This is a genomic window from Actinomadura sp. RB99 (genome assembly GCF_014706005.1).
Lineage (GTDB): Bacteria > Actinomycetota > Actinomycetes > Streptosporangiales > Streptosporangiaceae > Spirillospora.
Window position 1 is genome coordinate 1 of sequence record NZ_JABMCA010000068.1, and the last position, 50498, is coordinate 50498.

Consider the following 50498-nt stretch of genomic DNA (forward strand, 5'->3'; position numbering starts at 1 on the left):
TGCGCGCCGACTCCAGCCGACGCAGCTCGGCCACATCTCCATCACGTAATGCCAGAGGGGCAGCGGTTCGCATACTCCAGTCTCTCAAACAGAAAGAAACTTTTCGAGCGAAACACTAGCCGGAGTGTCACCCACCTCCCCAGCGGATCTGTCGCACGGGCCATGAGACTCGACATTGGTGGGCTGCCTGTGCCAAGGCCTACGACGTTGATGCGGGTCCTGGTCCTGAGCCGGGCGAATTGCACTTGTCGATGAAGCAGCCATCCGGGCTTGTACCGTTGCAGGCGCGCTGGGCCGTCGGCCAGCGTGCGTCGATCGTGATCGCCATGGTTCAGCAGGCGGCGCAGCCGCTCTCGTGCCTTGGCAACCAGCCGTTATCGCTGAGGACGAGCCTGTCCGTCGAGAGCTCTGCCAGAGCCCCGGGCGTGCCGGAGATGCGTGTCCGGGCTGTAGGCAGCTTCCCACCTCATGTCGGGCGGGTGATAGACCAACCTCTCGGCAAGAGGCTGGTCCGCTGAGGAGTAGGGCGGCCTGTCGTGGTACACGACCACGCGGGACAGGCACCAGACGCACCAGTGGTCCGTGATCCGGGATCCGGCGAATTCCGTGTAGGTCTCGCCTTCTCGCATGTTGTGGCCACATATCGCGCACGTGTTGAGATCCAGCCGGCAACCTGTCGTCGGCCGTATGAAACTTGCGCCTTGAGGAGTAGGGCAAGCCTAACGGCGGTCATGGGATGAGCTTGGTGAGGGTTTGGCGGGTTTGGTCGGCGAGGCTGACGGCCGAGTCAAACAGGACGCTGAACGGGACCGATGCTTGGCCGCGCTGGCAGGATCACGGGCTCGTCTTCCCGTCCTCCCTCGGCACGCCCATGGAGCCGGACAACCTCCGTCGTAGCTGGGGCCGCATCCGTGCTGCTGCGGGTCTTGGCTCGATGCGGCTGCACGACATGGGGCACACCTGCGTCTCGCTGCTCCTGGACCTCGGCGTTCCGCCGCACATCGTGCGAGAGATCGTCGGACACAGCGACATCGAGGTGACGATGACGATCTACGCACACGCGGCCCTCGACGAGAAGCGCGCGGCGCTCCGAAAGTTGGGGGATGCTCTCGGCTGACTCCTCGGTCCACGACGGCCCCGGACCTGAGTCCGGGGCCGTTTATGCGTTTGAGGGAGTCTGGGAGCCGCTCTAAGGTCGGCGGATGCGGTACCTGCCGATGTCCCTTGCGGTGGGGGCTCTGCGTCGTGGGCGGGGGATAGAGCAACTCCTCGGCGGCTTTGAGGAAGGCGGACGTCGGGGAGTGCGGTACGCCCTGATCACCCCAACCAGCAGCGGTGTCTTCTACGTAAGCTGCACCGCCGTTGAGGACACGGTGGAGTTGGATCGGCACGGCGGCCTTCTCTATCCGAACGATGACGCCTTCTACCCGGAGGACGCCGACAGAGAGGGCGCCCGGACGATAGGTACCGCCCCGACCCCTGAAGAGGCGCTGGGGCTGGCCGAGCGGGAGTTGGGCGCCGATCCGCGCTGGTGGGTCAACCTTGGGATGCTCGGTTACGAGTACAGGGACTACGTCGCGAGAGGCCGGCCGCTCGGCCCGTGGCAGCCGTCATGAGGGGCGGTTGTCGTCAAAAACGCCCCGGGCCGTGTGGCTCCGGGGCGTTTTCGCTGGTCACGAGGTGTGGGCAGGGGCGGGGTCGAACCGCCGACCTTCCGCTTTTCAGGTCACAGCGTCTGAGCGCTGTACTGACCTGCGAAAACCCAGGTCGCTCACGAGCGAGAAGCCGATAAGCGGATTGCGTTCGCCAGCAAGCTATCACGCCGTGCCACGGGTGGACCACGCAGAGCTTGCAGCGTACGAGCCTGCTGGCTGGGCCCCCTGTTGCAGAGACTCCCAGCAGCTACCACCCGACTTCTACTCCGCTGAGTTCGGACGGTGCCCGAGACGCGCCCGTGGTGGCACTGTACGAGCTGATTTCTTCGCAGCCGTCCTGCAAGGTGAGTCGTCGAGAACAAGCGGTCGGGCGCGTGTTCCTCTTCAGCGCGCAGGAGCCGGCCCGTGCGCCCACCGGCCCGATACACCTCGACCTGCTCGGTGACCGTCCGTCTTTCAGCTATAGCAATACCCCTGCCGCGTGGACGTCGGCCGAGGCTGAGCGGCTGGCAGTGTGCGCCCGTGGCTGCCGCTGGTGCCTGCTGTTGCTGTCAGCGTTGCTGTCACTCGCAGGCCGCCTGGGCTCGGCGCTTCAAACGTCGGACGTGTCGCTCATGCTGCCCCGCGCGGCTTCGCTGGGCGCGGTCGATGAGCAAGATTCGTGGGTCGGCTGCTCGCTCGTACAACTCGACTTCGAACGGGTCGGCGTCGTACTCGATGAGACGAGCCAGGGCCGCCCGATCCTGCTTGACAACGCTCATCACTCCATCAGAGTCCAATGTGGGCGAGCAGTGTGAACGACATGATGGGAGAGGCCCGTGCTCCAATCCCTTGCACTGACAGGGCTCGGCGGGCTGCTCGCAATCGTCGGAACCCTGTTGGGGCATCGCTGGCAGGCCGCTGAGGCTCGACGTAGCCGACTGGAAGGCTACCAACGCGAAGACCGGTACCGGCTGCACCAAGAGCGTCGCACGGCATATGCCGACTTCCATCTAGCCATAGGTCGCGCCCGCTCCACGATCAGAGGCATTGAGGTGGCTCAAGGGGATGACGACGGGTTTGACAAGATCAAAGGGGTGAGGAGCGATGTTTGTGCTGCCCTCGTCCCTTTATGGCATGTGGGCTCGGACGGTTCCCGCTCGTTCCGCAAGTGACCGTGACTGCCTCCTGATCACCGTGGCTAGTTGGACGCTAATTGCACGCCACCGCAGCCGCTGAGCTGCGCGTCCTCGGCCCGTTCGGAACGGCGACAGCACTCCGATCACCCGAGGGCAAGGCGGACCCGGAGCGCAGGGCCCGGCCACGGCCCGAGCACCGGAAGCCGTGCGGAAGCATCCTGAAGCCAGTGGAGCCACAGATGTGCGTCGGGCGTCCAAGCATCGCCCCTTGGAGTTGGGAGATCGCTCGTGGCCGGTGAATGGGTCGGTTTGATCGGTACCGCGATTGGTACAGGAATCGGAGCGACCACGGCCGTCGGGTCGCTGGTCATCCGAGCGCGGCAGGAAGCCTCGGCTGAGGGACGCCGGCACCTGCGCGACCAGAGAGTCAGGGGCAGGGAACGAGCCTGGGAGATCACACTCGCGGGCCTCGAAGCCCGTCGCGCTGCATACATCTCCCTCATCGAGGCCGTCACTACCTACGAACAACGCATCATGCACTTCGCCGAAGCCCCTGACAAGGTCCAGCATCCGGGATCAGAGGAGCTAATGACACGCTGCTCCGAAGACCTGAACCGGCTCTCCGCCATGGTGCCATCGATCGAGATGCATGCCCAAACCGAGGCAGTCGGTGTCCTCCTGCGCACGCTCGTCAACAACGGCCAGGCTCTACTTGCGGCGCTCGAGGATGACTACTTGGTCGAGCATGTCGATCGAATTAGCCTGTCTAGAGACGACGCAGAACGCTTGCGGAACGCTTGCCGCTGGGACCTCGGCCTGAACGGCGCGGAACCCAAACTGCCTGGTCCGGAACCAACCACTGGGTAAGCACGGGATAGGCGCCTTCTGATCCGTAGCAAGATCAGAACCGCCCAGGCATGTCCCCAGGTGCCTCCCGACCAGCGCGGCAACCTCCCACCCGTCCGCACCCGTCCACGGTCATCCGACCCCGTTGTTAGCGCCGCCGTTAGCATGCACGCCCATCCCGGAGGGTGCGCCAGCGCGAACGGCGAGCGGTGTGACAGAGGGATTCGCGCGGGCGTGCCCTCCGGCCCGCGGGGCTGGGGGCCGCGAGGCCCCCGCTTCACGCTCGCGATACCCGGCTTCCTATCGTGCGTCGGGATGCTTGTCAGCGCGGGCCGAGCCGCACGTAGTGCAGACTTTTATGTCGCAGCAGCAGTGTTCCTTCTATCTGACAGGTTGTACTCCTGTGAACCCATCCCCCAAAAATCCCGTTTGAGGTAGAACATCCGTTTTGTCTACCTCGACAAGGATGCACTGGCGCCCCAATCTGAGATAACATGTCACATTCTGTCACCAGAACTCATACACGTAACGAATGCGGGGCGTGCGACATGGTGATCAGTGAATGAGCGTCGGAGATATTCTCAGTGTTGCCGGTTTGGCCATAGCCATATGGCAGATTTGGCGAATGGGACGTATTGTAAGTGCGACCAAAAAAGCAGTTGACGACGCCACGCAACGACTTGGGGTCTATAACCTGCTATTGATAGTGCCGAAGCTGTCACGTCTTGAGCACGACATCGAGAATGCCGCAATACGGAAGAACGTCGAAGAGATGCGACGGCTCTTGCGAGAGTGGCGCGAAGCCGCTTCTTCCTTGCGGGGTATCCTGGCAAGCGATCATGCCCATAGCTCTGATCTGGATACGCTCGCTCAGGAATCAATTAATCTCGCCGCTTTAGCTAAAACGAACCTCGTTGGCAAGGAGAACGTAGACCTGCCAAACGCTACCAAGCGGGTCCGCAATTCGATTGAGAAGGTCTGTCTTGAGACTTCGATGCTGGCGTCTCGAATAACATCCACGGCCACCCCCTTCGGAGCCAGGCAGATTGGCTCCGATAGTCAGGGCTCAAATTAGGAGGACCCCAACTTGGAAAGGCGCTGGACATGACGACCTATGGACAATCCCGGCTGCATGAGCTCGTGAAACGATTGCTGCTCGCTACCGAGATGAGTGATTCCAAAGTCGAATGGCACGAATCGGACCGCCTCAACGCGTTTCACAGCACCATCGGGGGGGCAACTGTCGTAATCGCGTCCGACGACGACGACGGGAGGTACCCATACTCCCTTGAGATTCTCGATGAAGAGGGTGCGCTAATCGACTCTCTAAGATCGGGCACATATCAGGACGATAATGGCGAGTGGGCCATGAACTGGAACGATGACCTTGAGGCGCTCTACGACCGTGCGCGTCGTAGCGTGAAAAACATCGACCGAGTACTCAATGACATCATGAAGCACCTGCCAAAGCTTCCAATTCCAGACGACCCCTGGGCTCGGGGTGGTGGTGGTTTTTCGGACGACCCGCCATTCTAGCTGGGCATTATTTGACTGGAGGTGTCCGACAAACGCTGATGCGATCCAGAGGTTTACGTTACACGACCTACAGTGCTCCATTCCCGGGCGGTAGCTTGGCGCCCCTTCACAGCCAAACGAATAACTTCCTCAGACGCTCTACTGCCGTCGTCCGGCCTCTTCAGGAAGTTTCTGGATGCAGTGGCTGACTCTCTGTCTTGGCGCCCAGATGCGAAAGGGCGGACGCGCACGGCGGCGCGAGACGGGACCGGACGGAACAAGCCCGCATGCCCGGCTCGCAGAGCTGGGCGCGGCCGCCCGGCGACCCGCGTCAGCGGGGCGCCCTTGAAAACGTAGAGAAAGTTCTCATCCGGCACGGGTGCTGGCTGGCCTGCGGTTATGGATGAGCTTGATGAGGGCTTGGCTGGTTTGGTCGGCGATGCTGACGGCGACGCCTAGGCGGTTGTCGATCGTGAGGTGTGCGGCCTCGGGTGGGTCTTTGGTGTTGAGGCCGGGGGTGTATTAGTCCTAGTGGGCGAGCTTCCTCGGGACGGTGTGGTCAGGGTGGCGGTCGTGTGGGGCGCCCTGCAACCAGATCAGGAGGCACTCGGCCATACGGCGGGTGAAGGCGTCCTTGTCCAGAAAGCCCGGCTGGGCAGGTTGGACAGGAAGCGGGCGAACTCGGTCTTGCTGGCTTCCGCGCAGCTGCCGATCATGTTCGCCTCGGAGGAGTTTCCAGGCGTTGTGGGTGACGTCCCGCGGCTCGACCACATGTCTGCCGATGGTGTAGGGAGGCGAGCTTCGTTGAGGCGTCACCGTCTTATCGGCGGCGGGAAGGCGGCGGGCGGTGTGGTGGCGGGGGAATGGTGGTTAGGGTCCGGGTATGGCGCAGAACCTTGAAGTGCATGTGACGACGGGCAGTCGTGAGGAAGCGGAGAAGGTTGTGCAGGCGGCGGTCGAGGGGCGGCTGGCGGCGTGTGCGCAGATCAGCGGGCCGGTGACGTCGGCCTACTGGTGGCAGGGGAAGTTGGAGCGGGATGAGGAGTACTCGGTCGTGATGAAGACGACCGAGGAGCGGCTCGACGAGCTGGTGGCCAGGGTGATGGCTGCGCACTCGTACGACACTCCGGAGATCGTGGCGGTGCCGATCGTTGGAGGGCTTGGGGACTACCTGACATGGATCAGAGAAGAGACGGCGGCGCCGTCTTCGGACGGGTAGCGGCGTACTCGGTACGGAACTGATCGGCTGCCGGGACGTGAGAGCCGGCGAACTCGTCCACGACCTGGTCGAGGCGGTCCCAGCCGAGCGGGGCGGCCATGGCTGTGGTCGCTTCGAGGGATGAGCGGGCGTAGCGGACAGCCTCGGTAACGTCGCCGAGACGGTAGTGGGCCAGTGCCATGTCGGCTTGGACGACGCAGAGCTTCTTGATCTCTGTGGTCGGGCCGACAGAGGCTGCGACCTGTTGACTTGCTCCCATCGCGCGGTCTTCCTGGGCGATGCGTGAGTAGACCGAGAGCGTCATGGAGGCGAAGCGGGTCGGGTCGACGAAGCAGGTCCAGGGACGGGCGTTGATGTCGGCGGTGGCGTAGACATCTTCGGCTTCGCGGATGGCTTCCAGGGCTGCTCGGTGGTCGCCGATGAGGGCGGATTCCTCGGCTTTGCGGGCGAGGAGCCAGGCGCGGGTGGCGGGATCGGCGTCGCCCAGGCGCTGGAGGGCGTTGGTGGCGAGGGTGACGGCTGCGTTGTGGTTTCCGCCGGTCATGTAGGTCTGGTAGCCGCTCATGCAGGCGGCGATGGCGACGTCGCTGGTCTGCTTGGCGGCGACCCCGGCGAGGCGGGCTTGCCGTTCGGCGCGCTGGCGGTCGCCGAGTTCCCAAGCGAACCAGGCGGCGAGTACTGCTGATTCGCCGGCGGTGACGGCAAGACGGTGCCGCAGGCCGTCGGATCTGGTGGTTTCGAGGAGTGAGCTGATCTCGCCGATGTGGGTCAGCAGGGCGGGGTAGAGCTCGCGTGCTGGCAAGTGCTCTTCGAGGCGGTGGAAGCCTCTGGTGCGGTCTTCGAGGTGCTTGACGGTTTGGTCGTCGGGACGGTTCCGGCCGGTGAGCGCTCTCAGCAGGCGCTCGGCTGGTTCTAGTGCGGAGGGGCCTGCCGCGGTGACGGCGGCGAGCTGGAGCAGGGTTCTGCGGTCCACGCGCTGGTTGAGCCTTCCTACTGTCCAGGCGAGTACGAGTGGGTCGATGTGGTCTTCGGACGCGGAGACGGTCATCGGGGCGAACAGGTCGGTGTGGCGGGCGAAGAGGCGTCGGTACAGCTCGGCGTAGACGGGGCCGACCGGCTCGCCGCGCTGGTGGGCGCGGATCCGGCGGGTCATCGAGTCGAGTCCCGGAAGCTGGGCGCGCTCTTTGGAGGAGGCGAGGTCTCGCATCTCTTTCGCGAGGTGGTTCTGAGACCAGATCTTTCGTTCCAGGAGTAAGCGGATCTTGTCGGCCAGTTCCATTCGACCTTCATCATCGCGCATCGGTTCGACTCCGTCCGAACGCCTCACCTGGGCGGCATCCGCTCACGTCCGCCAGCGACCGCCCACGTCATTCAGTCTTCCCTAGCAACTGCGCCTTGTGCAGTGGTTTCTTGCTGTCACGTAACCAAACCGGACGCCCAATGCGCAACGACGCGTGACAAGGACAGGCGATGACGACCGTGACAGTGATCAGACCGCCCTATCTGGAGCTGGCCCTCACCGTGGACCGCTCTGAGGTCAGTCGATCTAGGCAGGCTGTTGCGAGAGCGCTGCGCGATCTTGGGCATACGAGCCTGGTCGACGACGCGTGCCTCATCGTGAGCGAACTGGTGACCAACGCGATCCTGGAGTCCGAAAAGCGCCTAACGTTCCTTGCGCGCGATTTCCTGACGTCCAGTCGCATCAAGCTCAAGCTCTACGCCGACAGCGGTCGAATCCTCCTTGAGGTGTGGGACGCGCTGCCGAACGAGGTTCCGCGGCTCCGGCTGCCGGATATCGGCGAGGAAGGCGGTCGGGGCCTGAACATCGTGGCGCAGTTGTCCGCGAAATGGGGCTATAGCTCCGTATGTGGCTGGAAATGCGTCTGGGCTCTGCTGGAGGCGGCACCATGATGAGCGACGGTGAACCGCGGCTCGATCTCAGCGAGGCTCGCTCTCTGATGGAAGAGCTGTCCCTGGAGCCGGCCGTTCCGTGCGGGAGCCGGCCGGACGACCCGTAACAAGCACCTCCCTCCTGCGCCGCCTACCGGCGAGCGGCGGTGCAAAGGGAGGCCCTCCGGACGGCGATTGGCACGCGGTGCGCCGCCTTGCCGCCGTCCGGAGGCTCGAATCCCCTCCGGACGGGGTTTCCAGCCCCCGAGGAATCGCCCCGTCCGGAGGCCCACTCCCCGGCCCACGTGGCATGCCCAGTGGCACCTGGGCTTCGCCGTGCAGAAAGGAAGGTGGTTCTTCGGTCGCAGGGGCCTACGCCCACTGATTGCTGATGCGGAGCAGTGCCCCGCCGAACTGCGGCCCGGATGGCGGGGGGCATCGACAGCAGGCTCCCAGGACACCCGGGCCGCAGTTCGCTCGCCATCAGTGCCGCAAGACTCAAAGGAGAAGTCGTGAGCACCATGCTGGCCCAGCCCGTCCCGATCATCGACGTCACGATGCCCGAGCCGTTCCACTCCGGCTGGAACAAGATCGACGGCGTCACCGTGGACGACACCCGCCTCACCATCAACCCGGCGGCCTACTTCTTCCGGTACGAGAACCCGAGCTGGCTGGTCTGCGACTGGGCCGGCGTCGAGGCCGAGTTGCTCCCGGCGGTCGAGACGCCCGACGCCACCATCGAGCAGATCGCCCTCGAGTACGTCAAGGCGCACGGCAGGATCACCGACGACCCGGCCGAGGTCCTGCGGGTGGCGTGGAAGGTCAACGCCTGGCAGTTCCGGGACGAGCACCTGAACGACCGGGGCCTGGCGGCGCTCGGCGTCCGCAGCGAGCACCTGCGGATGCTGCGCGAGTGCTGCACGCTCATGGCCCTCAACCGGGTCGAGAAGGACGGCACGATCACCAACGTCGGGCCGGCGTGGATGTTCCCCATCGCCTGCAAGGTCGTCTACGAACTGGACCAGGAGGGCGCCCGGCTCCTGGACGAGTTGTACCACGGCACCTGGTTCGACGAGGCCCGGCGCGTCGAGGCCGTCAAGGCCAACGCCGCACTGGGCGGCAAGCTCGTGCACGGGTGCCAGTCCCAGGCGGACATGCGCGGCGGGTGCGTCGTGCCGTTCGGCGCGGACCTCGCCGAGTTCCACCGCGAGCTGGCACAGTTCGGGGATGACTGGATCGAGCGGGTGGAGTCCTGTGGCCGGTGACGACTACGGGCCCGAGGGGGCGGACACGCTGTCTGCCCCCTCGGGGGTCCTGCACGCGCTGATCACGTCGGCGGGTTTGGCGACTCGTCCGGTCAGCCGCGAACCGCTCCACGTCTGGGACATGTCGGCCGTCGAGCGGGTTTGCCTCGCGGACGGTGGGTCGGTCATCTGCAAGACGGCGCGCGAGCCGTTCACCCGAGAGGCCGAGGTCCTGCGGTACGCGAAGGTCCATGAGGTGCCTGTGCCTGCGGTGCTAGCCGCGATTCGTACCACGGACGGTCATCTCGCCATGGTGCTGGAAGACCTGGGGTCGGCGCCGGACGAGGACGCGCCGATGAGCGTCGGAGCGCACGCGGCTGTCCAGGTGCACCGCTGCCCGCCAATGGTCGGCCTCACTGCTCTCGATGCTGCCGCTCTGGCTGCTCTGCCGAGCCGTGCTCATCGCTGGCTGGAGACGCTGCACTCGGCTGGACGATGGACGAACACCGCCGAGATCCGACAACTGCTGGAGCGACTCGACGCAGTCAGCGAACGCCGTGCACAGGGTGTGGATATCCCGCCGTACGGCCTGTGTCACAGCGAGTTCCACCCCACATCCCTGCACGTCGGCGCAACCGGTGTGAAGATCCTCGACTGGGCGAGAGCCTTCAACGGGCCTGGCCTGCTGGACCTGGCGTCCTGGGAGGACACTCCGAAACCGCTCGACACCGAAGCCGTGGCCCGGATGATTCGCGCCTACATCGCGGCGGGCGGAAGCGAGCATGCTGCGGCAGAGCGCGGCGGATTGCCTGCTGAGAAGTGGGCTGGCGGCTGGCACCGCGTATGGATCTGCGAGTGGTACCTACAGCAATGCGTCCGCTGGATGCCCGATCCTGCAAACGACGCGGCGACTCAGCGCACGGTCTTGAGGCACCTGACGGAGGCAGCGCGATGCCTGACGCAGTGAGCAACGTCCATCCGTCCACACGGCTCGCTCTCCCCGGGGGAGGCGCCGCGGACATCGACCTGAAGATGGTCCCGCTCGTCCAGGCGCTCTGGGCGATGGGACTGCGCACGGCCGGGTGCTGCCAGGACCTCGGCGAGTCCACAGCTCTCAGCGGGGACGGCGCCGGGCGCGAACGCTTCGGCCAGTATTACCGAGGCCGGGCCTGGCTGAAGATGCCTGTCGAAGACGGCCGAATCATGCTCGCGCGCTTCGCCGAGCACCCCCGGTTCCGTGATCGCTTCAACCGCTGGACCCGCCCGGACGCCTGGGAGAGCTACGTGTACCTGCTCGCGGACGACAACGACGTCCAACTCTCCGCCTGGGCCCAAATCCACTTTCCCAACGACCAGCTCGACGAGGCGACCACCACCCTCGCCAACCTCCTGTGAACAGTCGATGCGATCCAGGCCAGCCCTCCAACTTGAAGGCCCGCCGTCACGCCGCCTGTCCTCCATGAGAAGGCCAGAGAACTCGGTTCGGCCGGAAGGCCGTCAGTGATGGAACCGCGCCCGGTTCCATCGCATAAGACGTGCGTTATCCATTTCTTGCCCCGCCTGGGGTTGGCGGTGCTGCCTGCACGACTGTAGGGGGCGCCTGATGCCCGCCCGCCGCAGGCTGCGCGGGGCAAGATATGGATTTCGTGCCTTTAAAGCGCACCGAGCGCGGTGCTCTGCCGTGAGGCCGGGGATCGGGCGCGATCCCGGATGCGATGCTGTCCGCAGGCAGGTCGGCTGACCTCGGATTCTGGCGACAGGACGGGACGCAGAACCGCCATCCCTCCAGAGCAAGCATGAGCAGGGCCGAGATGGGAACTGAGACTCCCTCAGCGGGACAACGCAGATAACGCTCCGTCAGGAGCGCGGAGGGAGCGGGAACTCTCCGCCGCCGCTTCGTCCGGGGGCCGGACGGCTGTCCGCTCGCGCGGACGGCGTCGGCCGAAGCGCGGACGGCTTCGGCCGAACTGCGGACGGCTCGTCCGCCGTGCGGCGGACGAGCGGACGGGGCGGGCCGACTCGCGGACAATCACCTGCTACAGGGCAGATAAGGCGAGCAATGAGATAACGGGAACGTCGGATATGCACACCTCAGGTGAGTGCAACACGCCTTGTGTATGCGGACGTTGACCGTCGCTGTTGTGCAATGCATCGTCGGGTAGTCGCCTTAAAGCGATGGCGCCTAAACGCCGCGAAGTCACACGACGGCAGCCAGGTGTCCGACCGAAGTCAGCGGCAGAAGGGAGACAGCTCTGCTCATACACAATGCAGGACAGGGGGACTGTGGCGGGGATCGACAAGCGGATCGCTGTGCTTGTGTCCTGGAGCAAGACCGGGGATCGAAAGCAGCGCACGAAGCCAGGGCGGGACGCGTTCCTGGCGCGGTTCGAGCGAGAGGTTGACCCGGAGGGCGTGCTTCCGGTGGAGGAGCGACGGCGGCGGGCCGAGTTGGCCAAGCGGGCCTACATGCTGCGGCTGGCCAAGCGGTCGGCGCAGGTGAGGAAGAAGGTCTGACCTGCAGCGAAGCCCCGGCGCGTGATGCGCCGGGGCTTCGTCGTGACGTTGGTCAGTCCTCCATGATGCGGTCGTAGGTGCGGCGGGCTCGGGTGCTGGCCGCGCTGCGGCCGTAGCGGCGGAGCATCTGGGGTGATGACCAGCCGTTGAGTTCCATGAGGTCGCCTTCGGCGCCGCCCTTGTCGAGCCAGGTGTGGGAGAAGTGGTGGCGGAACTTGTGCGGATGGACGGCGACGCCGCATTCCTCGCCGCGGCGGACGACCATCTGGTAGATGCCGTTGGCCGTCATCGGTGGACGGTTGTTGGTGCCCAGCCACAGGTGGCGGCTGGAGGCGTAGGTGTGCTTGGCGCGGACCCGGATGTAGCGGTCGATGGCTCGGGCGGACGGGTGCCCGAAGCGGACGATGCGCTGCTTGTTGCCTTTGCCTGTGACGAGGAGTTCGCGGCGCATCAGGTCCAGGTCGCTGCGATCGGGGTCGTCGGGTTCGTAGATGATGCCGGCGAGTTCGGACAGCCGCAGGCCGGTCGCCTTGAACAGCGACAGGATGGCGAAGTCGCGGCGCTGGGTGAAGGTCTTCCCTTCGCAGTGCTTGAGGAGCTTGGTGAGTTCGTCGTCGGTGAAGACCGGGACGACCTTCTCGCCGACGGCGGGCGGACGGAGCTTCGCCATCGGGTTGGGCAGCTCTTCGTCGGTGGACCACCACTTGAAGAACTGCTGCAGCGCCCGGTACTGGTTGTTGGCGTAGCTGTCGGAGTAGGTGTTGAGCAGCCAGACCGTCCAGGCACAGACGTCGTCGGCGGTGACGTCGTCCCAGTCGGTGTGGTCGGTGTTGCGTCGAAGATGCTCGGCCGCGAACCACTGCGCCGCTTCGGCGTAGGTGCGGACGGTCTTCGGGGACTTCCCCTCGGCGTTGAGATGCAGGGTGAACGAGTTGATCGCGGGCTGGAAGGCGCCTGCTCGGAGGTCCTTCGGACGCCGCGTACGCGCGGTACCCATTGGAGTGAGAGTTTTCCTCTGTTCGAGCGGTGTACACCGGAAGTGATCAATCCGTTACCGGTGTTTCCGCTGGTCAGAGGACCAAGGTGGGCAGGGGCGGGGTCGAACCGCCGACCTTCCGCTTTTCAGGCGGACGCTCGTACCGACTGAGCTACCTGCCCAGGACGCGCGTCGGCGCGTCTGGCGGTCCTGACGGGATTTGAACCCGCGGCCTCCACCTTGACAGGGTGGCGAGCACTCCTAGCTGCTCCACAGGACCTTGCTTGCCTCGAGCTTAGCGGCTTCGGGGCGGTGGCCTGACCGGCTGGGCTGCCGGTCTTTGGCGACGTCCGAGAGCATACGCGATGCCCGAGGACGGCGCCAACTCGTTAACGGCGGCGAGTGAGGCGGGCGGGATGGGGGAGGACGGGGGGACACGGAGCGTATGGGGTGTGTTTCGCTTTCGGGGGTCCGGTTCCTAGTCTGACCGGGCCAGAGCCGTCCCCTGAGGGGCGGCCGTCGACGTGAGAGGCAAGGAACGCGTGGTCGCAAAGCTCCCAGACCAAGCGGACGGCTATCAGCGCGGGCTCGGGACCCGCCAGATCCAGATGCTGGCCATCGGCGGCACCATCGGCACGGGGCTGTTCCTCGGCGCCGGGGAGAACATCGCCAAGGCCGGCCCGAGCCTCGTGCTGACCTATGCCGTCGCGGGACTGATGCTGTTCTTCGTCATGAGGGCGCTCGGTGAGCTGCTCACCTACCGGCACGCGGAAGGGGGTTTCGCCGGGTACGCCCGTGAGTTCCTGGGCCCGTTCTGGGGGTACGCCACGACGTGGACGTACTGGATCATCTGGGTGACGACCGGGATGGCCGAGCTGACGGCCGCCGGGAAGTACGTCCAGAAGTGGTTCCCGGGGGTCGAGCAGTGGCAGACGGCGCTGGTGGCGCTGGTCGTGCTGTTCGTGGTGAACCTGATCTCCGTGAAGCTCTTCGGCGAGCTGGAGTTCTGGTTCGCGATGATCAAGGTCGCGGCGATCGTGATGATGATCCTGGTGGGGATCGGGGTGCTGGCCTTCGGGTTCAGCGACGCGGGGAGGTCGGCGAGCGTCGCGAACCTGTGGGACCACGGCGGGTTCTTCCCCGAGGGGATCAGCCCGACGCTGATGACGCTGCAGATGGTGATGTTCGCCTACCTGGGCGTCGAGCTGGTCGGGGTGACGGCGAGCGAGGCGAAGGACCCGGAGAAGAACATCCCGCGGGCGATCAACGCGCTGCCGGTGCGGTTCGCGCTGTTCTACCTGCTGTCGCTGCTGGTGATCATGGCGGTGGTGCCGTGGACGGCGTTCAAGGGCGGGGCGAGCCCGTTCGTGCTGGCGTTCGACAAGATCGGCATTCCGGGCGGCGCGGACATCGTCAACTTCGTGGTGCTGACGGCGGCGCTGTCGTCGTGCAACGCGGGCGGCCTGTACTCGACGTCGCGGATGCTGCGGACGGCCGGGGTCAACGGGGACGGGCCGCAGGCGCTGGCGAGGCTGAACGGGCGGGGCGTGCCGGTGCTCACCGTCGTCATCTCGGCGCTCGTCATGGGCGTCGGCGTGGTGATCAACGCGGTCGTGCCGGACAAGGCGTTCGAGTACATCACCTCGGTGTCGACGGGTGGCGCGATCCTGGTGTGGAGCGTCATCCTGGTGGCGCACATGGCGTACCGGCGGAAGGCGGCGGCCGGGCTGCTGCCGAGGGCGCCGTACCGGATGCCATGGGCGCCGTACACCAACTGGCTGGTGCTGGCCTTCTTCGCGTTCGTCACGGTGACGATCGCGTGGGAGGCGGACACCCGGGTCGCGCTGTACGTCATGGCCGGGTGGCTGGTGCTCGTCCTCGCGGGGTGGCCGCTGGTGTGGCGGAGCTCGCAGCGGCGGGCGCCGGCGGACGTCGCGATCGCGGAGGAGAGCACCACCGCCTAGTGCGATGATTTCCGTGGGACCCCGGGACGGAGGCGCAGGTGTCCAGGACGGTGGCGCGCGGACTTCTCCCCGGGGTGCCCCGGACGAGGCTCGAGATGCGGGTCCGGTGGGTGCTCGCGGTCGTGGTGGTGGTCGCGAACATCGTCGGCGGCCTGGTGGTGCTGCTGTTCGCGACGTTCGTGGTGCCGGACCCGCCGCTGCGCGATCCGGAGCACGTGCACCTGGTGAACGCGATCGCCTTCTTCGGCTATCCGGTGGTGGCGGGCCCGGTCGCGCTGCTGGCGGGGCTGTGGCTATGGCGTCCGGTGGTGAGCCTGGTGCGGGGCGGCCATATGCCCGACCAGGCGGAGGGGCGGGCCGTCCTGCTGGGGCCGCTCCGGCTGACGTTCCTGGTCGGCGCGCTGTGGGGGGTCGGCGCGGCGGGCTGGGCGGCGCTGGACGTGGTGCTGTTCACCGGCCGGCTGGCGGTGAAGACGGGCCTGACGTGCCTGCTCGGCGCGGCGACGACCTGCACGATCGTGTACCTGCTGTCGGAGCGGCTGCTGCGTCCGGCGGCGGCGCTGGTGCTGGCGGCGGAGCGGCCGCGCAGGTTCCGGCTGCCGGGGGTGACGACGCGGGTGATGCTCGCGTGGGCGCTCGGGACGGCGATCCCGGTGTTCGGGCTGATCTGCGTGGCGGTCGCGGCGCTGGCGGCGCCGGACATCGACGTCACCCAGCTCGCGATCACGATCCTCGGGCTGGGCGGTGTGGCGATCGCGGTCGGCATGTACGTGACGTACATGGCGACGCGGGCGATCGCGGACCCGATCAAGTCCGTCCGGACGGGGATGGCGCAGGTGGAGCGGGGCGACCTCGGCGCCGAGGTGGCGGTGTACGACGCGAGCGAGGTCGGGCAGCTGCAGGCGGGCTTCAACCACATGGTGGCGGGGTTACGGGAGAACGAGCGGCTGCGGGACCTGTTCGGCCGGCACGTCGGCGAGGAGGTCGCGGGGCTGGCGCTGGAGCGCGGCGACATCGAGCTGGGCGGTGAGACGCGCGAGGTGGCGGTGCTGTTCGTCGACCTGACGGGGTCGACGCGGCTCGCGGACACGCGCGGCCCGGACGAGGTGGTGGGGCTGCTGAACCGGTTCTTCGGCGTGGTGGTGGCGGTGGTGGCGCGGCACGGCGGGTGGATCAACAAGTTCGAGGGGGACGCGGCTCTGGCGATCTTCGGGGCGCCGACGGAGCTGGAGGACTCGGCGGGCGGGGCGCTCGGCGCGGCGCGGGAGCTGGCGGTGCGGCTGCGCGCGGAGGTGCCGACGCTGGACGCGGGGATCGGCGTGTCGGCGGGCCCGGTGGTGGCCGGCTACATCGGTGCCGAGCAGCGGTTCGAGTACACGGTGATCGGCGACCCGGTGAACGAGGCGGCGCGGCTGAGCGACCTGGCGAAGACGTCGCCGGGGCGGGTGCTGGCGTCCGGGACGGTGGTGGAGCTGGCGCACCTGGCGGAGTCGGACGAGTGGGAGTTCGGCAGGTCGGTGACGCTGCGCGGGCGGAGCCGCCCGACCCGGCTGGGCGCGCCGAGGCCGCCGAGGGCGCCGGTGGTGCCGGAGCCGGCGCCGGCGCCGGACGCGGAGGAGCCGCGGCGCGTCCGGTTCCCCCGCCCGCTGCGCCCGTTCCGGCGCGGAGGGCGGGTGCTGCTGGGGGCGCTGGTGCTGGCGAAGGCGGCGAAGAGCGCGAGGTCGGGCGGGGCCGGGCCGCGAGAGGAACCGCCGCAAGGCGACGCGTGAGTCGATCTGGGGAAATGGCCGTGTCCGGCTCGTATCGCACGCTCCGGTTGCGTAATGTCACCCTGTGTACATGGTCTGCTACTGACTCGTAACCCGGGTGTCATCGGCCGGATCGATGGTCGAGGGCAGGCAACCCCCGGCTCCCCGAGAGGTGACAATGTCCCGTCGGCATGGTCTCGCGTTCACGGTCGTCCTGACCGCGGCCGTGAGCACCGGTTCCGCGACGGCGGCCGCCGCCGAACCGACTCCCCTCCTCCCGCCCCGTACCGCCCTCGCTCCCGTGCCCGTCGTCCCGGTCGTCCCGATGGCCCGGGGGGAGGCGGCGGCGCACAGGGTCCTCGACGTGGGGCACCGCGGCGCGTCCGAGTACGCGCCGGAGAACACCATCGCGTCGTTCAAGCAGGCGAGGGCCCGGCACGCGGACATGTTCGAACTCGACGTCCAGCAGACCAAGGACCACAAGCTGGTCATCATGCACGACTCCACGCTGGCGAGGACGACCGACGTGGAGCACGTCTACCCGAAGCTGAAGCCCTGGAAGGTCTCGCAGCTCACGCTCAAGCAGATCAAGAAGCTGGACGCGGGGTCGTGGTACGCCAAGAAGTACAAGGGCGAGCGCGTCCCGACGCTGGACGAGGTGCTGGGCGCGATGGGCGGCACCGGCGCCGGCATGCTGCTGGAGCTGAAGAGCCCCGCGCTGTACCCGGGGATCGAGGGGCGGGTCGCCGCGGCGCTCAAGCGGCACCGGTCGTACTGGCTCGGGGCGAAGGGCGCGCCCGCGCAGAGCCGGCTGGTGGTGCAGTCGTTCGACTGGCCGTCGGTCAAGCGGTTCCACAAGGACCTGCCCGGCGTCCCGACGGCCCTGCTCGGCATGCCGAAGGCGAAGGACCTGAAGAAGGTCGCCGCGTACGCGGACCTCGTCAACCCGTCCTACGGCGAACTGACGAAGTCCTACGTCAAGCAGGTCCACGCCGCGCACCTGCGGCTGCTCACCTGGACCGTCAACAGCAAGACGAAGATGGCCAAGGCGGTCGATCTCGGGGTGGACGGCGTCGTCACCAACAAGCCGGACGTCCTGCACACCGTCCTCAAGGCGAGCGCCTAAGACGGCACCGCTTTCAAGAGAGGGAGGGCAGCGCGGCCCGGGCGCGGGCGATCAGCGCCCGCGCCGCCGGGCCGCGCGGCCCCTCCGCCCGCCACGCCAGCGCGATCCGGCCGCGCAGCCGGGGCCGGACGATCGGCATCGACGCCAGTTCCGCCCGGATCGCGGTGGCGGACTCCGGCAGGACCGCCACCCCCAGCCCGTGCGCGGCGAGCTGGGCGAGGACGGGCGGCTCGCCGGCCTCGAACGCGATCCGCGGGCGCAGGCCGGCCGCCGCGCACGCCTCGTCCAGGACGGCGCGCAGCCCGGTGCCCTTCGGCAGGCTGACGAGGTCCTGCTCGGCGAGCGTGCGCAGCGTGATCGACGAGCGCCCGGCCAGCGGGTGGTCGCGGGACATCGAGGCGAACAGGTCCTGCTCGATGACGGGCTGGACGGCGATCCCGGGCGGCGGCTCGGCGCCGAGGCTGAGGAACGCGAGGTCGGTGCGCCCGGCGAGCAGCGCCTCGGCGAGCGACGCCGACTCGTCCTGGACGACGGTGATCTCCACGTTGGGGTGGTCGCGGTGGAACCCGGCGAGCAGGCCGGGCAGGTCGAGGGAGGCGATCCAGTCGATGGTGCCGATGGTGACGTGCCCGCGCAGCAGGCCGGTCAGCTCGTCCACCGACAGCTTCGCGCCCTCGACGGCGGCGAGCGCGGCCCGCGCGTAGGGCAGGACGGCGGCGCCGACCTCGGTCAGCCGGACGGTCCGCCCGGAGCGGTCGAGCAGCGGCTGCCCGAGCTCGCGTTCGAGCTGCCGGATCTGCGCGCTGACGCCGGGCTGCGCGACGTGCAGCTTCGCGGCCGCCTTGGTGAAGCTCGCCTCCTCGGTGACCGCCACGAAGTACTCCAGCTGGCGAAGCTCCATAACCGGGGATGCTAACAGCGAGACCATCCAGCTCTTGGACTTCTGGCCGACTCGGGACGCACCCTGGTGGCATGCGCGCAGAATCTCCCGGTTCGGCGGAGGCGTCCGCGCCGGCGGCGCCGGCCGGCCCGGCGGACGCGTGGGGCACGCTCGCGGTCGCGGCCGTCGGGCTGTTCCTCGCCGTCGTGTCCACCACGGTCGTCAGCGTCGCGCTCCCGACGATCGGGCGCGACCTGCACGCGGGGCCCGCGGCGCTGCAGTGGGTCGTGGACGCCTACGTGCTGATCTACGCGAGCCTCCTCGTCGCGGGCGGCACGCTCGGCGACCGCCTCGGCCGCAAGGGCCTGTTCATGGCCGGGACGGCGGTGTTCGGCGCGGGCTCCCTGGTCACCGGCCTCGCCCCGGCCACCGGGCCGCTCCTCGCCGGGCGCGTCCTGCAGGGCCTCGGCCCCGCGCTGCTGGTGCCGGGCAGCCTGACGCTGGTCAGGACGGTGTTCGAGGACGGCCGGCGCCGCGCGATGGCGATCGGGCTGTGGTCCACCGCGTCCGGGCTCGCGCTGGCGGTCGGGCCGCCGCTCGGCGGGGTGATCGTCGCCGGGCTCGGCTGGCGGTGGGTGTTCCTGCTGAACGTGCCGCTCGCCGCCGTGCTGGTCGCCGCCGCCGGACGGTTCGTCCCGCGCGTCCCCCGGCCGGACGCGGCGCGCGGGCCGTTCGACTGGCCGGGCGCCGTGCTGACCACCGCCGGGGTGGCGCTGCCGGCGTTCGCGGCCATCCAGGGGCAGGACGAGGGCTGGACGTCGGCGCCCGTCCTGCTCGCCTTCGCCGGCGGGGCCGCCGCGCTCGCCGGTTTCGCCTGGTGGGAGCGGCGCGCCCCGCAGCCCTTGGTGGACGTGACGCTGTTCCTGCGGCCCCGGTTCGCCGCCGCGAACCTGGTGGCGCTCGTGGTGTTCTTCGCGTTCGTCGGCGCGATCGTCTACTTCAGCGCGTTCTTCCAGCAGGTCCAGGGCCGCTCGCCGGCCGGCGCGGGGCTGGAGGTGTCGGCGATCGGCGTCGCCTACGCGGTGGCGGCGACGCTGTCGGGGCGGCTCGTCCACCGGGTGGGGGAGCGGGCGCCGCTGGTCGCGGGCCTGCTGGTCGGCGGCGGCGCGACGCTCGGGCTGCTGCGCCTCGCGCCGGGCACCGGGACGGGCGCCGTCTGGTGGGACTTCGCGCTGCTCGGCGCGGGGATCGGGCTGTGCGGGACGCCGGTTACCACGATCGCGATGTCGGCGGTGGACGCGTCGCGGGCCGGGATGGCGTCCGCGGTGACGAACGCGCTGCGGCAGGTGGGGCAGGTGTTCGGCGTCGCGGTGCTCGGCGCCCTGGTCTACGCGGGCCTGCCGGACGGCGGCGCGCCGGGACGGCTGGACACGGGGGAGGCGGCGGCGTTCGTCCGAGGGCTGCACCACGCGCTGTGGACGTCGGCGGCGGCGCTGCTGGCGGTGGCGGCCGTGGCGGCGGTCCTGTGCGCCCGCGACCGGCCGGCCCATGATCGGACGGCCCGCGACCGGCCGGCTCATGATCGGACGGCCCGCGACCGGCCGGCTCATGATCGGCCCGCCGCCGCGCCGGGCAGCCGCGAACGATCTCGCCGCGGCAGGTGAGAACATCATCCTCGCAGGTCAGCGGCTGGTCATGGGCAACCATTTCTTTTGTCTCTCTTGGGTGCCGGGCGCCCGGCGCGAGGACTGAATCCGGTCCAGCGGGTGATTACCTCACCTGCGGGAGGTCGGGTGTACGGACGGCGCACATGGTCCATACGGGTGCGGATGACCGTGATTGCCGCGACGGTCGCCGCCCTGATCTGCGCCGTGCTCATCGCCATGATCGTCGTCGGGGTGCGCGGCCGCGCCACCGAGTACAAGCGCAACCAGGCCCTCTCCGCCGCGATGAGGGTCGCCGAGGAGTTCCGCCGGCGGCCGGTGCACGGCCAGGTCGGCGCGCCGCACGGCATCGCCGTCCAGGTGCTGGACGCGCGGAACGGCGTGGTCGCCGGGACCCCGGGCGTGCTGACCGGGCCGCCGATGGCCACGTTCCGGCCGGGCGCCGCGACCGGCTTCAAGGACGCCCAGGTGCTCTGCCCGCCGGCCGGCCTGCGCGGCTGCCACTGGGTGATCGACTTCTCCGTCCGGCTGCCGTCCGGGGAGTGGCAGGTCTACGCCGCCGCGCCGAACGTCCCCTGGTTCGTCAGCGGCGGGCTGATCACCTTCGTGATCAGCGTGGGCCTGCTGCTGGTGCTGCTGGTCGCGCTGCGCACGTGGCGGACCGTGGACCGCACCCTCGCGCCCGTCGACGGGATCCGCCGCGAGCTGACCGAGATCACCGCGAGCAAGTCGGGCCGGCGGGTCACCGTGCCGGAGAACCGGGACGAGATCCGGCGGCTCGCCGAGGCCGTCAACGCGACCCTCGACCGGCTGGACGCGGCGCTCGCCAAGCAGCGCGGCTTCACCTCCGACGCCTCGCACGACCTGCGCAGCCCGATCGCCGCCGCGCGCACACAGCTGGAGGAGGCGCTGCTGTACGCCGACGACACCGACTGGCCGCGCACCGCCCGGACCGTCCTGCAGACCCTGGACCGGCTGCAGGCCATCGTCACCGACCTGCTGCAGCTCGCCCGGCTGGACGCGGGCGCCTGGCAGGACACCGAGACGATCGACCTCGCCGCCATGGTCACCATCGAGCTGGCCCGCTCGGACCGCAGCAAGCGGATCGTCCCGCACCTCCAGGAGGGCGTGCAGCTGCGCGGCGACCGGCTGCGGCTGGTCCGGCTGTTCACGAACCTGCTGGACAACGCCGAGCGGCACGCCGAGTCGCAGGTGGACGTCACCGTCCGCGACGAGGACGGCGTCGCCGTCCTGGAGGTGCTGGACGACGGCGCCGGCATCGCCGAGGAGGATCGCGAGGTCGTCTTCCAGCGGTTCGCGCGGCTCAAGGCCGGCAAGGCCCGCGACGCCAACGGCACCGGCCTCGGCCTCCCGATCGCCCGCGAGGTCGCCAAGGCGCACGGCGGCACGCTGAAGGTCGAAGACAGCGACCGCGGCGCCCGCTTCGTCCTGCGCATCCCGCGCGAGCCCTGACCGGCCGCACGAGCCCGATCGGCCGCGCGGCCCCGGTCGGTCGTGCGAGCCCGATCGGCGGCGTGGGCGCCGATCAGGGGGGCGGTTCCCGGCGGCCGCGCGGGCGCCGGTCAGTCGCGGGGACCGCCCTCCGCGACCCGGATCCAGCCCTTGAGCCGCGACTCCTTCACCCGGCACGTGAACGGCGCGTAGCGCGCGGCGTCGTGGCCGGGCGCGTGCGCGAGCACCGTCTCGTACACGAACGCGGACGCGACGAAGGCGAGGTCGGCGCGGGTCTCGGCGAGGCGCTGGCGGAGCGGGCGGGCGTCCAGCAGCCGGGCCGCGTGGATCACCGACGAGCCGGACACGCCCTGCGGGTCGGCGGTCACCGGCCCGACGTGCAGCGCCACCCGCAGCTGGATGCGGACGCCCTCCGGCGCGGTCCGGTTGTGGCGGCGCAGCGACGCGGCGAGCCGCGCGACGACCGGCTCGACGGCGGCGGCCGGGGTCTCGGGCGGGACGATGATCAGGGCGCCGTCGCCGCGGTCCTCGCGGTGGCACTCGTCCCAGGGGACGTCGGAGTCCGCGAACGCCTCCCACAGCAGCTCGTACATGATCCGACGCACCTCCAGCCGGTCCATGTCGGTGCGGTACGGCGCGCTGAAGGACGCTATGTCGACGAACATGATGGAGCACATGTGGCCCGTCCACGGCCGTCGCGCTGGAGGCTCCTTCAGGGCGGTGGCGTACGCGCCTACAGGGACGGACATGGGCTGCGTCGGCTGTGAGTAGGAAGGGACCACGCGCAGCGCGGGCTCCGGCGCGCGCGCAGCAGACGTGCCGTTCGCGCCGTACTCAACGTACGCCGCGTACGGGGACAGGACGCCGTCGTCGTCGTACGGCGTGATGGCGGCGTAGGCGCTCGTCCCGGTGTACGGGTCGAGGGCCGTCGCGGCGGTGCGGGCCTGCCCCTGCGCCGGGAACACGCGCTCGGTGAGCCGGTCGTACACCTCCTTCTCCACCAGGGCGACCACCCGCGGGTGCGCGGTCAGGTAGGCGGCGAACTCCCGGGTGGTCATCCGCAGGGCGCGGACGGTGTCGACCGCGACGACGGTCGCCGACCGGCGCCGCAGCAGCAGCGCGGCGCGCTCGCCGATGATGTCGCCGGGGCCGCGGAACGCGACGATCCGCTCGCCGCCGTCCCGGTCGACGCAGATGCGGACCGCGCCGGAGCGGATCACGAGGAGGTGGTCGGCGGCGTCGCCCTCGCGCCACAGCACCTCGCCGATCGGGTACTCGGCGTCGTGCGCGGCCGCGAGGAACGCGGCCTGCTCCAGCGGCGCGAGCGAGGCCCAGAACCCCGGCCGCGCGGGAGGCCGCGGGCCGCCCCGCTCGGGGCGGGGCGTCCCGTCGGCCGCGGACCGTGCCACGGAGCCCGCCGTGCCGCCCGCGGCGGCGTGGGACACGACGGGCCGGGTGGCTCCGCCCGCCGCTGTGCGGAGGGCGGCGCCGGCCGTGGAGAACGCGGCGGCGTCGGGGTCGTGCACGTGCGTGCGCTCGTCCATCACCACCCCCGCCTCGGGACGGCCCGGCCGGCGGCGGCCGGGCGCGGGCTCCAGGACGGAAGGGGCGGGACGTGCGGGGAGGAGTGCCGGTGAATGAGGAGAAAGACAAAGGTCGGGGGACGGTTCTGTATTTCTGACATGTCGATGAACCCCATGCCTCGAATCGCGTCTCCGGGCAACGCCGTGCCATTGCGTCCTCAGTGCCGGGGGCGGCGGGAGAGGACGGGCCGATGCCGAAGTCGCGTTCACCTATGGCCCATGCCGCGTGATCGCGGTTAGACTGGGGGCGTCCGCAGAGCACGTTTCACCAGGTCAGTACGGTGTTCCCGCATCTGCGCAGGAGGGCCCGCAGACCCGGTGCGAGGTGCCCGGCGGTGCCGAGGAGTCGCCTCCCGCCTTTTCGGCCGATCGTCTTGGCTCGCAACCGGTGATCGTCCGAAGGCGGGGGCGACTCTTTCTGTTCTTATGGAATTACCGAAAAAGCGCCGTTCCGTGGATCGCCTCCCCGTGCTCCCCGTCCGGCGGCGCTGCCCGAGCCGCCGGGTCGTGCGGTTCCGTTCTCGCTCCCGTCCACCGGGCGGCCGCGGAGGCCCCCGCCGCGTCTTCACCCTGTGTCAGGATCGTGTCTGTTATGAGGTAGCGAGCCGCCCTCTTGCGGGAAGGTTGCTGCTATTCTGCTACCTAGCACATTACAACATAGTCTACCGACATACAGCACGCCGAAACCTGCTGATCGTCTGAAGATTCCGGGTCACCGCGGACATCGGGCCTTGACGCCCCCGCTCGACCGGTGAGTCAGGTGTCGGAGTGTTGGCATGCGTCCTGACATCTTGCTCTCTGCCAGGTAGCATGCGGTGAGGTGGCGACAACTACGCAGAGTGAGCCGTCATATGACCAGTGATCAGGGGCCCATCGTCCAGAGCGCGCTGCTGCGCACCGAGCTCGTCCGCCTCCGCAAGGAGAAGGGGCTGACGCAGGAGCAGGTGGTCCGGCAGCTCGAATGGTCCCCGTCCAAGCTCATCCGGGTCGAGGGCGGCAAGAACGCCATCACCCGGACCGACCTGCAGGCCCTCCTCAACGTCTACGAGGTGACCTCGGAGGGGCGCCAGGAGCGGCTGCAGGCGCTGGCGCGCGGCGCCCGCGAGCCGGCCTGGTGGAACGCCTACCGGGGCGAGTTCGACCCGAACTTCCTCAACTACGTGGGGTACGCCGCCGGCGCCGCCTACATCCGGCACTTCCACGGCTCGGTGATCCCCGGGCTCCTGCAGACCCGCGAGTACGCGGAGGTCCTCGCGACCGCCAAGGTGTCCCCGCAGGCGCGGGCGATGGGCGTGAAGCTGCGCATGCAGCGCAAGGAGGAGCTGGCCAAGCGCGAGCACCCGCCGCGCCAGCTCTACATCGTCGACGAGGCGGTCATCCGCCGCCATGTCGGGATCAAGGCCGACCCGGGGATCATGCCCGCCCAGCTGCGCGCCATCGCGGACCAGGCCGAGTCCGACGACCTGCTGACCGTCCGGATCATCCCGTTCAGCGCGGGGGCGCACCTCGGCCTCGAAGGGCCGTTCACCCTGCTGGAGTTCGACGGCGACCTCGACGACGTGCTGTTCCTCGAGGGCCGGTCCGGCAGCAGCGCGATGATCACCGGCGAGGACGACCGGATCACCGAGTACCGCGACACCTTCGAGCTGCTGCTGGACGACGCGCTCTCCGCCGAGGAGTCCATCGCGCTGCTCCGCCGGACCGCCGAGGACCTGATGGCCTGACGCCCCTTTCCCGTGGAGCGAATCGACCGCGACGGGAGGTGACGCCCTTCCGGCCCCAACCCCGGCCCGAGTGGCCCGCATAGCACGCAGCGTGATCTTGTGTTCCCTTGTAGGCGGGATAACTGGAACCGTTTACACTCGTGATCGGGAAAATTTCCACAAGGTCGTGGTTCGCTGTGCCCTGCTTGGCTTCTCGCCGACGGGTGCCCCCGGCCCGATCGGTCGCGAGGCGGTACCGCCGGCACCGAATGGAGGGTTGCTGGATGGTCTATCGGTCGGCTCCGGGGGCCGCGCTGAACTGGCGCAAGGGCAGCAGAAGCGGCGACAAGAACGACTGCGTGGAGGTCGCGGCGGCGGGCCCGGCGGTGCTGATCCGCGACTCCCGCGACCTCGCCGCCGGCACGCTCGCGCTCGACGCCGCGCAGTGGCGGACGCTCCTGCGTTCCGTCCGGAACGGAGATCTGGACGGCCGCTGAGTCACGCGACTCATTCCGACCACCGCTCGCAACAATTGTCGTCCGCCACAATCGCGGACGCCGTTTACGGGCGGATTCCGACAACGCCGCGAAACGGCTCCGGGGACCGGCCGCCGGGACGGCCGGGACGTGTCCCGGAGCCGTGCCCCTTGATCGTGCCGGAGCCGCGCCGGTTCCATCCCGAGGCCGTGCCGGTTCCGTGCCGGTTCCGTCCCGAGGCCGCGCCTGTTCCGTCCCGGGGTCTTGGCGGAGCCGTTCGGCGGGCGACCCTGAGGCGTCCCTGACCGCACCCTGAACCGTCCCTGGTCACCCTGCCGCGCGCCGGGAGCGCGGCCTAGCGTGATCTTGCGGTCCCCGGCCGCCGGGCGCTCCCCGGCCCCCCGGACGATCCTCCGCCGATCCGGCGGACCCCTCTCCACGTCCCTCCCGGAAGGACATCCATGCAGCGCAAGCACAGGCGGCTCGCCATGGGCGCGGCAGCGGCGGCGGGCCTCGTGCTCGCCGGCGCGGCCGTCCCGCTGTCGCCCCGGTCGGCGGACGCGGCACCCGCGGCGTACCCGGCACCCGCGGCGTCCACGACGAGGACGCAGCCCGCGGTCACCACGCCGGATTCGGTGGGCGCCCGTACCGCCCTCGACTGGAAGGCGTGCGGCGACGACGGCAAGGCGCAGTGCGCGACCCTGCGGCTCCCCGTCGACTGGGCGCACCCCGACGGCCCGACGTTCGGCCTCGCCATCGCGCGCCGCAAGGCCCTCGACCCGGCCGCCCGCATCGGCACGCTGGTCTTCGGCCCCGGCGGGCCGGGCGACTCCGGCGTCCAGCGGATCACCACCGGCATGGACCGGTTCGGCGAGCGGCTCCGGCAGCGCTTCGACATCGTCAGCTTCGACCCGCGCGGCATCGGCGCCAGCAACCCCGTGACCTGCTCGGCCGCGCTCCTCGCCGAACGTCCCGACCCGAACATCAAGAGCCGGAAGGACTTCGACGCGACCCTCGCCTACAACAAGCGGCTCAGGGACGACTGCCGCGAGCGCACCGGCCCGCTCTACGACCACGCCGACACGATGAGCACCGTCCGTGACGTGGACGCCATCCGTGCCGCGCTGGGCGAGAGCAAGCTCAGCTTCCACGGAAGCTCTTACGGGACGCTTCTAGGCGCGGAGTACGCCGAGACGTACCCGGGCCGTGTGCGCGCGCTGGTGCTGGAGAGCGTCATCGACCACGACGTAAGGTCCGCCCGGTCGTTCCTCGGCGCCGAGATGGGCGCCGCGCAGGACTCCTTCGACCAGTTCGCCGCGTGGTGCGACCGGACGGCGAGCTGCGCCCTGCACGGCCGCGACGTCCGGGCCGTCCTGCGCGACCTGCGGGACCGCGCCGCGCGCGGGGTGCTCGCCGACCCGCAGACGCCGGGCCGCGCGCTGACGGAGTTCGAGCTGCTCGTCGTGACGTACAAGCAGTTCTACGGTCCCGACTGGGAGAAGCTGGCCTCGCTGCTGTCCGCGCTGGAGGTGAGCAAGCCCGTCCAGCCCGTCCGGGCGAAGGCCGCCGAGGGCACCGGGACCGACAACTTCACCGCGCAGTTCTGCTCCGACTGGAACCTGCCGATCCGCGACTACAACGAGTTCGCGCGGCTCTCCCGGCGCAGCGAGCGGATCGCGCCCGACATGCACGGCACCCGCCCGGTCATGGCCCTCACGGCGTGCCTCGGCTGGCCGAAGCCCGTCGCGAACCCGCAGCACCGGCTCAAGGTGCGGACGGCGGCACCGGTCATGATGCTGAACGCGGTCCACGACCCCGCCACCCCGTACACGTGGGCGCGGAGCGTCGCACGCCAGATCGGCCCCAAGGCGACGCTGCTCACCTACGCGGGCTCCGGCCACGGCGTCTACAACAGCGGCCCGTGCACGCGGGACGCGATCGACGGCTACCTGATCTCGCTGAAGGCGCCCGCTCGCGGCACGGTGTGCCCGGCGGTGCCTCAGTAGAGGAACGGCAGCTCGACGCCCTCGGCGCCGGTGAGGTCGCGGCCGTCCGTCCTGCCCATGAGCCACCCGAGCAGGGACGGCGCGGGCCCGGACACCGCGATGTCGCCGTCGCCGTGGACGGCGCCCGTGTCGGTGGCGTGGACGCGCAGGCGCGGCGCCCCGTCGCGCCGGGCGTACGACGCGACGATGTTCGGGAGCATCCGGGCGACGTAGTCGGCGGGCCAGCCCGCCGGACCGAACCCGGCGTCGAGGTCGACGTGGTGCGTGAGCACCTCGGTGAGCCGCGCGTCGGTGGCCCGCGCGACGGGGTGCCGCGCGCCCGACGTCCACTGGACGACCCGCTCCCACGCGTCGTCCGGCATCGCCTGGTACGCCTCGGCCCACCGCTCGGCGCTGGCGCGGACGTCCGCGACGAGGACGGCGGCGGGACGTCCGGCGCCGTCCTCGATCTCGGCGGCGCGGGACTCCGCGCTCGGGTACTCGCGCGCCTCGACGCCGGTCCGCGCCCAGGTGAGGAGGCGGGTGCCGCCGTCGGCGTTGCGCGCGACGTGGGTGAGCACGTGGCCGCGCGTCCAGCCGGGCAGCAGCGACGGCGCGCGCATGTCCGCCTCACCGAGCCGGGCGGCGGACGCGAGCAGCGCGCGGGTCGCCGCGGTGATCGCTTCGAGCGGTTCGACGCGGGTCATGGCCGGTCCTCTCGACGGGGGCGGGGATCATCGGCGGAGCCGGGGTTACCAGGCGAGCCGGAGTCATCGGGGCGAACTGGGGGCGCCACGGCGAACCGGGGTCACCAGGGGAGCGGGCGGCCGTCGCGGAAGAAGCCGCCGGTCGGGCCGTCGTCGGGCAGGGTCGCGGCCCAGACCACGCTTGCCGCGCCGTCGGCGACGGGCCGCCCGCCGGGTCCGCCCATGTCGGTCGCCACCCAACCCGGGCAGACCGCGTTCACCAGGATCCCGTCGGACCGCAGCTCGGCCGCGAACATCCTGGTCAGCGCGTTGAGCGCGACCTTGGACGCGGTGTAGGCGGGAGTGCCGGACCCCATCTCGGCGAGCGACGCCGCCTCGCTGGACACGTTGACGATCCGGCCGTGCGCGCTGCGCCGCAGCGCCGGCAGCAGCGCCTGCGTCAGCCGCCACGGCCCGTACAGGTTGGTCTCCGCCGCGTCCCGGACGACGTCGAGGTCCGCGGTCGACGGCCGCTGCCAGGTGTCGTAGGTGATCGCGGCGTTGTTCACCAGCACGTCCAGCCGCCCGACCTCGGCCGCGACGCGCTCGACGTCCGCCGCGGACGTCACGTCCAGCCGGACCGGTGTCGCGCCCGCCTCCTTCGCGGCGCGGGCGGCGGCGTCGGGGGAGCGCGCCCCGAGCAGCACCTCGTGCCCGCGCGCCGCGAGCTGCCGGCACACCTCCAGGCCGATGCCCCGGTTCCCACCGGTGACCAGCGAGATCGTCACGTCCATCGCCTCCCCCGAACGGATACCTGAATGATCACGCGTCGGGGGCGCGCGCGTCCACCGGAGTTCGCGGGCGCCGTCTCAGCGGGTGCCGTCTCAGCGGGTGCCGTCTCAGCGGCGCCGTCAGCGGGCGCCGTCAGCGGACGCCGCGGGGGCGGAACTGGATGCTGATCCGGGGACCGACCGCGCGGGTGCTCTTCGGGATCGCGTGGTCCCAGGTCCGCTGGCAGGTTCCGCCCATCACGATCAGGTCGCCGTGCCCCAGCTCCCGCTTGATCGCGGGACCGCCGCCTCGCGGCCGCAGCATCAGCGGACGCGGCGCGCCGATCGACAGGATCGCGACCATCGTGTCCGCGCTCGCGCCGCGTCCGATCCGGTCGCCGTGCCAGGCGACGCTGTCGCGGCCGTCCCGGTAGAGGCAGAGCCCGGCCGTGCGGAACGGCTCGCCCAGCTCCTCCGCGTAGTGCGCGTTCAGCGCGGCCTTCGCCGCGTCGAGGACGGGGTCGGGCAGCTCGGCGTCCTCGTCGTAGAACGACAGCAGGCGCGGGACGTCCACGACCCGGTCGTACATCCGCCTGCTCTCCGCCCGCCACGGGACCGACGTGGACAGCCGCTCGAACAGCGCGTCCGCGCCCGGGATCCAGGCGGGCAGCACGTCGATCCAGGCGCCGTGGGCCAGCCGCGTCCGCCGCGCCTCGCTCAGCGGGCGGGGGCCGGTCTCGTCGGCGCGGTCCAGCAGCGAACCTTGGAACATGCCCCCACTGTACCCAGCGGGTCAAACACATGTTCGATCAGCTGTGGTACGTGGCGTCGCAGAAGGTCAGCCCGGAGCTCGGGTCCTTCTTCTGCACCGACTTCCCGTCGACCAGCACCTCGCAGCCGAGCACCCCGGTCGGGGACCCCGTCGCACCGCTGATCGACAGCGCCGCGGTCGGCTGGCTGCCGGTGTCCGGCATCGGGAACTCCTTGTGCCAGGGCAGCTTCACGTTCTTCAACGTCACCGACTTGCTGTTCACCGGGTCGCTGTAGACGATCTGGAGCGCGGCCCCGCCGGACCCCCACACCACGTACTTGACCTGGTGCACGATGCCCGTGTCGGTCTTCCCCACGTCCGGGATCCGCTGCAGCACCAGCGCCGCCAGCGCGGCCAGCATCCCCTTCGGGTCCTTGTCGGGATCCTGCGGGACCTCGGAGAGGACGATCCCGACGGTCAGGCCGCCGCGCCGTGCCTCCACCTCGTACTCGGACGGGCCGCCGCCCAGCGTCGAGTAGTCGACCCAGCTCTCGTCCGCACCCTGCACCACGTTCGACGCCAGCACCGACTGCTTGCCTTTCAGCCGGTCCTTGTGGCGGTCCAGCCCCTGCTTGAAGGCGATCTTCGCGCCCTGGGCGCTCTTCTGCAGGCTGAGCGTCAGCTGGTCGCCCAGCATGTACGTGCAGTAGACGGAGTTGGAGCCGTCCTGCGCGGGCCCGGCGTCCTCCTGCGGCATGCGCTGGTGGCCGTACCTGGCGTAGTCGGCGTCCGTGAGCAGCCCGCACATCTTCGCGGTCAGCCGCCCGTTCTCCGGCTGCGGCCAGCCCCCGGCGGGCGCGGACGCCTCCGCCACCGACTTCACCGGAGCCTTTCCGGGACCCGACCCTTTGCCGTCTTTCCCGCCCCCGCCGCCGCACCCCGACAGCGCGAGCGCGAGTGCTCCGCATGCGGCGACCGTCCTGATTGCACACCCACGTTTCACGCCGCAGACCCTAGGGAGCAGCGATTACACCCGGCTTACAGCCGTTCACCTGAGGAGCGGTTCTCCCTCGCGCGGGTTGCCGGCGCGGGTGCGCCGGATGACGCGGCGCTCACGGAATGTCAGACCCGCCGCCTAACCTGCACGGGTGACGGAGGGACTGCCGCGCCCGGTCAGGGCGCTGATCGGCGTGCGCGTGATCAACCAGCTCGGCGCGTACGTCATGTCCTTCCTGGCCGTGCTCGCCGGTCCCGGCCTCGCCTCGGCGGCACTGGCCGTGTTCGGCGTGGCGGCCCTCGCGTCCCGGTGGGCCGGCGGGGTGCTGCTCGACCGGCTCGCGCCCCGCGCGGTCGTCGCGCTCGGCCTCGCGTCGACCGGCGCCGCGCTGCTCGTCCTCGCCGCCGCGCACGGCCCGCCGCAGACCCTCGGCGCGGTCGCGCTCGTCGGGCTGGCCTTCGAGCTGTGCGAGCCCGCCACCCAGGAGGCGCTCGCCCGCGCCGCCCCGCCCGGCCGGCACGGCGACGTCTACGGGCTCCTCGGCACGTCCCTTGTCGCGGCGGGGGCCGTCGGCGGCCTGCTCGCCGCCGTCCTGCTGCCGCTCGGCGCCCGCTGGCTCGCGGTCGTGGACGCGGCGACCTGCCTCGCGGCGGCCGCCGTCGCGCTGGCGTTCCTGCCGCGCGAACCCGTCCGGCCGCCCGTGCGGGACGCGGCGTGGCGGCCGTCCGCGCGGCTCGTCCGGCTGACCGCCGCGGGGACCGCCTTCGCCGTCGGCTACCTCGCCGTCCTCATGTACATGCCTCTGGTGCTGCTCCAGCGCGGTGCGCCCGCCTGGCTACCGGGTCTCGCGCTGACCGGTGCCGCCGTCCTCGCCCCGCTGACCGGCCGCCTCGGCCGCCGCGCCCTGGACCGGCTGCCCCACGAACGCGTCCTCGCGCTCGGCACCGGGCTCCTGGCCGCCGCCGCCCTGGTCCTGGCCGTCGGACGGGCCGTCCCGGTCACCGTCGCCGCGTACCTCGCCTGGGCGGTCGCCGACAGCGTCCTCCAGGGGCGGTGGCAGGCGTTGATCGCCTCGATCGCGCCGGAGCCCGAGCGGCCCCGCTGGTTCGCGTTCTTCGGCTCGTCCTGGGGTGTCGCGCAACCGGCCGTCCCGGGCCTCGCGGCCCTGGCGGGCGGCGCGATGCCGGTCGCGGCCGCCGCGTTCCTCCTCGTCCCGCCGATCCTGCGCGGGACGCCCGGCCGGAAGGCCGGCGGCGATGACGGCGACCCGGTCGTGTCCACGCGGGACGAACGACCGGCGCCCGTGACGGTCGCCGACCTGTCCTGAGACCGTCCGCTCTGGAACGTCAGCTGTTCAGGGACGAGACCCGGCGGCGCGGCTTGCCCTGCGACGTGCCGCCCTGCGCGTCCGTGCGCGTGCCGCCGCGCCGCGACCGGCGTCCGGCCGCGGTCCCCACCGAGGACGAGCGGGTGTCCTGGGCGGTGTCGCGCTGCGCGTTGCCGGCGGCGGTGCCGCCGCCCCGGCGCGACCTCCGCCCGGGGGCCGCGTCCGCGGAGGACGTGCGGGCCGCGGGGGTGTCCTGCGTGTTCTTCCGCTGCGCGCCGCCGGCCGCGGAGCCGCCGCCGCGGCGGGACCTCCGGCCGGGCGCGTCCTTGGCCTGCTCGGCGCCGCGCGACGGGGCGGGGTTCTGCACGGCGGGGTTCTGCACGGCGGGACGCGCCGGAGGGGTGCGAGCGCCGGTGATGCGGGCCAGCTCGCCGTCGCCGGGACGCACCTCGGTGACGCGCGGGCTGATGCCCGCCTGGGCCATCAGGTCCGCGACCTCGCGGCGCTGGTCGGGCAGGACGAGCGTGACCACGGTCCCCGCACGTCCCGCGCGGGCCGTCCGGCCGCCGCGGTGCAGGTAGTCCTTGTGGTCCGCGGGCGGGTCGACGTTGACGACGAGGTCGAGGTCGTCGATGTGGATGCCGCGCGCGGCGACGTTCGTGGCGACCAGCACGGTGATGTCCTCGGTGCGGAAGCCCTCCAGCGCGCGGTTGCGCTGCGACTGGGACTTGCCGCCGTGCAGCGCGGCGGCGCGGATCCCGCGCGCGGCCAGCTTGCGGACGAGCCGGTCGGCGCCGTGCTTCTTGCCGACGAACATGATCACCCGGCCCTCGCGCGCGGCGATCTCGGCGGTGGCGTCCTGCTTGTCGGTGTCGGAGACGTGCAGCAGGTGGTGCTCCATGGCGGTGACCGCACCGGCCGCCGGGTCGACCGAATGGGTGACCGGGTCGTCGAGGAACCCGCGGACGAGCCGGTCGACGTTGCGGTCCAGCGTCGCGGAGAACAGCATCCGCTGACCGCCGGCCGGGGTCCGCTCCAGGAGCCGGGTGACCTGCGGCAGGAAGCCCATGTCGGTCATCTGGTCGGCCTCGTCCAGCACGGTGATCCGCACGTCGCCGAGCCGGCAGTCGCCGCGCTCGACGAGGTCGGCGAGCCGTCCCGGCGTGGCGATCAGCACGTCGACGCCGCGCCGGAGCGCGTTCGCCTGGCGGGTGATCGGCATGCCGCCGACCACCGTGGCGGCCCGCAGTCCGACGGCGTCCGCGTACGGGGCGAGCGCGTCGGTGACCTGCTGGGCGAGTTCCCGCGTCGGGACCAGGACCAGGGCGAGGGGCGCGTGCGGCTCGGCGCGGTGGCCCGCCGTGCGGGCGAGCAGCGCCAGCCCGAACGCGAGGGTCTTGCCGGAGCCGGTGCGGCCGCGTCCGAGGACGTCCCGTCCCGCGAGGGCGTTCGGCAGCGTCGCGGCCTGGATGGGGAACGGGTCCGTGACCCCCTGCGCGGCCAGCGCGGCGAGCATCCGCGGCGGCAGTGCCAGCCGCTCGAACGACTCGACCGGCGGCAGCGGCGGGGTGCGGGTCTCCGGAAGTGCGAACTCGGTGTCCGGCCGCTGCGCCTTCGCGCCCTGCGCGGCCTGCTTGGCCTGCGCCGGACGGCGGCGGCCGCCGGAACGCGACCGGGACGAGCCGCCTCGGGCCGTCGGGCGGCCGTTATGGGGCATGGTCATGGTGAAGCCTTCCTCGGAAGCGGTTGCGTCCCGAGGGAGTGCTCCGCATGCGCGGCCGTGCGCGGCGAAGAGCTACAAGAACGAACCGGTGCGCGCGGTCGCGCCGCGCGCGGTGAAAAGGGGGGTCGCCCCCTGGGAGCGTCGTGCGGCGGCGGGCTCGCCCGGGGGCTCGCCCGCCGCGCCGGTCCCCGGTCAGGCGGGGACGATGTTCTCCGCCTGCAGGCCCTTCTGGCCCTGCGTGACGTCGAACGACACCTTCTGGCCCTCCTGGAGCTCACGGAAGCCCTGGGCGGCGATGTTGGAGTAGTGGGCGAAGACGTCGGCGCCGCCGCCGTCCTGCTCGATGAAGCCGAAGCCCTTTTCCGCGTTGAACCACTTGACGGTACCGGTGGCCATGGTCGTCTCCTTCTGGGTCGGTCCCGTACCGCACACCTTGCGCGGGACGGCGCCGCGATGGCCCATCCGGAAGATCCAGAACAACAAAAAATGCGCCCGAGGATGAACCGTCAGGCGCACATACATGTCTATGGGAACCGCAACTTTTCCTACGCTACCACATGGTAGGGCGGACGGAACCGGGTCTTCGAATTTTGCCGGCAACCGCCGGGGGGACTCCCCGCGAACGCCCTGCCGGGCGCATACTGGCAGGAATGAAACCCTTCCGGCCCGCCAAGCGGCGACACCTGCCCACCAGTCCCTTCGCGCCTCCGGCCGCGGCACCGCCCGCCAAGGAGTTCGACCCGGACGACCAGGTCACCCACGACAAGTACGGTCTCGGACGCGTCCTGGAGGTCGAGCCCGGACGCGCCGTCCTGGTCGACTTCGGAACCCGCAAGGTCAGGATTCTCGCTCCGTTCGCCAAGCTTTTCAAGCTCTGAAACCGGCCTCCGCGCCATCCCGGAAACACCGCACGAAACCCCGTCGTCTCCCGCCGCCGAAATCACGAAATCGGCGGCACCGCCGCCGCGCGGCGGAAAGACCCCGCGGCCTGCGGCTCGCGGCCGCCCCCGCGCCGCGGGCCGTTCACGTTCCCGTGCCCCACGGTGGGTGAGGCTCACCGTGCCCTTGCCCGTGCCCGCCGGCGGACCCCGCCCGGAGGGCGCGGCGGTCCACGGCGAGTTCGACCAGCCGGGCCGCCATGTCCGCGTACAGCAGCAGCTGGCGGGCGGTGCCCGGCCCGAACGGCTGCGCGCCGGGGCGTCCGAGGACGGCGAGCACCCCTCGCGTCGTCTCGCCCGTCTCCAGCGGCAGGATCAGGATCGGGCCCGGCGGCAGCCGGGTCAGCGTCTGGTCGTCGACGATCCGCGCCGACAGGGCCCGGCGCGACGCGAACGCCCGGCCGAGCATCGACTTGCCGCGCCGCACCGCCAGCCCCCGGACCCGATCGGCGTCCGCGCCGACCGCGACGTCGATCCGCAGCAGGTGGCCGTCCTCGACCGGCAGGGCGATGAACGCCAGCGGGACGTGCGCCAGCCCCCTCGCCTGCGTCGCCACGAGCTTCAGCAGCTCGGGCACGTCGGTGCCGTCCAGCACCGCCGCCATCAGCTCGAACGACGCCGCCGACCGCTGGTCGTCCGCCATGTCCCGGGAGACCCGCGAAGCGCCCCACGCGCTCGGGAGCGGATCGTCGCCCGTCCCGCTCTCCCCGTGGAGGTCCGCCTCCGCGGTCACGCGGCGACCGAACGGGCGCGCCGCGACTCCGCGGCGCCGCCCAGCGAACGGACGGTGAACACCCGGTCGAGGCCGGTGACGCGCAGCAGCCTGAGCAGTTGCGGGCGCGGGCCGTCGAGGACGACGGTGCCGCCCGGCCCGGTCCGGCGGCGCGCGTCGATGAGGAGCGCCAGCCCGGACGCGTCGCAGAACGTCACGCCGGACAGGTCGAGCACCACGCGCGGACCGGGGTCCGCGAGCGCGACGTCCGCCAGCTCGGAGTGCAGCCGCTCCCGCAGGGACGGCGCGGAGGCGATGTCGAGTTCGCCGTCGAGGGCGATGACGGTGTGGTCCGCGCGCTGCTCGCGGCTCAGCCCGACCTCGGTCGAGGCGGTGCGGGTGGGCATGTGGATCTCCGATCCGAAGTGTGCGGATACCGGTCCCCGGCGATAGCACGGCCGTAGGCGCGCTCCGTCGTGCGCGTCGTGCGCGTTGCTCCTGCGGCGCCCGTGGCGCCGGCTCGGCGGTTCGCGGCGGCGGTGGCGTGCGCGCCGCCGTCCGGGAGGCGCCCGTCCGCGGGCGGAAGGCGACGGTGTTGCGGCGTCACGTTGCGCCGGACCTGTCTGGCCTCCTCGGAGACCGAGTATCGGGAAAGCAGGGGGACGCGGACTTGGCCGCCCGCATCGAAAACCCCTCGCTCGCCCCCCACTGTACGCCGCACGACCGCCCCCGTCCCGAAAGCCCCGCCGCACCCTCGCGGAGCGACGGGCCGGGCGCGGCGGCCGGGGTCAGCGGTGCGGGACGAGAAGGTCCAGGTCGGCGCGGGTCACCCGGGCGCGTTCGGCCAGCGCGTCGCGGTCCGTGCCCGCCGCCGCGACGAGTTCCAGCGCGCGCGTGAGCATCGTCGGCTGCTCCAGCGCGCGCGCCGGGCCCGGCTCCTGCCGCCGCCACCCGCGCGAGCTCAACGCGCCCATCGCGTTCCGGTACACGCCTTCTTCCATGACGCGCAGCGTGCGGGCCCGGTACAGCAGCGCCGCGATGCTGACGCCCCACTCCGCCTTCAGCGCGCCGAGCCTGTCCCAGTCGGCGGACCGGGGGAGTTCGCCCGCGATGTCCTCGGCCGGCATCAGGAACTCCGCCGCGAACCGGTGCGCCTGGTCCTCGACGATCTTCCCGCCCGGCTCCGCGTCGGCGTGCATCACCAGATGCCCCAGCTCATGGGCGCCGTCGAACCGGTTCCGCCAGTAGTCGGCCTTCACCGGATTGAAGAACACCATCGGGCGCGGGTGCAGCCCGACGCTGAACGCGTCCACCCGCTCCGCCGCGTCCGGCAGGACGAGCACCACCACGCCCCGCGCCTCCAGCGTCCGTACCACGTGCGGCACCGGACCCGGCTCTCCGACCAGCGCCTTCCGCGCGACCCGCGCCGCCTCCACCGGCCCGCCGCCCGCGATCTCGTCCGGCGGCACCATGTACTCCGGGACGTCCACGACCGGCAGATCGACGAGCTCCTCCAGCGCCGCCACCACGTCCGCCGCGATCCGCCCGTACGCGAGGGCCTGGTCCCGCTCGATCTGGCTGGTCGACCTCAGCGACCGGAAGTGCGCCCCGTCCAGCGACACGCCCCCGCGCCCGCCCCGGAAGAACTCGACCGGCACCCCCAGCGCGAACGCCAGCCGCGACACCACCGCGTCCTCGGGACGCTGCACCCCGGCCTCGTACTGCCCGATCGCCCGCGGCGTGCTCCCCACGGCCTGCGCGAGCTGGTTCTTGCGCAGCCCCCTGAGCCGCCGGGCCAGCGTCAGCCGCTCGCAGTCGAACAGCAGCCGCGCCTCGGCGACCCGTCCGCTCATCGTCCCCTACGCCGTTCCTGTGCTCGTCTCTCCGCGCAGCCGCAGGGGAACGTCGGCCTCGTCGTCCCAGAGCGGCATCGTCCGTTCGACGAGCTTACGGCGTGGATCACCCCCAAGCGCGTCGTCCAGCTCCCGGACCCAGTGCCACGCCGTCCCGCCGTCGGCGTTCCACCGGGGACGTCCCAGGAAGAGCTCCATCTCCAGCGGCTCGTCGCTCGCGCTGTGCGCGAGGACCAGCGTCACGACCTCGGGCGTGTCGCCCCCGACCCCGACGTCCAGCGCGAGCTGCCGGTCGTCCGCGTACTCCTGCCGCGCCACCGCCTGCTTGGTGGGACTGTCCCGGTCCCACCTGATCTTCCGCACCGCCCCGAACTCATGCCGCTTCAACAGCACCCGGTACTTCCCGTACCGCCACCCGGGCGACCCGTTCAGATCGTCCCGCACCACCCGGTGGTCGCCCTCGAAGACCCGGTCGATCCAGGACGTCAGCACGTCGAACGCGGTCACCCCATATGACCGCTCCGTGAACCCCGCCGCCCGGCTCAACCCGCCGAACACGGCCAGCGTCGCCTCGCGGTGCGCCTCCCGCACCCCGTGCAGGAACCCGCCCGCCCGCAGCTCCCCCCAGACAACCGTCTCCTCGCTCACCCCCCGGACCCTAACCACCGCCACCGACAGAACCGGGCCGCTCCTCGACGGCGAACAACCGGACCTCCCGCAACCGCGGCACCGGCCCCGCCCTGCCCTCCCGCACCCACAGCGCCCGGACGGTCGTCAGGACCAGCGTCCGCGCCCCCATGAAGAACAGCACCGCCAACGGCAGCTCGCCCAGCAGCGCCGTCGCCACGCTGACCGCGAACTCGCCCGACCCCCACGACAGCATCACGTCGAACCACGCGTCGCACACCAGCAGCGTCCCCGTGACGAGCTGCCCCAGGATCGCCATCTGCAGCCGCCGCCACACCGCGAAGGCCGTGAACGCGAACGCCGCCGTCAACGCGGCGTCGAACCCGATCCACGCCGCGCTCCACTGCCCGGACGTGTAGTGCTGCGGCAGCGTGAGGCCGAGCACGACCGTCCACGGGATGAGCCACGCACAACAAGCCACCAGGAAGACCAGCACGACCCCCCGCCGCCGCCGGTACCGCGGCAGTTCGAGCGGGTCCTCGTCCCCGAGCGCGATCAGCGCCCGCAGCAGCTCGGCCCGCTCCTCGGCCGGCAATTCCCGCAACTCCTCGACGGACACCACCGCGACCACCGCCTTCCGGCCGACGTCCCGCCCCCAGCATAGGAAGCCGGCCCCGCGGTGCCCGAGCGCCCTACTTGGCCGCCTTCGTCCGCGTCTTCACCGGCGCGGCCTTCCCCTCGGCGACGAGCCGCTCATGCTGCTGCCACCCCTGCAACCACTTCCATCCTGCCCCGAGCGCCGCCGTGGTCGCCGCCACCATGAACGAGGTCACCTGCGTCTCGTCCAGGTGCGCCCCCGGCACCCACTGCGCGACGACCCCGGCCAGCCACCCGGCCGCGACCGCGAACACCGGCGTGAACAGCGCGACCCCCCGCCCCAACCAGGACCCCTCCGAAACCGGCTCCTCCGCCCCCTGCACAGGCACCTCGACCTCACTCACACCCATCACCATCCCGCTCCAGTAGGGCGGAAGACCGCCCACGAACCAACACACCCCATGCTGATCCGCCCCATCCCACCCTGCCCCCAAAACCCCCAATCCCGGCCAAGTACGCGCTCTGCTCAGAGTCGCTCGCCGTGCTCCAGGTAGCGAGTCGTACCGTCGAGATGGGCGGCGTGCCCGTGGACGAGACGGCGGGCCAGCCGGCCGATGGTCAGATCGTGGATCTGCGCGATGTCGTAGAACCGGTAGCCGACCAGTTCGACGGCGTCGAGACGGATGGCGTCGAGCTCGTCACGAGCCAGCACGCCCCCGTCGAAAAGGAAAAGGATCTTGTCTCCCTCGCCTTCGGCAGGCGCCCAGTCGGCGACTAGCAGCCGACCGATCTCCGGCCGGATGTCGAGTTCCTCTGCGATCTCGCGGACGGCGGCCTGATAGGGAGTCTCGCCGTGCTCGACGTAGCCGCCAGGGACCTCGCGGTAGTCCTTGTACGACGGATCGACGAGCATGATCTGGCCGCGCTCATCAAAGAACAGAACGCCTGCCGCCGCACGTGCGCGAGTGAAGGACGCCGCAGGGTCATCGGTCACATCTGCTGAGCGTAGGACGCCGGACTACATCACGTCCCTGCGCCGAGTAAGGCCGACCAAGGCAACGCGCCTTCGTTGCTGCGCGGCCTCAGGGAAGCCGCTTGATGCGCTGGACGAGCGCCGCAAACCGTTCGGGAGCGAGCGCAAGGTGCCCCCTCAGGGTCCTTGCTATCCCGCACCCCGATGGCGTCAGAGAGCGCAGCGACCTCGACACATTGCGCGCTCGTGCCCTCCGTCGAGTAGGTACTCTTACGCCATGTAAGGGGAGCCATGTGAACCCTCCATGTGCTGCTCGATCAGTCGCCGCGACGCAACGCCCGTCAGGCGAGGCGCTTCAGGCGCCGGAGGAGCGCCGCGAACTGCCCAGGTGCAAGGGTGAGGTGACCACCGTCGGGGTTCTTGCTGTCCCGCAGCCCGATGACGTGGGAAAGTGCAGCGACCTCGACACACTCGCCGCCTTGTGTCGTGCTCCTGCTGCTTTTACGCCAGACAGGGGTCATCACATGGCCTCCATGATCTGCTCGATCAAGTTTCGCGACAGTGTTTCGGGAAGGGCGTGCTGTCCGATCTGGTCATAACGTAGTGCATATGCCGCAACCTCAGCGGTGCCCGAGGCAAGCCGACCTCCCCCCGGTGCTTCGACGTAGGCCACCTCCATGGGCGGTTCAGTGAGCGTCATCAGCATGAAGGATCCGTCCAAACCAGGATGCGCGCCGACGGACTTAGGGACCACGCGGACGCCGACGTTGGGGCGATGGGACAGATCGATGATGTGAGCGAGTTGCGCCTTCATGGTCTCCGTTCCACCGCACGGTAGTTCGAGCAAAGTTTGCGACAACAGGAACCACAGCATCGGCGGATCTTCTTGATCGAGAAGTGCCTGGCGGGAAAGACGCTGCTCAAGCGCGCCCTCGACGTCCTTCAGATTGCCGGCCGCAAGGCAGGTCCGTGCGTAGTCCGGGGTCTGTAGGAGGCCGGGGACGAGGTCGACCTGCCAGGTCTTGATGACGGAGGCCTTCGCCTCCAGATCGACGTACTGCCTGAACCAGTCCGGATCGTGGCCGAGCGTGGCGTACCAGACGAGGAACGAGAAGATCCCGCCCGTGTCCCAGTGTCGGTCGAGACGGTGAGCTTGGTCCGCATCGAGTTGAAGCGCGCCCGTCTCCAGCCGGGAAACTGTCGACTTCGAGCAACCGATGATCTCGCCCAACAGATCACCTGTGAGCTTGCGCTGGAGGCGGCAGAAGCGCAGGTAGTAGGCGATGAGCCCCCACAGCGAAGACTTCGGGTCGGGGGTCGGCCGGTGGCTCATCTTCGTCCTCCATTTTCGAGGAGTTGCGGGAGTTGCGAGCAACTCTGACAAAGCTAAGTCGAAGAGCGCACGCTGTGGGCCGGAAGTGAGGAACCGCTGGCCTGCAAGGATGGTGCAAAATGGTGCAGATAGTGCAGCCTGGACAGATTGTCGTTGGGAATGCGGCAGAAATAGCGCTCGGTGGGATGTGCGCCTGGCGTCTGCCTGCGGATGCGACGTGTGCGTCCGTCAGCCGGTCGCTCCTTGCCATCGCTCTGAAGACCCTCGGCCTCGGTCGTGACCTGATCGACGATGTCGCGCTCGCTGCCAGCGAGTTGGCCACCAACGCCTTCACTCACGGTCTCGGTGTCGACGGGTCCTGCTCGCCCGTCCCGCCGGAGCTCTGGCTGTGGGCTCGTACCACGCCGTCACCCCAGCTCGTGGTCTCGGTGTTCGACACCTGCCGGAGCTCTTTCCCGGAGGCAGCCCCGCGCGACCTTCTCGACGAGCATGGCAAGGGCCTCGGCATCGTCGCCATGCTCGCCGCCGCCTGGGGAGCGCACCGCTCACGCTCAAGGCTTGGCAGCGGCCGTCCCGGAAAGGCCGTCTGGTGCGCGTTCCCTCTTTATGGCGGTTGGCCGAATCCCCAGCTGACAGCCCCACCCGTCCTCGCGGCCCGACACCTCGCGGCAGCACTCGCCGCCAGGGGCATTCGCGATGTCGAGCATCGCCATGGCCGAGGTATTTCGCTGGTCACCGTTCCGGTGCCTGGCGGTGAGATCAACGTTTGGGTGGAGCCGGCTCACCTCACCTACTCGACGGGAGACGGCTCGCGTCTACGCCGCCCCATCGTCGACCTCCACGACGTCGCCGAATACCTCACTGCCCATCATGAGCGATGACTCATCCCGCGTTGCGGAAGGCCTCGTAACGTTGCTCTATGGCCTCTGAGTTCGGGCGGTCGGCACGCCGGCGGGGGAGCGTGAGAGTCAGCCCGTTCATTTCCTGGAGGCCGTGTTTGAGCATCGGCCCGTCGACCTCTTGGAGTATGTCGGTGCGCACTTGGATCTTCAGGTCGGGACGTATCCCTAGGATGTTCGCATCGTAGGCGGCGTGGTGGATCTTGCAGAGAGACAGCCCGTTGGAAACGGCAGGCAGACCTCGCTCATCCCTGTCGGGGATGATGTGCGCGGCGTCGAGCAGCGACGCATGCCGCAGGCGGCACATCGCACAACTGGTGTCGTAGGCGCGGATCACTCGCTGCCGGAACACGGGCTGATGGAGCCGCTGCCTGCTGATCCGTTCGGAGTACCGCCGCTCGAGAGGGGTCAGCGACGCATGGTCGGCCAGTCTTGTCTGCGACTCGTCGAGCGCGACCGCGACCTGCGATTGCTCCGGCTCGTCCGCAACGATCCAGACGGGGTAGAAAGGCAGGTACAGGCCTTGCTGGACGCCGAAGAACCAGATGAGCGGTACTTCGAGGGTGTGGGCTTCCCGTAAGCCTCTGTTGGTGTAGTGCTGCGGATTGCCTTGGTACTTGTATCTGAGAAAGCCGTCCGGGCCGAGGGCGTCCTCGTACGGGGCGCGTTGGCCGTCGGATGTGTACGTCGTCAGGATGGACAGCGCCGCTGCCAGGTTCCTCGGTTTGCGGATGCCGAGCTGGTTGTCGATCAGCGGAATGCGGCGGCCTTCGAAGTGGAAGTCGAGGAGTTCGCGGCGCTCGACGACGGGATTGTCGGGCGTGCACCGGCGATCGAGCCAGGCCATCGCAGCGGTGCGCAGGCGTCGGTCGAAGTCCTCGATCTCCAGTCGGCTCATGGAGAACTTTTACTACCTCGTTGCTCGTCCCGCCATAGCCCGAGCCCGAGCCGGCGCCGGTGTCGTCCGGTATGCGGTGGGCCACATCCGGGTGCGCCAGGCCAAAAGGACATGACTGTCTGTATATGCTGAGGCTCCCTGAGGGCGCTGGGTGGCGTCCACGTCTGTGGAGGGGCGCCTGCATGTCCGGTCCGCTTTTGGTGAGTGATCCTCGGCAGTTGGGCGGGTACTGGCTGGCCGGGCGGCTGGGGGCCGGTGGGCAGGGGGTTGTTTACGAGGGGTACGACGCCGGGGGCGCGCGGGTCGCGGTCAAGGCGCTGCATGTCGAGACGGTCAACGAGGCGCTGCGGAACGGGCTGCGCAAGGAGGTCGCGACGCTGCAGCGGGTGGCGTCGTTCTGCACGGCGCGGATCATCAGCGCGGATCTCGACAGCGTGCCGCCCTACATCGTCAGCGAGTACGTGCCCGGGCCCGATCTGGCGGAGTGGGTGCGGGAGCGGGGCGCCTACGGGGCGGACGAGCTGCACCGGCTGGCGATCGGGATCGCGACGGCGCTGGCGTCGATTCACCGGGCCGGGATCGTCCACCGGGATCTGAAGCCCGCGAACGTGCTGCTGGGGCCGGACGGGCCGCGGGTGATCGACTTCGGGATCGCCAGGACCGACGAGATGTCGCGCAGCGCGACGGGGGCGCTGAAGGGGACGCCGCGGTGGATGGCGCCGGAGCTGTTCCGGGGGAAGCGCGCCACGCCCGCGGTGGACGTGTGGGCGTGGGCGGTGGTGGTGCTGTTCGCCGCCACGGGACGGGCGCCGTTCGATGGTGAGACCTTGGCGAGCCTGCACCACCAGATCCTGAACGAGCGGCCGAAGACGGACGTGCTGGCAGAGCCGTTGCGGGGGCTCGTGGACGCGGCGCTCAGCCAGGATCCGGACGAGCGGCCGAGCGCGCAGGACGTCCTGGACGGGCTGCTCAGCGGGGTGAGCGGGGACGCGCTGGAGGCGGGGACGAAGGCGGCCGGGCTGGGGGAGCCGCCGTCGGTGACGTTGCCGCCCGCGCTGGGGGACGTCGCGGAGCAGGTGTACAGGGGGTTCGGCTGGGAGGCGCAGCAGGCGGTGCCGCGGGTGCTGCTCAGGATGGTGGCGGCGCCGGCGGACGCGCAGGGCGCGCTGCGTCCGGTGCCGGTGGGCGATCTCGTGGACGGGGTGACGGGCGAGCGCGCGTTGCAGGAGGTGCTGGACGGGTTCTGCGGCGCGGGGCTGCTGCGGCGGGACGGCGTCACGATCTCGATCGCGACGCCCGCGCTGCTGCGGGCCTGGCCGCGGCTCGCCGAGTGGGTGGCGGCGGAGAGCGAGGGGCTCGCCGCGCATCAGGCGCTGGCGGGCGCGGCGCGGTTGTGGAACGCGAACGGGCGCAAGCAGGCCGACCTGCATCAGGGGTCGGCGCTGGACGGGGCGCTGGCGTGGGCGTCGGTGGGGCGGCGGCAGCTCACGTTGAACCTGGTCGAGCGGGCCTTCCTGGACGCGTCGGTCCGGCAGACGCGGGACCGTGCCCGGACGCGGGCCGCCGTCACGACCACGCTGGCGGTGCTGCTGGTCATCGCGCTGTGCGCGGGGGCGGCGGTCGCGGTGCAGAGCCGGAGCCTGCGGAAGACGAACGCGACGGTGGCGGATCAGCGGGACTCGGCGATCGGGCGGCAGCTCGCGACGCGGGCCGTCCAGCTGCGCCGGGCGGATCCGGTGCTGGCGCGGCGGCTCGCCGTGGCCGCGTCCGCGCTGGCCGGGGACACGTTCGAGACGCGCGACGCGCTGCTGACGCTGACCGAGCAGTGGGAGCAGGGGATGTTCCGGCCCGCCGGGGTGGGGACCGACTGGAACACGTTGAGTCCCGACAAGGCCGGGCCTTATGCGTGGTTCAAGGACAACACCATCATCCTGGGCGACCCGGATACGAAGAAGGCGCTGACCCTGCGCGTTCCGGGCGCGGGCGTGGCCGGCCTCGGGCTGACGCTGGACGGCAAGCGGCTGCTCTCGCTGCAGAAGGACGGCACGCTGGCGCTCTGGGACACCGCGTCCGGGGCGCGGACGGCGCTGCCGTTCAAGCACGCGATGGGGGACGGGCTCTGGTTCAGCCCGAGCGGCGCGCGGCTCGTCACGACGCACCACGGGACGGTCAGGATCCTCGACACCGCCACCGGGAAGGTGCTGTTCACCGCCAAGGAGGACTTCAGCATCACGGGCCCGATCTTCTCGCCGGACGAGAAGTCCCTGGTGGGGGTGGCCAAGGACGGCGGCCACTGGAGGCTCGTCGGGCGGGACCTCGCCTCCTTCAGGCGGATCAAGGTGCCCGAGCCGGTCCGGGACCTCAAGGAGACGTCCATGATCGCCTTCAGTCCCGACGGGCGCTTCTTCGCGGCGACCGGGGCCGGGGGGTCGAAGGACCAGATCACGGTGGTGGACGCCAGGAGCGGCGAGCTGCGCACCCGGCTGACCGTGCCGAAGGGGTACGACGGCCTCGACACCGACATCGCCTTCAGCCCGGACGGGAACTTCCTCGCGTCGAACATGGCGCTGTGGAGCACCGATACCGGCACGGCCGAACCGCCCTACCTGTTCTACAAGCCGGACGACATGTGCAACCACACCCGGTTCAGCGCGGACGGCCGGAGCCTGCGCTGCGTCGACAGCGAGGGGCGCGTCCAGGGCATCGACGTGTCGGTGTTCGTGCGTCCGGTGCAGGTCGCGCGGCCGTACGGCGACTCGGCGATCAGCCTGGACGGGTCGACGCTGGCCACCGCGGACCCGTCGCCGTCCAACGGCGTGCAGATCTGGGACACCGCGAAGCGGGCCCGCCGCACGACGCTCCCGATCACCTACACGAACGGCTACGGCGGCGACCGGATGGCGCTGTCGCGTGACGGGCGGCTGCTCGCGCTCGTCCGGCAGGACCGGACGGTCGAGATCTGGGACGTGCGGTCGCGGACGAAGCGGGCCGCCATCGACCTCGGCCCCGCGGCGATGCCGTCGTCCCGCCCGCTGCCGTCCTTCTCGCCGGACGGCAAGGCCATCGCGACCGTCACGCTCGGCGGCCCGGCGACCCCCGCGAACCAGGACCAGCCCCGGACGACGCTGCTGCGGTTCTGGGACACCGCGACCGGGCGGCAGCTCGGTCAGGCGCGCGCGCCGGGACGGACCGGAGCGTCGGACGGCTCGCCGGAGCTGAAGACCGTCTGGAGCGCGGACGGGAAGAGCGTCGTGTCCGCCAACGACCTGGGCGTGGTCGCGTTCCCGTCCGGGAAGGTCCTCGCGCCGCCGAACCCGCTCGCCACGACCGTCCAGGCCGCCGACCGGCAGGGGACGCTCGTCACCGTGCAGGACCGCTCCGACCGGCGGTCGCTCTCGTTCTGGAACGTCCGGACGCTCAAGCAGATCGGCACGCCCGTCGCGACGCCGGACGGGAAGACCCCGATCGCGGCCCTCTCGCCGGACGGGCGGCTGCTCGCCACGACGGACATGCAGGGCAAGATCGACCTCTGGGACGTGCAGGGGCAGCGGCGGCTCGGGCTGCCGCTCACCGGGCACACCTCGGCGTCGGTCGACGCGACGATCGAGTCGCTGGCGTTCAGCCCGGACGGCACCCGGCTCTACAGCGTGAGCGGCGACGACGGCAAGCTCGTCACCCACACGGTCGCGCCGCGCCTGCTGAAGGACGGCCTCTGCGCGCGGGTCGGGGCGCTGTCGCGCAGCGAATGGAAGCAGTACGTCCAGGACATCCCGTACGAGAAGACCTGTTAGCCCAGCAGGATCTCCAGCATGCGGTCACCGGGGTCGACCCCGGCAGCGGAGCCGGGCGCGCCGGACGGGACCAGGTAGCCGCCGACCCACGAGCGCAGCATCAGCAGCGCCCGCAGCCGCGCGTCGTCGGCGCCGAACCCGAGGCCCTCCAGGCACGCGGCGATGTGCCCGAGCAGCGCGCGGTCGGCGTGCCGGACGGCCTCCTCCGCCGCCGGGTCGTGCTGCGCCCACAGCCGCATCGCCCGGTCGACCGGCGCGATCTCGCGGCCGAGCGCCTGGATGCGGCGCAGCCGCTCGCGCGGGTCGCCGGTGCTGCCGAGGGCGAGGTCCAGCATCTCGTCGGTCCGCTCGTGCGCCCACCGGTCGAGGAGCGCCCGCATCAGCTCGCCGCGGTCCTTGAAGTGCCAGTAGAAGCTGCCCTTGGTGACGCCGAGCCGGGCGGCGAGCGAGGTGATCGCGACACCGCGCTCGCCGGTGCGCGCGAGTTCCTGGTAGCCGGCCTCCACCCAGTCCCGCCTGGCCATCCTCGTACGGGCCGTCATCGCGCTCCCCACGCTCCGCTACACCAGGACCACCGGTCCCGGGTCCATCCCCAGCTCGATCCTGCCGTAGAGGGCGTACGCCGCGTCCGGGTCGAAGACCACATGCCCGCTGATCGTATTCACATCCCGCTGGGCCCGCTGGAACGGCGAGTCCGCGAACTGGGTGCTCGCGCCCGCCGCGCCGCACAGCTCGTTCACGACGCGGCGGGAGGTGGCGGCCACGTGCGCGGCGACCAGCCGGGCCCGGGCGCGGCGGTGCAGGCCGGTGGCGTCGCCCGCGGCGGCGGCCCCCGCCACGTCCCGCAGGGCGTCCTCCAGGAGCAGCCGCGCCGCCGCGAGGTCCGCGGTGGCGGTGGCGAGGCGGATCTGGCCGCTCATCAGGTCGCGCTGCCGCTCGCCGCTGTAGGCCATCCGCCGGCTCCGCATCCGCTCGGCGAACCGCGCGAGCACGCCCTCGGCGATGCCGAGCACGGGCGCCGCGCTGGTCAGCGCGAACACCGGGACGAGCGGGGTCCGGTAGAGCGGCGCGGGGTGGACGCGCGACCCGGGTGAGCGCCCCTCGGTCAGCGCCGCCAGCGGCACGGAGCGGTGCGCCGGGACGAAGACGTCCGCCACCTCGATGTCGTTGCTGCCGGTCCCGCGCATCCCGCTGGTGTGCCAGACGTCGTGGACGGTCACGTCCGCGCGCGGCAGCAGAAACAGCCGCGGCTCGATCGCCCCGTCAGTGGTGACGAGGCCCATGACCATCGCGTGGTCGGCGTGCATGGAGCCGCTGCCCCATGACCAGCGTCCGGTGACCCGGTGCCCGCCGTCGGCCGGCTCCGCGGTGCCGGTCGGCGCGAGGACGCACGGGATCAGCGCGTACGGCCGTTCGGCCCAGACCTCCTCCTGCGCCCGCTCGGGGAACAGCGCCACCATCCAGTTGTGCAGCGTGTAGATGACCGACAGCCAGCCGGTGGACGCGCAGGCGGCGCCGGCCGCGCGGCACGCCGCGACCATCGGCTCGAACCCGAGCTCGGCGCCGCCGTGGCGCTTCGGCACGAGCATGCTGAACAGGCCGGACGCGGCCAGGTCCGCGATGGTGGCGTCGGGCGGGCGGCGCGCGTCCTCGGCCTGCCGGGCGCGCTCGGACAGCGCGGGCGCCAGCTCCCGCACGCGGCGGACGATCTCGTCTCCGTACTCCATGGTACGGAACCATACCCTCAAGTATGGCGGCTCGGGCGGTGCGGGCGGCCGAGGCCGCGGGGGCGCCGGGGCCGGCCGGGGCGGCGAGGGTGGCGGCCGGTCAGGAGGAGGCCCGCGACCCCGCCGAGGGCCAGCCCGGCCGTCCCCGTCATCAGCACGGTTCCGGTGATGGTCGCGGGGCTGTCGTCGGTGGTCCTCGCGGCGGGCTCGGCGTTGACGCGCCCTGCCGGGGCGCCGCCGTGGACGTGCCCGTGGGCGGTGAGCGGAGCGGCCGGTGCGGAGGGCTCCGGCGTGGACGGGGCCTTCCGCGCGGGCGCGCCCTTCCCCTTCGCCTTCGCCTTCGGCGCAGCGGCGGCGCCGGTCCCGGCCGTCCCGCCCTCGCCGCCGAAGACGACGTCCGAGCAGGAGTAGAACGCCTCCGGGCTGTCGCTGCGCTGCCAGATCGCGTAGATCAGGTGCCGCCCCTTCTTGCCCGCCGGGATCCGGCCGGGAAGCTGGTAGGCGCCGTCCCTGATCGGCGGGTCGCTCTTGGTGAGGAACGGCCTGCTCTCCAGGTCCGCCCAGGTGAGCGGCTTGCGCGGGTCGTAGCCGTCCCGCGTGACGTACAGCTCGAACCGGCCGCGGTGGACGGCCGTGACCTGGTAGCGGAACGTGTAGGAGGCGCCCGCCGCCAGGCGCGTCGCGGGCCAGTCCGCCCGCGGCAGGTCCAGGCCGCGGAAGGCCGCGACGCCCGCGCTGCACAGCCGGCCGTCGGGGATGATCCGCCGGTGCCGCCCGGCCGCGTCGCCGATCCGGACCCCGTTCCAGTCGTAGAACGCCTGCTTCCCGCTCGCCGAGACGGCCGCCCGGCACGCCGCCGACCGGGGCGACTCGGGATTCTCCTGGTAGCAGGCGAGGACCCGGCTCACCGGCGTCCGCATCGAGCCGTGGGCGAGCGCGGGGGACGCGGCCGCCGCGAGCGCCGCCAGCGCCGCGGTTCCGGCGGCGGTGACGGTCGAGGCGCGTCGGAACAGCGCGGCACCGGTGTTCATCGGACTCCCATCTGAGACGCCATCGGCGAGGCCCGAGAGTAAAAGCGCGACGGGCGTTCCGGAACGGTCTTCAGAAGCTCTTAATCGATGCCTCAGCGACCTTTACGGGGATCGGTCCGAGCTGCGGGATCGGTTTGCGCGCCCCGGTGATTCACGGTTAGCGTGCCGAGTGGCCATCGGGGTCGGTTTCCGATTCCCGTCCTGTGGTGATGGTTCGAGAACCGGGTCAAAGAAATGCGACGTATGAAGGTGCCCTTTCGGTTCATGCTGGTGTGGGGCGCGGTCACCGCGACCGGCATGGCGATCAGCTGGGCCGGCGTGGGCGACGCGCTGCGCGGCACGGTGCTCGCCTCGCCCGACCTGACGGCCGGCCTCCCGGTGGCGACCGGGAGGCCGCCGGCCCCGCCGACCTCGGCCGCCGACTCGGCCCCGCCCGTCCGCGCCACCGCTCCGGCCTCCTCGCCGTCACCGTCGTCGTCCCGGCGGACTCCGGCGAGAGCGACCGCTTCCGCAAGCCCGTCCGCCGGTCCGCCGGACGGGAAGAGGCGCACCTATGACGTCCGGTCGGGACGGGTGGTGCTGGCCGTGAGCCCGCGCTCGGCGGAACTGGTGTCCGCGGCGCCCGACAACGGTTTCCAGACGAAGGTATGGCGGAAATCGACCTGGATTCGCGTCGAGCTGACCGACGGGACCCACGGCTCCGCCGTGATCGCCTCGTGGAACGACCACCCCACGATCGTCCAGATCTACGAATACTGATGCCGCGGAACCGGCCGTCCCTTTAGCGCCGGCCTTAAGGGAATGTTGAGCCATCGCTGACGCGGTCCTAAGCGGCACGCGGCTACCGTCGTCGCCATTCCCCGTTCCCGCCGTGATCCCCGTCCTTGGAGGCCGTCATCGAGAGCACACCGGCCGCGCGTCCCTGCGGGTTCTGCCGGCGGCCCGTCCCGCAGACGCAGGGGCAGCCGCCGCGCCGGTTCTGCGCGACCGGCCCCGGCCCGTCGGCGTGCGAGGCCGCGGCCGCCGAGCAGCGCGAACGCGGCCTCGCCGCACCCGGCCTCGGCGGTCACGTCGCCCGCACCTGGGACCTCGTCGAACGGCTTGAGGCGACGGCCGCCCTGCTCACCGGCGCGCTGGACGGCGAGCTCACCGTCGCGGGCGTCGAAGCGCGCATGGCGCAGGTCCGCGCGGAGACCGCGGCGGTCGAGGCCGAGGCGCACCGGGCGGCCGAGGACGCGCGGGCCCGGGCCGGAGAGGCCCTCGCCGCCGCCGACGCGCAGCGCCGC

48 protein-coding genes, 2 tRNA genes and 1 pseudogene are annotated in these 50498 nt (G+C 70.9%); 26 read left to right on the forward strand and 25 right to left on the reverse strand.

Annotated elements, in window-relative coordinates:
- Nucleotides 1-736: 736 nt before the first annotated feature.
- The 7 genes from amrb99_RS39045 (at nucleotide 737) to cutA (ending at nucleotide 6353) form a co-directional block, all read left to right on the forward strand.
- Entirely contained in the window at nucleotides 737-1117 is a 381-nt protein-coding gene (locus amrb99_RS39045; protein ID WP_241756346.1) for a site-specific integrase, read from the forward strand.
- Between the two features lie 85 nt (nucleotides 1118-1202).
- Complete coding sequence (locus tag amrb99_RS39050) at nucleotides 1203-1616, forward strand: hypothetical protein (protein WP_190865993.1); 414 nt, start codon at nucleotides 1203-1205, stop codon at nucleotides 1614-1616.
- Between the two features lie 341 nt (nucleotides 1617-1957).
- Nucleotides 1958-2452 (forward strand): hypothetical protein, encoded by a 495-nt coding sequence (locus amrb99_RS39055; RefSeq protein ID WP_190865995.1) that lies wholly within the window; start codon nucleotides 1958-1960, stop codon nucleotides 2450-2452.
- Nucleotides 2453-3061: 609 nt separating this feature from the next.
- Nucleotides 3062-3640: a hypothetical protein gene (locus tag amrb99_RS39060; protein ID WP_190865998.1), complete on the forward strand. Its 579-nt coding sequence runs from the start codon at nucleotides 3062-3064 to the stop codon at nucleotides 3638-3640.
- Between the two features lie 541 nt (nucleotides 3641-4181).
- Nucleotides 4182-4694 carry a hypothetical protein gene (locus amrb99_RS39065; protein ID WP_190866000.1) on the forward strand — a complete coding sequence of 171 codons (513 nt, stop codon included), beginning with the start codon at nucleotides 4182-4184 and terminating at the stop codon, nucleotides 4692-4694.
- A 29-nt stretch (nucleotides 4695-4723) separates the two neighbouring features.
- Nucleotides 4724-5155: a hypothetical protein gene (locus tag amrb99_RS39070; RefSeq protein ID WP_190866002.1), complete on the forward strand. Its 432-nt coding sequence runs from the start codon at nucleotides 4724-4726 to the stop codon at nucleotides 5153-5155.
- A gap of 862 nt (nucleotides 5156-6017) precedes the next feature.
- A complete protein-coding gene (gene cutA / locus amrb99_RS39075) occupies nucleotides 6018-6353 on the forward strand; it encodes a divalent-cation tolerance protein CutA (protein WP_190866004.1) in 336 nt (111 codons plus the stop codon).
- On the opposite strand, the gene amrb99_RS39080 is transcribed toward cutA, so the two are convergent.
- Nucleotides 6316-7653 carry an XRE family transcriptional regulator gene (locus amrb99_RS39080; RefSeq protein WP_190866006.1) on the reverse strand — a complete coding sequence of 446 codons (1338 nt, stop codon included), beginning with the start codon at nucleotides 7651-7653 and terminating at the stop codon, nucleotides 6316-6318. The genes cutA and amrb99_RS39080 overlap by 38 nt on opposite strands.
- A 170-nt stretch (nucleotides 7654-7823) precedes the next feature.
- Here amrb99_RS39080 and amrb99_RS39085 point away from each other — a divergent pair, with 170 nt between their 5' ends.
- From amrb99_RS39085 to amrb99_RS39105, 5 genes are all read left to right on the forward strand, one after another.
- A complete protein-coding gene (locus amrb99_RS39085; RefSeq protein WP_190866008.1) occupies nucleotides 7824-8264 on the forward strand; it encodes an ATP-binding protein in 441 nt (146 codons plus the stop codon).
- 491 nt (nucleotides 8265-8755) lie between these two features.
- On the forward strand, nucleotides 8756-9508 hold the full coding sequence (locus tag amrb99_RS39090; protein ID WP_206700276.1) for a hypothetical protein: 753 nt from the start codon (nucleotides 8756-8758) through the stop codon (nucleotides 9506-9508).
- Nucleotides 9498-10454 (forward strand): phosphotransferase, encoded by a 957-nt coding sequence (locus amrb99_RS39095; RefSeq protein ID WP_206700277.1) that lies wholly within the window; start codon nucleotides 9498-9500, stop codon nucleotides 10452-10454. The genes amrb99_RS39090 and amrb99_RS39095 overlap by 11 nt, the downstream gene beginning before the upstream one ends.
- Nucleotides 10439-10882, forward strand: coding sequence for a hypothetical protein (locus amrb99_RS39100; protein ID WP_190866011.1), 444 nt, complete (start codon nucleotides 10439-10441; stop codon nucleotides 10880-10882). The genes amrb99_RS39095 and amrb99_RS39100 overlap by 16 nt, the downstream gene beginning before the upstream one ends.
- Before the next feature lie 870 nt (nucleotides 10883-11752).
- Nucleotides 11753-12001 (forward strand): hypothetical protein, encoded by a 249-nt coding sequence (locus amrb99_RS39105; RefSeq protein WP_190866014.1) that lies wholly within the window; start codon nucleotides 11753-11755, stop codon nucleotides 11999-12001.
- A gap of 52 nt (nucleotides 12002-12053) precedes the next feature.
- Here the strand turns inward: amrb99_RS39105 and amrb99_RS39110 are convergent, their stop codons facing one another.
- The 3 genes from amrb99_RS39110 to amrb99_RS39120 all read right to left on the reverse strand — a co-directional run bounded on the left by amrb99_RS39110 (nucleotide 12054) and on the right by amrb99_RS39120 (nucleotide 13257).
- Nucleotides 12054-12998: a tyrosine-type recombinase/integrase gene (locus amrb99_RS39110; protein WP_190866016.1), complete on the reverse strand. Its 945-nt coding sequence runs from the start codon at nucleotides 12996-12998 to the stop codon at nucleotides 12054-12056.
- A gap of 87 nt (nucleotides 12999-13085) precedes the next feature.
- A tRNA-Phe gene (locus tag amrb99_RS39115) sits at nucleotides 13086-13159 on the reverse strand.
- A 20-nt stretch (nucleotides 13160-13179) separates the two neighbouring features.
- Nucleotides 13180-13257: transfer RNA gene (locus tag amrb99_RS39120), tRNA-Asp, on the reverse strand.
- 262 nt (nucleotides 13258-13519) lie between these two features.
- Here amrb99_RS39120 and amrb99_RS39125 point away from each other — a divergent pair.
- The 3 genes from amrb99_RS39125 to amrb99_RS39135 all read left to right on the forward strand — a co-directional run bounded on the left by amrb99_RS39125 (nucleotide 13520) and on the right by amrb99_RS39135 (nucleotide 17815).
- Nucleotides 13520-14941, forward strand: a complete 1422-nt coding sequence (locus amrb99_RS39125) for an amino acid permease (RefSeq protein ID WP_206700278.1) — start codon at nucleotides 13520-13522, stop codon at nucleotides 14939-14941.
- A 38-nt stretch (nucleotides 14942-14979) separates the two neighbouring features.
- Nucleotides 14980-16710 (forward strand): adenylate/guanylate cyclase domain-containing protein, encoded by a 1731-nt coding sequence (locus amrb99_RS39130; protein ID WP_347257043.1) that lies wholly within the window; start codon nucleotides 14980-14982, stop codon nucleotides 16708-16710.
- A 157-nt stretch (nucleotides 16711-16867) separates the two neighbouring features.
- On the forward strand, nucleotides 16868-17815 hold the full coding sequence (locus amrb99_RS39135) for a glycerophosphodiester phosphodiesterase family protein (RefSeq protein ID WP_190866018.1): 948 nt from the start codon (nucleotides 16868-16870) through the stop codon (nucleotides 17813-17815).
- Between the two features lie 13 nt (nucleotides 17816-17828).
- Here the strand turns inward: amrb99_RS39135 and amrb99_RS39140 are convergent, their stop codons facing one another.
- Complete coding sequence (locus amrb99_RS39140; protein WP_190866020.1) at nucleotides 17829-18716, reverse strand: LysR family transcriptional regulator; 888 nt, start codon at nucleotides 18714-18716, stop codon at nucleotides 17829-17831.
- A 71-nt stretch (nucleotides 18717-18787) separates the two neighbouring features.
- On the opposite strand from amrb99_RS39140, the gene amrb99_RS39145 reads away from it, so the two are divergent.
- Nucleotides 18788-20359, forward strand: a complete 1572-nt coding sequence (locus tag amrb99_RS39145; RefSeq protein ID WP_190866022.1) for an MFS transporter — start codon at nucleotides 18788-18790, stop codon at nucleotides 20357-20359.
- Nucleotides 20360-20524: 165 nt separating this feature from the next.
- Nucleotides 20525-21832 carry a HAMP domain-containing sensor histidine kinase gene (locus amrb99_RS39150; protein ID WP_190866024.1) on the forward strand — a complete coding sequence of 436 codons (1308 nt, stop codon included), beginning with the start codon at nucleotides 20525-20527 and terminating at the stop codon, nucleotides 21830-21832.
- Between the two features lie 110 nt (nucleotides 21833-21942).
- Here amrb99_RS39150 and amrb99_RS39155 read toward each other — a convergent pair whose 3' ends face one another.
- On the reverse strand, nucleotides 21943-23376 hold the full coding sequence (locus amrb99_RS39155; protein WP_190866026.1) for a cyclic nucleotide-binding domain-containing protein: 1434 nt from the start codon (nucleotides 23374-23376) through the stop codon (nucleotides 21943-21945).
- An 890-nt stretch (nucleotides 23377-24266) separates the two neighbouring features.
- Here amrb99_RS39155 and amrb99_RS39160 point away from each other — a divergent pair.
- The 3 genes from amrb99_RS39160 (at nucleotide 24267) to amrb99_RS39170 (ending at nucleotide 27600) form a co-directional block, all read left to right on the forward strand.
- Nucleotides 24267-25139 carry a helix-turn-helix transcriptional regulator gene (locus tag amrb99_RS39160; RefSeq protein WP_190866028.1) on the forward strand — a complete coding sequence of 291 codons (873 nt, stop codon included), beginning with the start codon at nucleotides 24267-24269 and terminating at the stop codon, nucleotides 25137-25139.
- Between the two features lie 263 nt (nucleotides 25140-25402).
- Nucleotides 25403-25615, forward strand: a complete 213-nt coding sequence (locus tag amrb99_RS39165) for a DUF397 domain-containing protein (protein ID WP_190866030.1) — start codon at nucleotides 25403-25405, stop codon at nucleotides 25613-25615.
- Between the two features lie 440 nt (nucleotides 25616-26055).
- Nucleotides 26056-27600: an alpha/beta hydrolase gene (locus tag amrb99_RS39170; RefSeq protein ID WP_206700279.1), complete on the forward strand. Its 1545-nt coding sequence runs from the start codon at nucleotides 26056-26058 to the stop codon at nucleotides 27598-27600.
- Here amrb99_RS39170 and amrb99_RS39175 read toward each other — a convergent pair.
- From amrb99_RS39175 to amrb99_RS53500, 4 genes are all read right to left on the reverse strand, one after another.
- Nucleotides 27594-28286, reverse strand: coding sequence for a maleylpyruvate isomerase family mycothiol-dependent enzyme (locus amrb99_RS39175; RefSeq protein WP_190866032.1), 693 nt, complete (start codon nucleotides 28284-28286; stop codon nucleotides 27594-27596). The genes amrb99_RS39170 and amrb99_RS39175 overlap by 7 nt on opposite strands.
- Nucleotides 28287-28387: 101 nt before the next feature.
- The gene (locus tag amrb99_RS39180) at nucleotides 28388-29059 is read right to left on the reverse strand and encodes an SDR family NAD(P)-dependent oxidoreductase (RefSeq protein WP_190866034.1); all 672 of its coding nucleotides are present in this window, start codon (nucleotides 29057-29059) and stop codon (nucleotides 28388-28390) included.
- Between the two features lie 130 nt (nucleotides 29060-29189).
- Nucleotides 29190-29807: an alpha-ketoglutarate-dependent dioxygenase AlkB gene (locus tag amrb99_RS39185; protein WP_190866036.1), complete on the reverse strand. Its 618-nt coding sequence runs from the start codon at nucleotides 29805-29807 to the stop codon at nucleotides 29190-29192.
- Between the two features lie 37 nt (nucleotides 29808-29844).
- On the reverse strand, nucleotides 29845-30669 hold the full coding sequence (locus amrb99_RS53500; RefSeq protein ID WP_190866038.1) for an MmpS family transport accessory protein: 825 nt from the start codon (nucleotides 30667-30669) through the stop codon (nucleotides 29845-29847).
- A 265-nt stretch (nucleotides 30670-30934) separates the two neighbouring features.
- Here amrb99_RS53500 and amrb99_RS39195 point away from each other — a divergent pair, with 265 nt between their 5' ends.
- Nucleotides 30935-32110 (forward strand): MFS transporter, encoded by a 1176-nt coding sequence (locus amrb99_RS39195; protein ID WP_190866040.1) that lies wholly within the window; start codon nucleotides 30935-30937, stop codon nucleotides 32108-32110.
- A 19-nt stretch (nucleotides 32111-32129) separates the two neighbouring features.
- Here the strand turns inward: amrb99_RS39195 and amrb99_RS39200 are convergent, their stop codons facing one another.
- A complete protein-coding gene (locus amrb99_RS39200) occupies nucleotides 32130-33833 on the reverse strand; it encodes a DEAD/DEAH box helicase (protein WP_206700280.1) in 1704 nt (567 codons plus the stop codon).
- Between the two features lie 192 nt (nucleotides 33834-34025).
- On the reverse strand, nucleotides 34026-34229 hold the full coding sequence (locus amrb99_RS39205; protein ID WP_067460243.1) for a cold-shock protein: 204 nt from the start codon (nucleotides 34227-34229) through the stop codon (nucleotides 34026-34028).
- Between the two features lie 254 nt (nucleotides 34230-34483).
- Here amrb99_RS39205 and amrb99_RS39210 point away from each other — a divergent pair, with 254 nt between their 5' ends.
- Nucleotides 34484-34711: a hypothetical protein gene (locus amrb99_RS39210; RefSeq protein ID WP_190866042.1), complete on the forward strand. Its 228-nt coding sequence runs from the start codon at nucleotides 34484-34486 to the stop codon at nucleotides 34709-34711.
- 145 nt (nucleotides 34712-34856) lie between these two features.
- Here the strand turns inward: amrb99_RS39210 and amrb99_RS39215 are convergent, their stop codons facing one another.
- From amrb99_RS39215 to amrb99_RS39260, 9 genes are all read right to left on the reverse strand, one after another.
- Nucleotides 34857-35504, reverse strand: coding sequence for a GAF domain-containing protein (locus tag amrb99_RS39215; RefSeq protein ID WP_190866044.1), 648 nt, complete (start codon nucleotides 35502-35504; stop codon nucleotides 34857-34859).
- Entirely contained in the window at nucleotides 35501-35890 is a 390-nt protein-coding gene (locus amrb99_RS39220; protein ID WP_190866047.1) for an STAS domain-containing protein, read from the reverse strand. The genes amrb99_RS39215 and amrb99_RS39220 overlap by 4 nt, the downstream gene beginning before the upstream one ends.
- Nucleotides 35891-36271: 381 nt before the next feature.
- Nucleotides 36272-37336, reverse strand: coding sequence for an ImmA/IrrE family metallo-endopeptidase (locus amrb99_RS39225; RefSeq protein ID WP_190866048.1), 1065 nt, complete (start codon nucleotides 37334-37336; stop codon nucleotides 36272-36274).
- A 6-nt stretch (nucleotides 37337-37342) separates the two neighbouring features.
- A complete protein-coding gene (locus amrb99_RS39230) occupies nucleotides 37343-37984 on the reverse strand; it encodes a hypothetical protein (protein WP_347257044.1) in 642 nt (213 codons plus the stop codon).
- A 10-nt stretch (nucleotides 37985-37994) separates the two neighbouring features.
- The gene (locus amrb99_RS39235; protein WP_190866050.1) at nucleotides 37995-38585 is read right to left on the reverse strand and encodes a hypothetical protein; all 591 of its coding nucleotides are present in this window, start codon (nucleotides 38583-38585) and stop codon (nucleotides 37995-37997) included.
- A gap of 70 nt (nucleotides 38586-38655) precedes the next feature.
- Nucleotides 38656-38964, reverse strand: coding sequence for a hypothetical protein (locus amrb99_RS39240; RefSeq protein ID WP_190866052.1), 309 nt, complete (start codon nucleotides 38962-38964; stop codon nucleotides 38656-38658).
- A gap of 122 nt (nucleotides 38965-39086) precedes the next feature.
- Nucleotides 39087-39554, reverse strand: a complete 468-nt coding sequence (locus tag amrb99_RS39245; protein ID WP_190866054.1) for an NUDIX domain-containing protein — start codon at nucleotides 39552-39554, stop codon at nucleotides 39087-39089.
- A gap of 320 nt (nucleotides 39555-39874) precedes the next feature.
- Nucleotides 39875-40054, reverse strand: a complete 180-nt coding sequence (locus amrb99_RS39255) for a DUF397 domain-containing protein (protein WP_190866058.1) — start codon at nucleotides 40052-40054, stop codon at nucleotides 39875-39877.
- Entirely contained in the window at nucleotides 40054-40866 is an 813-nt protein-coding gene (locus tag amrb99_RS39260) for a helix-turn-helix transcriptional regulator (protein ID WP_190866060.1), read from the reverse strand. The genes amrb99_RS39255 and amrb99_RS39260 overlap by 1 nt, the downstream gene beginning before the upstream one ends.
- 119 nt (nucleotides 40867-40985) lie before the next feature.
- Between amrb99_RS39260 and amrb99_RS39265 the strand changes: the two genes are divergently transcribed.
- Complete coding sequence (locus amrb99_RS39265; protein ID WP_190866062.1) at nucleotides 40986-41747, forward strand: ATP-binding protein; 762 nt, start codon at nucleotides 40986-40988, stop codon at nucleotides 41745-41747.
- Nucleotide 41748: 1 nt separating this feature from the next.
- Here amrb99_RS39265 and amrb99_RS39270 read toward each other — a convergent pair whose 3' ends face one another.
- Nucleotides 41749-42663, reverse strand: a complete 915-nt coding sequence (locus amrb99_RS39270) for an HNH endonuclease (protein WP_206700281.1) — start codon at nucleotides 42661-42663, stop codon at nucleotides 41749-41751.
- A gap of 218 nt (nucleotides 42664-42881) precedes the next feature.
- Between amrb99_RS39270 and amrb99_RS39275 the strand changes: the two genes are divergently transcribed.
- Nucleotides 42882-46454, forward strand: coding sequence for a WD40 repeat domain-containing serine/threonine protein kinase (locus tag amrb99_RS39275; protein WP_190866064.1), 3573 nt, complete (start codon nucleotides 42882-42884; stop codon nucleotides 46452-46454).
- On the opposite strand, the gene amrb99_RS39280 is transcribed toward amrb99_RS39275, so the two are convergent.
- From amrb99_RS39280 to amrb99_RS39290, 3 genes are read right to left on the reverse strand one after another with little or no spacing between them, the layout of a single operon-like run.
- Nucleotides 46451-46996 (reverse strand): TetR/AcrR family transcriptional regulator, encoded by a 546-nt coding sequence (locus tag amrb99_RS39280; RefSeq protein ID WP_190866066.1) that lies wholly within the window; start codon nucleotides 46994-46996, stop codon nucleotides 46451-46453. The genes amrb99_RS39275 and amrb99_RS39280 overlap by 4 nt on opposite strands.
- A gap of 18 nt (nucleotides 46997-47014) precedes the next feature.
- Nucleotides 47015-48181, reverse strand: coding sequence for an acyl-CoA dehydrogenase family protein (locus amrb99_RS39285; protein ID WP_190866068.1), 1167 nt, complete (start codon nucleotides 48179-48181; stop codon nucleotides 47015-47017).
- A gap of 17 nt (nucleotides 48182-48198) precedes the next feature.
- On the reverse strand, nucleotides 48199-49212 hold the full coding sequence (locus amrb99_RS39290) for a lytic polysaccharide monooxygenase (RefSeq protein ID WP_190866070.1): 1014 nt from the start codon (nucleotides 49210-49212) through the stop codon (nucleotides 48199-48201).
- A 243-nt stretch (nucleotides 49213-49455) separates the two neighbouring features.
- Between amrb99_RS39290 and amrb99_RS39295 the strand changes: the two genes are divergently transcribed.
- Together amrb99_RS39295 and amrb99_RS39300 are read left to right on the forward strand one after the other, a co-directional pair.
- Nucleotides 49456-49971, forward strand: a complete 516-nt coding sequence (locus amrb99_RS39295; protein ID WP_190866072.1) for a hypothetical protein — start codon at nucleotides 49456-49458, stop codon at nucleotides 49969-49971.
- A 125-nt stretch (nucleotides 49972-50096) separates the two neighbouring features.
- A pseudogene (locus tag amrb99_RS39300) lies at nucleotides 50097-50498 on the forward strand (chromosome segregation ATPase); the annotation flags it as partial.

Bases quoted from the DNA above. Each gene is read 5' to 3' on its own strand.
- amrb99_RS39045 (WP_241756346.1), top strand. From the start codon at position 737: ATGAGCTTGGTGAGGGTTTGGCGGGTTTGGTCGGCGAGGCTGACGGCC.
- amrb99_RS39050 (WP_190865993.1), top strand. From the start codon at position 1,203: ATGCGGTACCTGCCGATGTCCCTTGCGGTGGGGGCTCTGCGTCGTGGG.
- amrb99_RS39065 (WP_190866000.1), top strand. From the start codon at position 4,182: ATGAGCGTCGGAGATATTCTCAGTGTTGCCGGTTTGGCCATAGCCATA.
- amrb99_RS39070 (WP_190866002.1), top strand. From the start codon at position 4,724: ATGACGACCTATGGACAATCCCGGCTGCATGAGCTCGTGAAACGATTG.
- cutA (WP_190866004.1), top strand. From the start codon at position 6,018: ATGGCGCAGAACCTTGAAGTGCATGTGACGACGGGCAGTCGTGAGGAA.
- amrb99_RS39080 (WP_190866006.1), bottom strand. From the start codon at position 7,653: ATGCGCGATGATGAAGGTCGAATGGAACTGGCCGACAAGATCCGCTTA.
- amrb99_RS39085 (WP_190866008.1), top strand. From the start codon at position 7,824: ATGACGACCGTGACAGTGATCAGACCGCCCTATCTGGAGCTGGCCCTC.
- amrb99_RS39100 (WP_190866011.1), top strand. From the start codon at position 10,439: ATGCCTGACGCAGTGAGCAACGTCCATCCGTCCACACGGCTCGCTCTC.
- amrb99_RS39105 (WP_190866014.1), top strand. From the start codon at position 11,753: ATGCAGGACAGGGGGACTGTGGCGGGGATCGACAAGCGGATCGCTGTG.
- amrb99_RS39110 (WP_190866016.1), bottom strand. From the start codon at position 12,998: ATGGGTACCGCGCGTACGCGGCGTCCGAAGGACCTCCGAGCAGGCGCC.
- amrb99_RS39135 (WP_190866018.1), top strand. From the start codon at position 16,868: ATGTCCCGTCGGCATGGTCTCGCGTTCACGGTCGTCCTGACCGCGGCC.
- amrb99_RS39140 (WP_190866020.1), bottom strand. From the start codon at position 18,716: ATGGAGCTTCGCCAGCTGGAGTACTTCGTGGCGGTCACCGAGGAGGCG.
- amrb99_RS39145 (WP_190866022.1), top strand. From the start codon at position 18,788: ATGCGCGCAGAATCTCCCGGTTCGGCGGAGGCGTCCGCGCCGGCGGCG.
- amrb99_RS39150 (WP_190866024.1), top strand. From the start codon at position 20,525: ATGACCGTGATTGCCGCGACGGTCGCCGCCCTGATCTGCGCCGTGCTC.
- amrb99_RS39155 (WP_190866026.1), bottom strand. From the start codon at position 23,376: ATGGACGAGCGCACGCACGTGCACGACCCCGACGCCGCCGCGTTCTCC.
- amrb99_RS39160 (WP_190866028.1), top strand. From the start codon at position 24,267: ATGACCAGTGATCAGGGGCCCATCGTCCAGAGCGCGCTGCTGCGCACC.
- amrb99_RS39165 (WP_190866030.1), top strand. From the start codon at position 25,403: ATGGTCTATCGGTCGGCTCCGGGGGCCGCGCTGAACTGGCGCAAGGGC.
- amrb99_RS39170 (WP_206700279.1), top strand. From the start codon at position 26,056: ATGCAGCGCAAGCACAGGCGGCTCGCCATGGGCGCGGCAGCGGCGGCG.
- amrb99_RS39175 (WP_190866032.1), bottom strand. From the start codon at position 28,286: ATGACCCGCGTCGAACCGCTCGAAGCGATCACCGCGGCGACCCGCGCG.
- amrb99_RS39180 (WP_190866034.1), bottom strand. From the start codon at position 29,059: ATGGACGTGACGATCTCGCTGGTCACCGGTGGGAACCGGGGCATCGGC.
- amrb99_RS39185 (WP_190866036.1), bottom strand. From the start codon at position 29,807: ATGTTCCAAGGTTCGCTGCTGGACCGCGCCGACGAGACCGGCCCCCGC.
- amrb99_RS39200 (WP_206700280.1), bottom strand. From the start codon at position 33,833: ATGACCATGCCCCATAACGGCCGCCCGACGGCCCGAGGCGGCTCGTCC.
- amrb99_RS39205 (WP_067460243.1), bottom strand. From the start codon at position 34,229: ATGGCCACCGGTACCGTCAAGTGGTTCAACGCGGAAAAGGGCTTCGGC.
- amrb99_RS39210 (WP_190866042.1), top strand. From the start codon at position 34,484: ATGAAACCCTTCCGGCCCGCCAAGCGGCGACACCTGCCCACCAGTCCC.
- amrb99_RS39220 (WP_190866047.1), bottom strand. From the start codon at position 35,890: ATGCCCACCCGCACCGCCTCGACCGAGGTCGGGCTGAGCCGCGAGCAG.
- amrb99_RS39225 (WP_190866048.1), bottom strand. From the start codon at position 37,336: ATGAGCGGACGGGTCGCCGAGGCGCGGCTGCTGTTCGACTGCGAGCGG.
- amrb99_RS39255 (WP_190866058.1), bottom strand. From the start codon at position 40,054: ATGACCCCTGTCTGGCGTAAAAGCAGCAGGAGCACGACACAAGGCGGC.
- amrb99_RS39260 (WP_190866060.1), bottom strand. From the start codon at position 40,866: ATGAGCCACCGGCCGACCCCCGACCCGAAGTCTTCGCTGTGGGGGCTC.
- amrb99_RS39265 (WP_190866062.1), top strand. From the start codon at position 40,986: ATGGTGCAGATAGTGCAGCCTGGACAGATTGTCGTTGGGAATGCGGCA.
- amrb99_RS39270 (WP_206700281.1), bottom strand. From the start codon at position 42,663: ATGAGCCGACTGGAGATCGAGGACTTCGACCGACGCCTGCGCACCGCT.
- amrb99_RS39280 (WP_190866066.1), bottom strand. From the start codon at position 46,996: ATGACGGCCCGTACGAGGATGGCCAGGCGGGACTGGGTGGAGGCCGGC.
- amrb99_RS39285 (WP_190866068.1), bottom strand. From the start codon at position 48,181: ATGGAGTACGGAGACGAGATCGTCCGCCGCGTGCGGGAGCTGGCGCCC.
- amrb99_RS39290 (WP_190866070.1), bottom strand. From the start codon at position 49,212: ATGAACACCGGTGCCGCGCTGTTCCGACGCGCCTCGACCGTCACCGCC.
- amrb99_RS39295 (WP_190866072.1), top strand. From the start codon at position 49,456: ATGAAGGTGCCCTTTCGGTTCATGCTGGTGTGGGGCGCGGTCACCGCG.